The sequence below is a fragment of the Winogradskya consettensis genome, assembly GCF_018332715.1.
GTDB classification, from domain to species: Bacteria; Actinomycetota; Actinomycetes; order Mycobacteriales; family Micromonosporaceae; genus Actinoplanes; species Actinoplanes consettensis.
Genome location: NZ_BOQP01000027.1, coordinates 57,353 through 114,022 on the forward strand (window position 1 = coordinate 57,353; position 56,670 = coordinate 114,022).

The window sequence follows — 56,670 nt, forward strand, 5'->3', positions numbered from 1 at the left end:
AAGCGCGTGCGGGCGTTCGGTCTCCGAGCGCACAGCCTGTTTCACCCTGTCGTACGCGGCGATGTGCGCGCCGCCGTGGTCGGCTTCACTGGTGTGTGGCCGGCCCGTTCAGCCATCTGCAGCCGGTACGGCTCCTTGTCGATGGCGATGACCTTCGCGGCGCCGAGCACCCGGGCACTGTCCATGGCGAACTGACCGACCGGACCGGCGCCCCACACCGCCACGACGTCACTGGGCTGGATGTCGCACATCTCGGCGCCCATGTAGGCGCCCTACCTGCTTGTGGGTGCCTTCGCCCCGGCCATGGCCGCCCGTGGCACGGGAGCGATCGTCAACGTCGGCAGCCTCGGTACCAGCATGGCGGCGTCGGGGACCAGCGCCTTCCAGGCCGCGCTGAGCATGCTGGCCAAATCGTGGACCGCCGAGTACGGGCCACGGGCGATGTGACCGGCCACGGCCCGCCGACGCAGGGGCCAGGGGCCTTCGGGAGTCCGAAACTTCCGGGTTCATAACGAGCGGGACAGAGTTTGCATTCTCCCATTTCTTTACGGTGCTCCTCAGGCGTACGTTGACCTTCCGAAGCATGCTTCGTCCGAAGTAGATGATCTTCCGGGCCTGGTCACATGGTCTGGATTTGCCGAGGACCGATCAGGGGAGGGGGCGTCGCAGTGGCTGGGAAAATCCGCGCACTCGCCGCTTTTGCCATGACTGCGGTGTTGGCCGCAGGGGCAACAGCGTGCAGCAGCACCCGTAGCGACACCGAAAGTTCCGAAACGAGCTCGGGCTCGAAACTCATCGGCATCGTGATGCCGACCAAGAGCCTCGAGCGGTGGAACAACGACGGCGCGCACCTGGAGGACCTGCTGAAGAAGGCGGGCTACACCACGACGCTGCAGTACGCCGACAACAAGGTCGATCAGCAGATCACGCAGCTGCAGAACATGATCAATCAGAATGCGCAGATCCTGGTCGTGGCGTCGATCGACGGCACCGCGCTGGGGCCGGTCCTGGACAAGGCCGCCCAGCAGAAGATCAAGGTCATCGCGTACGACCGGCTGATCAATGCCACGCCCAACGTGGACTACTACGCCACCTTCGACAACTACCAGGTCGGCAAGCTGCAGGGTGAGTACATCGTCAAGCAGCTCGGCCTGGACGCCGGCAAGGGACCCTTCAACCTCGAGCCGTTCGCCGGGTCGTCCGACGACAACAACGCCAAGTTCTTCTTCGCCGGCGCCTGGGACGTGCTCAAGCCGTACCTCGACAGCAAGAAGCTGGTCATCCCGTCGGGCAAGAAGCTCGCGAGCGACGCCGACTGGAAGAACGTCAGCATCGACGGCTGGAGCTCGCAGAAGTCCCAGGCCGAGATGGACAACCGGCTCAACTCCTTCTACACCGGGGGGAAGAAGGTCGACGCCGTGCTCTCGCCGAACGACTCCCTGGCGCTGGGCATCGAGCAGTCGCTGGAGTCCAAGGGCTACCGGACCGGCGCGGGCTGGCCGATCATCACCGGTCAGGACGCCGACCTGGCGAACACCAAGAACATCCTGGCCGGCAAGCAGTCGATGACCGTCTGGAAGGACACCCGGGCACTGGGCGACCAGGTGGCCAAGATGATCGACCAGATCGTGAAGGACCAGCCCGTCGAGACCAACGACACCAAGACGTACGACAACGGCGTCAAGGTCGTCCCGGCGTACCTCCTCCCGCCGGTCGTGGTGACCAAGGACGACGTCAAGTCCAAACTGGTCGACTCCGGCTTCTACACCGCGAGCAAGCTCGGCCTCTAGGCGGAACGCCGGCCGGGCCCCGTCCGTCGGGGCCCGGCCGCTTGCGGGAAGGAACCGGTCATGACCACCGACACGAACCCGATCCTGCGGATGCGCGGGATCACCAAGACCTTTCCCGGCGTCATGGCGCTGCAGGACGTCACGATGACCGTGGCCGCCGGGGAGGTGCACGCCGTCTGCGGTGAGAACGGTGCGGGCAAATCCACCCTGATGAAGGTGCTCAGCGGGGTCTACCCGCACGGCAGCTACTCCGGCGACATCGTCTTCGAGGGGCAGCCGTGCCAGTTCCGGACCATCCGCGACTCGGAGGAGCGCGGCATCGTCATCATCCATCAGGAGCTGGCGCTCAGCCCGTACCTCTCGATCGCGGAGAACATCTTCCTCGGCAATGAGCGGGCCTCGCGGGGTGTGATCAACTGGACGCAGACCAACAAGCAGGCCGCCGCGCTGCTCGCCCGGGTCGGCCTGGACGAGCAGCCGGACACCAAGGTCATGGATCTCGGCGTCGGCAAGCAGCAGCTCGTCGAGATCGCCAAGGCGCTGTCGAAGCGGGTGAAGCTGCTGATTCTGGACGAGCCGACCGCTGCGCTCAACGACGAGGACAGCGCGCACCTGCTCGACCTGATCCGTCAGCTTCAGCAGCAGGGGATCACCAGCATCATCATCTCGCACAAGCTGAACGAGATCGCCGCGATCGCCGACACCACGACCGTCCTGCGTGACGGCCGGAGCATCGAGACGCTGGAGATGAACGGGCCCGAGCCGGTGACCGAGGACCGCATCATCCGGGGCATGGTCGGGCGCGACCTGGCCCACCGGTTCCCCGGGCACACGCCGACGATCGGCGCGGAGATCCTGCGGGTCGAGGGCTGGACCGTGCATCACCCGATCGATCGGCACCGCACGGTTGTCGACAACGCCGCACTGTCCGTACGGGCCGGTGAGATCGTCGGGCTGGCCGGCCTGATGGGCGCCGGGCGCACCGAGCTGGCGATGAGCATCTTCGGGCACAGCTACGGCAGTTCCATCTCCGGGCAGCTCTACCTGCACGGCAACCCCGTGACGATCAAGTCGGTCGACGTGGCGATCGCGCACGGCATCGCGTACGCCACCGAGGACCGCAAGCACTACGGCCTGAACCTCATCGAGGACATCAAACGCAACACCACGGCGGCGAAGCTGCAGCGGATCGCCCGCTTCGGCGTCGTCGACACGGCGCAGGAGATCACCACCGCCGACCGCTACCGCCGCGAGATGCGGACCAAGGCGGAGAGCGTGGACGTGCCGGTCGGCAAACTGTCCGGCGGCAACCAGCAGAAGGTGGTCCTCAGCAAGTGGCTCTTCGCCGAGCCCGAGGTCCTCATCCTCGACGAGCCCACCCGCGGCATCGACGTGGGCGCCAAGTACGAGATCTACGAGATCGTCAACCGCCTCGCGGACACCGGCAAGGCGATCCTGGTCATCTCCTCGGAGCTGCCCGAGCTGCTCGGTATCTGTGACCGGATCTACGCGATGAGCCAGGGCCGGATCACCGGCGAGATCCCCCGGGCCGAGGCGACCCAGGAGGGCCTCATGCGCCTCATGACCATGGACAAGAGCGGAGCAGTGCGGTGAGCGCATCGACGACGGTGGAGCAGCAGCAGCCACCGGCGAAGAAACCGTCCGGGAACGGCAGCGGATCGCTGAGCGGCTACCTGGGCCAGAACCTGCGGCAGTACGGCATGGTGGCGGCGCTCGTCATCATCGTCGTGCTGTTCCAGATCCTGACCGACGGCAAGCTGTTGTACCCGAACAACATCGCCGCGCTGATCCAGCAGAACGCCTACGTGCTGATCCTCGCGATCGGCATGGTGATGGTCATCGTCGCCGGCCACATCGACCTGTCGGTCGGCTCGGTGGTCGCCTTCATCGGCGGCATCTGCGCGCTGCTGATCAGCGACCACAACGTGCCGTGGCTGCTCGCGGTGATCGTGTCGGTGCTGATCGGCGGGATTGTCGGCTGCTGGCAGGGATTCTGGATCGCGTACGTCGGCATCCCGGCGTTCATCGTGACGCTCGGCGGCATGCTGCTCTTCCGCGGCCTCGCCATCGTCCTGGTCGGCACCACGGTCGCGGGCCTGCCGGCGGGCTTCAACAACATCAGCAACGGCTCCCTGCCGAGTGCGCTCGGCTTCCTCGCCGATCTCGACGGCCTGACGCTGCTCATCGGGGTCATCGCGATCGCGGGGCTGGCCGTCGCCCAGATCCGGGCGCGGCGCTCGCTGCTGCGTAACGACCTGAGGACCGAGCCGTTCGCCGCGTTCGCCGGCAAGCTGGCCGTGTCGGCCGTGGCGATCGGCTACATCACCTATTTGCTGGCCAAGAGCGCGGGCGGCACCCCTGTCGTGCTGATCATCGTGGGCGTGCTGGTGCTGCTCTACACGTTCATCATGAACAACACCGTGTTCGGCCGGCACATCTACGCGCTGGGCGGCAACCTGCCGGCGGCGGTGCTGTCCGGCGTGAAGACCAAGCGCGTCAACTTCATGATCTTCGTGAACATGGGCCTCCTCGCCGGAGTCGCCGCCGTGGTCACCACCTCCCGCGCCGGCGCCGCCGTGGCCGCCGCGGGCAACAACTTCGAACTCGATGCGATCGCCGCCGCCTTCATCGGTGGCACCGCGGTCAGCGGCGGCATCGGCAAGGTCACCGGCGCCATCATCGGTGCGTTCATCATGGGCGTGCTCAACATGGGACTGTCCATCATGAACGTCGACCCGTCCTGGCAGATGGCGGTCAAGGGCCTGGTCCTGATCGCCGCCGTGGCCTTCGACATCCTCAACAAGCGCCGCGCGAAGTAGTGGGTCACGCACGGGTCTACAAGGTGACGACGACGGTGGAGATGCTGCGTGCGGGAAGGCTGACGGTGACCTGCCCGCCGTTCACGGTGGCCGGCTGGCCGGCGGCGTTGCTGAACTGCGAGGTGAGGTAGTCCTCGGCCTTGGTGACGCTCTGCGGGACCTGGATCACGGCGTTGCTGACCGCGCTGGTCGAGCGGTTCAGGATGACGAGCTTGATCTTTCCCCCGCCCTGGTAGGCGGTCACCTCCAGCGGGTTGGCCTTGGTGCTCTTGGTCAGGGCGATCCGCTGGTCACCAGGGCGGACATACTTGGCGTACTGCGAGAATGCGTAACCCCGCTTGAGCGGGGCGCCCGTGCCGGTACCGGCGCTGCCGTCGCCGATGAAGGAGTAGAAGCGCTTGCCGTACCACCAGATGTAGGCGCTCCAGTTGGCTTCCATCGACTTGTTCACCGTACGCATGACGGTGTCCAGGGTCTCGTCCCAGACGGCCTTGTTGCTCGCATCGCCCCACGCGGTGGAGGTGTCGCCGGCGGCCACGTGGTAGTTCCACTCGGTCATCCACACCGGCTTGTCGTACTGGGCAGCCAGCGCGTACGGCTTGAGCCGGCCCGCGTCCTCGGTGCCGTACAGGTGGCCGCCGATGTAGCCGATGGCGTTCCGGGCGGCCGCGTCGTTCAGGGTCGGGTCGGTGTATCCGTAGTTCAGGTTCACCGCTTCGGCGACCATCAGCCTGGTGTTCTGGATCTTCGAGCCCTGCTCGCGGACGAACGTGCTCAGTTCGCTGCCGCTCCAGTCCATCGAGTCGTAGTCGGGGTGCCAGTCCGGCTCGTTCTGAATGGACACGACGTCGATCGGCACGCCCTGCCCGCGCATGTACTGCACGTAGCTGCTGAGGTGATTGGCGTAGTCGTCGTAGTAGTCGGTCTTCAGCTTCCCGCCGTTGATCCGGCTGTTGTTGGTCTTCCACGCCGCGGGTGCCGTCCACGGCGACGCGAGGATCTTCACCCCGGAGCCGGACGATTTGGCAGCCTTCAGGGCGTTCACCTGGGTCGGCCATTCGCTGGAGACCGGGGAGATGCCGGTGCGCACGATCGACAGCCCGAGCTGGTTGGTGCCGGTCCCGACCAGCGTCTGCGTCTCGGCGGTGGACCAGGCGCTGCCCCAGACCGACACCGCCGAGCCGAACCCGTCGATCGTCTGGTACTTGGTGGCGCTGTTCACCGTGATGTCCGGTGCGGCGCCCGGCGGGGTGGTCGGGTTCGAGGTGGGTGGGGTCGCCGACGGGGTGGTGGGTGTTGTGGTGCCGGTGCAGGTGGTGCCGTTGAGGGTGAAGGTGGTCGGTGTGGGGTTGGTGGTGGTCCAGGTGCCGTTGAAGCCGAATGCGGCGGTGCCGTTGGTGGCGATGTTTCCGTTGTAGGTGAGGTTGGTGGCGGTGGCGGTGGTGCCGTTCTGGGTGAGCGTGGCGTTCCAGGCCTGGGTGACGGTTTGCCCGGCGGTGTAGGACCAGGTCAGTGCCCAGGTGGTCAGGGGGTCGCCGAGGTTGGTGATGGTGACGTCGGCGCCGAAGCCGTTCTGCCATTGTGATGACACTTTGTAGTCGACCGCGCAGCCAGCGGCCGCAGCATCGGCCGGCAGGGCTACCGCGGCCGACACCACCAGCACGGCCGCGGCAGCGCCGGCGACTCTGGATTTCCTCATGAGTCTTCTCCTGAGCGGGGGGAGGGGAATCAAGATCCGTCTCACGGTGCGGTCACCGACATCCGGTTGACCGTGACCGCGCCACCGAGGGCCGTGGTCGCGTAGTTGAAGATCCCGAACCGGTAGCCCATGAAGAACTGCCAGTCGCTGTTCAGCGTGAAGGCCGGACCGAGGTTGCTGAACGTCGTGCCGTTGGTGCTGTAGGAGAAGGTTGCTGTCCTGCCGCTGCCGGGCTGGATGTTGGCGGTCACCCGCAACCAGATCTTGCCCCCGGTGACAGTGGCGCCGGCCTGTTCGGTGCCCGTTCCGGTGGTCGTCCAGGTCCCGGTGGACATGGTCAGCCCGTTGGTCATCGACACCCGGGTGGCGCCGTTGTCCTTACGGATGCCGATCCAGGCGGACTGGTCGCGCAGCATCGCCAGACCGGCCCGGTCGCCACCCGTCATGGACGAGTAGTCGAGTTCGATCGTCGCGGTCGAGGCCGGACCTTGAATGCGCCGGGTCAGGGTGTTCCGGGCGTTGTAGAGGTCCCCGGTGACCGTTGCCGTGGAAAGCTTCAATCCGTTGCTGACACCGAACTTCGTGGTGTCCGGGTTGTGGTTCCACTCGTACTGCTGGCCGAGCCCGGGACCGGTGAAGGTGTCCGTACCGATCATCGGGGTGAGCGGATGCCACGGCAGGTTGGGCCGGGTGTAGCTGATGCCCCATCGGCCGTTGACGGTTTGCAGGACCGGCCAGCCGTCGCTGCTCCAGGTGATCGGGGCCATGGTCGGCATCCGGCCGCCGGGGTAGGCGTCGGTGAATGCCATGTAGTACCAGTCACCGTTCTGGGTCTGCACCAGACCGCCCTGGTGCGGCACTCCGCCACCGGTGATCGGGCCGGGCAGGTTCAGCAACACCTGGCGCTGCTCGTACGGCCCCCAGGGGCTGGTCGAGCGCAGAACGTACTGTCCGTTGGCGGGTCTGGTGAGCCAGATGTAGTAGTAGTTGCCGCGCTTGTACATCCGGGATCCTTCGAGCGTGCCGATGCTCGACGGGGTGGTGTAGACGGTCTGGGAGCGGACCTCGCTGGTCAAATCGTCGGACAGCTGGGCGACGCTGATCGTCGAGTTGCCGTACGCGACGTACGGGGTGTTCCCGTCGAAGAGCATGCCGGCGTCGTAGTAGCACTTATTGATCTTGGATTTCTTCGACCAGGTGCTGTCCACGGTTTTCGCGCTGTAGACGTAGGTGCGGTTGAACTCTGTGCAGCCCAGCCAGTAATAGGTCGCGTCACCGGGGCGGTAGTTGAAAGCCGAGGCCCAGATGCCTTTGACGTACGCGCGGGAGCCGTTGAGGTCGTAGGCGTTGGAGTCGAAGTCGAGCCGGGGTACGGAGTGCCCGGCGTACTCCCAGTTGACCAGGTCATAGGAGCGCAGGATCGGGGCGCCTGGGGAGTAGTGCATGGTCGACGCGGAGTAGTAGTAGACGTCCCCCACCCGGATGATGTCGCCGTCGGCGAAATCCTGCCAGACCACCGGGTTGGTGAAGGAGCCCGGGGTGGTGGGCGGTGTGGTGGTGGGCGGTGTCGTGGTGGGGCTGGTTGTCGGCGCCGTCGTACCGGTGCAGGTGGTGCCGTTGAGCGCGAAGCTCGTCGGCACCGGGTTGGCCGACGTCCACGCGCCGTTGAACCCGAAGGACGCGCTACCCCCGGTCGGCAGGTCGCCGTTGTACCCGGCGTCGGTCACGGTGACCTGCGAACCCGATTCGGTGACGGTGCCGCTCCAGAGCTGGGTGATCGTCTGGCCGGCGGCGAAGGACCAGGTGAGCTGCCAGCCGGATACGGGATCGCCGAGGTTGTCGATGGTCACGGCGGCGCCGAACCCGCCCTGCCACTGATTGGTCACCGAGTAGGTGACGCGGCATCCGGCGGCCGCCCGGGCGGTGCCTGCCGCGGTGGTGATGCCGGCGCTGGCGACGAGGACCAGCGCCGACGCGAGCCAGAGCCGAAGATGCGAGCGTTTCACTGCGGTCATCTCCCTGCGGATAGGCCGGCCGGCCCGGGGTGAGGCCCGGGCCGGCCGACCGACGTGGACGGGTCAGGACGCCCGGCAGGTGGGCGTCGCCGAGGGTCCGCTGCCGGTGCCCTGGAAGCCGAACTCGGTGGAGCCGCCGGCCGGGATCTGGCCGTTGTAGGACACGTTGGCGAAGGTGACCGTCCCGCTCGTGCCGCTGCTGGTGGCGTTCCACGCGTTCGTCACCGCGCCACCGGACGGCAGGTTCACCGTGACCGCCCAGCCGTTCACCGCCGCGGATCCGGCGGTGACCTTGACGGTCGCGGTGTAGCCGCCGTTCCACGAGTTCAGCGTCACCGATGCGCTGCAGGCGCCCGCCGACGGCGGGGTGGTCGGGCCGGAGGTGGGCGGTGAGGTGGGCGGTGAGGTCGGGCCGGACGTGGGCGGAACGGTCGGGCCGCCGGCGTTGAGGGCGTTCAGGACCGAGGTGTACGCGGCCTTCTTGTTACCGGAATTGTCGAACAGCAGCGGGTTCTCACCCGTGCGCCACGAGTCGCTGTCCCGGATGCCCCACACCGTGATGCCGGTGCAGCGCGCGACCGCCATGCAGGCCCTGGTGACGCTGCCGTAGACGGAGGCCTGGTTGCCGCCCTGGGCGACGTCGAGCTCGGTGATCTGCACGTCGACGCCCAGATCGGCGAAGCGCTGCAGGTTGGCCTGGTAGTCGCCGGGGATGCCGGTGCCCAGGTGGGACTGGAAGCCGACGCAGTCGATGGGTACGCCGCGGGACTTGAAGTCGCGGACCATGTTGTAGATACCGGTGGATTTCGCGTTGACGCCGTCGGTGTTGTAGTCGTTGTAGCAGAGCTTGGCGTTCGGGTCGGCCGTGTGTGCGGCGCGGAAGGCTGCTTCGATCCAGTCGTTGCCGGTGCGCTGCAGGTTGGAGTCGCGACGGCCACCGCCACCGCCGTCGGCGAATGCCTCGTTGACGACGTCCCAGGCGTAGATCTTGCCCTTGTAGTGGGTGGCCACCTGGGTCACGTGGTTGATCGCCGCGTTGCGCAGGGCACTCCCGGACAGCGACTGGGCCCAGGATGGCTCCTGGTTGTGCCAGAGCAGGGCGTGGCCGCGCACCTTGGAGCCGTTCGACAGTCCCTGGTTGAGGATGCGGTCTCCGTTGGTGTAGGTGAACCGGCCCTGCGACGGCTCGGTGGCGTCCCACTTCATCTCGTTCTCGGGGGTGACCGCGTTGAATTCGCGGGTGAGGATGCCGGTGTAGTTCGCGTCGCCGAGTTTGCCGGCGGCGATGGCCGCGCCGAAGTAGCGCCCGCTCTGCGCCGCGGAGGCGCCCAGGGTACTGGCCGCTTCGGCGGTGCTGGCGACGGCGACGCTCGCGGCGAGGACGGCGCCCGCGGCGGCTGCGGAGAGCAGCAGGACGCGCCGGCGTCGGAAGATCGATGGGGGGTTCATCGGGGAAGCCTTTCTGGAGGGGCTTTTCTGGGCACGGACGCTCCAAGGGGGGACAGGGGGGATTCCGGCGCCGTGTTCGATCCCGGCTTCGTGGTGACGACCTTAATGGGAGCGCTTCCATTCAGGTTCACCTATATTGCCAGGTTGTTACGGCGGGCATCAAGTGCTGTCTCGATGATTTACTCATTTGTATGCCCAGCTGGGAAAACGCCGCCTCGTGAAGTGCGTGTGCCGATCGTCGGCGCTTTTCCTGATCGCGGCGTAACGCAAATCGATGCAGTTTTTCTGAATGTTTTTGGTGCCAGTCGACAGAATTCCGGACGGAGCTGCGGGCAACGTTGTGAAGCCGATTTTTCAGCGTTTCGACCCGAGGGGTGACGAGCTATTGTTTCGAGCTTGTAGCTATAGGATCTCCACTTATCGATCGGTTACCATCGGAGGGCGCGGAGGCCTGGATGTCGGTGTATGGCAGCAGAGCCGGGGGCCGTGCCCACCAGGGAGGCGCAGGACGGCCCGACTCCGTAACAGAAAACGGCCCGGAGCTGACCGATCTGGTGAACGCCGCCCTCGATGGTGACCGCCATGCGGCTGAGGAGCTGATCACGGCACACCTCCCGTTGCTCTACCGGATCGTGGGCCGGGCGCTGGACGGGCATGCCGACGTCGACGATGTCGTGCAGGAGACGGTGCTGCGAGCCCATCGGGATCTGCCGGCGCTCCGCGCGCCGGAGAGCTTCCGATCCTGGCTGGTCGCCATCGCCACGCACCAGATCAGCAGCCGGCTCCGGTCACGCCAGCAGGAACGCGACCGGACGGCAGCCCTCGACGACGCCGCCGAGATCGCCGATCCGGACGCGGAGTTCGCGGACCTCACCCTGTTGCGGCTGAGCCTGTCCGCCCAGCGCAGACAGGTCGTGGAGGCCACCGGCTGGCTCGATCCCGGCGACCGTGACCTGGCCGCGCTGTGGTGGCGTGAGGTTGCCGGAGATCTCACCAGGGCGGAGCTGGTGGCGGCAACGGGACTGGGCGCGGCACATGCCCGCGTCCGCCTCCAACGCATGCGCAGGCAGCTGGAGCTGAGCCGCTTCCTGGTGGCTGCTCTCGACGCCGAGCCCCGCTGCCCGCAGCTGGACGCGCTCACCGACGGGTGGAACGGCACGCCCGGCCCGAGATGGCGTAAGCGCTTCGCCCGTCACCTGCGCGATTGCGACGTGTGCGGGGGCGCCCGCGCCGGATTCGTGCCGTTGGAGCGGCTGGTGCTCGGCGCCTCCCTGGTGCCGCTCCCGTCCTCCGCCGGTGCGCTCGCCGCGGCAACCGCGCTCGGAAGCGGTGCCGCCGCCTCCGGGACGGGCACATCGCTGGGCGCCGGAGCGGCAGGCTGGATCGGGAAGGCAATCGGGGTGAAGGCCGTGGCCGCTGTCCTGGCGGCGGTGACCGCGTCCGGAGGCACCTATCTCGTTCTCTCCGACCGGCCCGCGCCCGAGCCCGTCGCCATCGCACCCCTTCAGGCGCCATCCGCTGTCGAGACCCCGGCGGCCGAGCCGGCCACACCCACGCGGAAGTCCTCGCCCGCAGCCGTTGCTCCGGCATCACCGTCGCGTTCGCCGGCACCGGCATCACCCGGCGCAGCCGGCCTCGTCCCGCTCGGGCCCGTGGTGATCCGGCCGGCCGGTCAGCCGGGCGCGGCAGTGACGCTGAGCGGCGACTACCTGGTCACGGCGGCCGGGGTTTCCGGGGAAGTCGTGACCGCCGGCCCGGGAATCGCCGATCGGTCCTGCGTCTCCTTCCGTGACAGCGACGGCCGGTACGTCAGGCACGCCTCGTTCCGGATCATGCTGAGCGCGCAGGAGGACCGGGAACTGTTCCGCATGGACGCGACCTTCTGCCCGCAGAAAGGTGATGCCGCCGGCACGGTCCGGTTCAGATCGTTCAACTATCCGGACCGGTTCATTCGCGTGGCCGCGGGGGAGCTGCGGCTCGATCCGGCAGAGAGCACCGCCGCGTACGTCGCGGCCTCCACCTTCACCGTGAGCAGTCGATAGTGCGTCCCGGGCGAAATGCTCAGTTCATGCTGCGTACGGGCAACGCCGTGATAGAAAGATCCGCCCGTGATCGAATCGAACGGCAGGAAACGGTGTCTCCTAACGCGCTGATCGTCTGCGAGAGCCTGGTCCGGATCTATCAGACCGGCTCGATCGAGGTGCAGGCACTGCAGGGTCTCGACCTGGTGGTGGACAGCGGTGAGATGGTCGCTGTCGTGGGTGCGTCCGGGTCCGGGAAGTCGACGCTGTTGTCGATCCTGGCCGGGATCGACGCACCGACCGCGGGGAAGGCCCGGGTCGAGCAGTGGGACCTGCTGGCCATGTCCCGCGCGGACCGGGTCCGGTACCGGCGGCACACCGTCGGGTTCGTGCGTCAGCAGACCTCGAGCAACCTCGTGCCGTACCTGACCTCCCGGCAGGTGATCGACCTGCCCATGGTGGCCGCCCGCAGACCGGTGAAACACCGCCGGGACCGCGTGGACGAGCTCCTCGCGGCGCTGGGCGTCACCGACTGCGCGGACCGCAAGCCCGGTCAGATGTCCGGCGGTCAGCAGCAGCGGGTGGCGATCGCCGTCGCGCTGGCGAACGAGCCACGGGTGCTGTTCGCCGATGAGCCGACCGGTGAGCTGGACACCGCTACCTCGACCGAGGTCTTCGGCGCGCTGCGGGAGGTCAATCAGCAGTTCGGCGTGACCGTCGTCATCGTGACCCACGACCAGGCGGTGAGCGGTCAGGTCGAGCGGACCGTGGCGATCCGCGACGGGCGGACCAGCAGTGAGGTGCTGCGGCGCACGGCCACGAACGAGGACGGGGACACCCACGTGATCGCCGAGGAGTACGCGGTGATGGACCGGACCGGCCGGGTGCAGATTCCCCGCGAGTACCGGGACACCCTCGAGCTGTCGAACCGGGTCCGGCTGGCTCTGGAGACCGGGCACGTCGAGATCCACCCCGACAGGTCCGGCCGGTGACCGCGCCGCTGGTTACCGTACGCGGCATCAGCCGCACTTTCGGCGCCGGACCGACCGCCGTGCATGCCCTGCGCGATGTCTCCTTCGACGTCGAGGCGGGCCGCATGGTGGCGCTCGTGGGCCGGTCGGGCTCGGGCAAGACCACGCTGCTCAACGTGATCGGCGGACTGGACCGCCCGGATGCCGGAAGCGTGCTGATCGACGGCGAGGACATCACCGGCCTGGACGAGGACGGGCTGTCCCAGCTGCGGCGCGACAAGGTGTCGTACGTGTTCCAGACCTTCGGCCTGATCCCGGTGCTGTCCGCGGCGGAGAACGTCGGCGCGCCGCTGCGGCTGGCCCGCACCCCGGCCGCCGATCGCGAGCAGCGGGTGCGGCTGCTGCTCGACCTGGTCGGTCTCGCTGACCACGCCGAGCAGCGCCCCGGTGAGCTCTCCGGCGGTCAGCAGCAGCGGGTGGCGATCGCGCGTGCCCTGGCAGCCTCGCCCCGGCTGCTGATCGCCGATGAGCCGACCGGGCAGCTCGACGCGGACACCGGCCGGTCGGTGATGGCCCTGCTGCGCGGGGTGGTCGAGTCCGAAGGTGTGACTGTCCTGGTGTCCACCCACGACCCGGTGATGATGGCGCTCGCAGACCGGGTGGTCCGGATCGGCGACGGGCGTCTCGAGCAATGATCGCCCTGGTACGCCGCCGGGCACGCGCACAATGGCCGGTCCTGGCGGCCCTGCTCGCCGTCGTGACGCTCGGCGCGACCCTGCTCGGGGTGTGCGCGCTGCTCGTGACCCGCAGTGCGGATGTCGCGCTCGGGGTGGCGGCGAACCGGACCGATGCGGAGCAGTCGACCGTGACGGCGTACACGTCGAGCGTCAGCGGCCCGGACGCGGCGGCGGTCGTCGACGCGACCCGTGACGTGCTGACCTCCGCGCTGGCGCCGTTCCCCGCGCGGACCGCGGCTCGCGCTTCCTCCGAGCTACGGCCGCTGCCCGGCCGCGATGACGACGCGCGGACGTACCTCTCCGGTGTCGAGGATCTCCCGGACCGGGCCACACTGACCTCGGGCCACTGGCCCGCGGCCGCGGGGGAGGCGGTGCTGCTCGAGCCGACCGCCGAGCTGCTGCGCCTGCGGGTTGGCAGCCGCGTACACCTGGCTGCGAAGCCGCCGGAGAATCCCGCGCCCGCGGTGGACCTGACGGTTGTCGGCATCGCCCGGCCGTTGCCCAACGGTGGCTGGGACCGCGACCTGCTGGCCGGCACCGGCTACCAGGCGGACTTCAACGACGGCAGCACCATGCGGAGATTCCCGACGTACGGGCCGTTCCTCATCGGCTTCGACAGCCTGGTCACGGGCGGCTCGTCGCTGAGCCGCATGGAGATCGTCGCCCGTCCCGACCTTTCCGGCGCCACCCCGGCCACCCTGGCCACGGTCGCCACCGGGGTCCGCGACGCCGATCCACGGCTGACCGGCACGCTGGGCGAGCGGGCCAAGCTGACCCGCGTCGCCTCGGAACTGGCGGACACCCTGCGCGCCCAGCAGCACCAGCAGAACATCACCGAGGCCGCGGTCCTCGCGGTTGCGGTGCTCGCGACGGTGCTGACCGCAGTGGCGCTCGCCCTCGCAGGACGCCTCACCGCCGGACTGCGCGCGGCGGAGACGTCGTTGCTGTCAGCCATGGGTGCCAGCCCGGTTCAACGCGCGGTCACGGCGGTCGTGGAGGCGGGCGCGATCGCGCTGGTGGCGGCGGCGCTGGCCGTACCGTTGTCGGCGCTGGTGCACAGCGGCCTCAGCCATCTGCCGCCGATGGCGGGCGCGGGGCTCGCCACGGGCCCGGTCCTGGCGGGTGCCCAGGTGCTCGTGGTGGTGGCCGGTGCCCTGAGCCTGACCGTCGTCCTGGTGCTGATCGCGCTCCGCGCCGAGGCCCCGCACGGCGATCGCGGCCGCCGGGAGGTCCTCGCCCGGTCCGGGGCCGACCTGCTCCTGGTCGCCTTCGCCGCGCTCGGCTGGTGGCAGCTGCACGCCCGCGGCACGGACACCGGACTGATCGAGGTGCTGGCCCCCGCACTGCTGCTGATCGCCGGTGCCGCACTGGCTCTGCGGCTGGTCCCGCCCGCGTTGCGGGTCGCCGACCGGCTCGCCCGCCGCTCCGACGGCCTGCCGCTGCCGCTGGCCGCCTTCGAGGCTGCGCGCCGGCCCCAGGCCGCCGCGGCCGGGCTGCTGATCTGCCTGGCCGCGGCCACCGCCACGTTCGGGTTGTCGTTCGACGACACCTGGCACCGGTCGCAGCGCGACCAGGCCGCCCTGGCCGTCGGCACCGACCTCGCCGTGGCGCTCGCCGTCCCGCCGATGGCCGGGCAGGGCGCGGCGATCACCGCCGCCACCGGCGCGGCTGTCGTCAGCCCCGCCGCGGATCGGGGCCTGGCGATCGGCCAGTGGATCGGCGCCGGCACACCGCCCCGGCTGGTCGCCGCGGACACCACCCACGCGAACGAGCTGTTCCGGGGCAGGGTGCCCGGAGATCAGGACTGGGCAACTCTGACCCGCGGGCTTGCCCCCGGCGGGCCGGTGCACGGCGTGCCGCTGCCGGCCGGCAGTTCGTTCGCCGTGTCGGCGACGGGGACCGGGGACATTCCCCTGACCACCACCCCGGCCCTGCTCCTGCAGGACTCCTCCGGGCTGCGGACCACCTGCACCACCGCCGCCTTCACCCTCGACGGGGCCCGTCATCCGATCACCGGATGCGTGCCGGTGGACGGGATGCAGCTGATCGCGGTGGCACTGCCGCTCGACACCGCGCCGGGCTACTTCTCGGCGGGCGACATCAGCGCGGTCACCGCCGAACTGCGGCTTTCCGCGCCGGTCGGTGAGCTGGGAACGTGGACCGTCGCCTCGGCCCTGCCGGACTCGGGTCAGGTGCTGACCCCGGCCCTGGCCGCCACCGGCACCACCGTCCGGTTGACCGCCAAGGTCCAGCTCGGCGGGTCCTGGAATCAGACACCGACCCTGGTCGCGACGGCGTTCCGGGCACCCCGGACGGTGCCGGTCATCATCTCCCGGACCCTGGCGGACGGCATCGGCGTGACAACCGGCTCGCATCTGGACGTCCTGGTCGGCAACACCGGCGTACCCGTCGATGTCGCCGGTGTCGTGCCGGACGTGCCCTCCGCACCCGGCGCCGCCGCCGTCCTCGCCGATCTCGACACCCTCACCAGGGTGCTGACCGCGCACGGCGATCCGCAGAGCCCGGTCGACGCCTGGTGGGCCGCGGCACCGGCGAGAAACGACGTCGCCGCGCTGCACCTGGGCACGGTCACCACCCGCACCGGCGAGAGCGCACGGCTGACCGCAGGTCCGCTCAACGCCGGGCTGCCCGCGGTGCTGCGCCTGCTGGTCCCGGCCGCGGTGCTGCTGCTGTTCGCCGGGATGATCCTGCACGTCACCCACGACCTGCGGGACCGGGCCGTCGAGGTGGCCCGCCTGCGGGGTCTGGGCCTGACCGGCCGGCAGATCCGGACCGTCCTGCTGGGTCAGCACGCCTTCGTCCTGATCCCGCTGCTGTTCGCGGGTGCCCTGGTCGGCGCGCTGGCCACCTGGATCATCACGCCGCTGATGGTGCGCTCGGAGACCGGCGCCCCACCCGTGCCCGAGGTCGCTCCGGTCTGGCCCTGGGCCGCGGAGAGCCTCCTGATCCTCGTGCTCGTGGCCGGTTGCTCAGCCGCGGCCGGGATCGTCGCGACCATCCAGGCCCGCCGGGCCGGCGCCGCACAGCTGCGGGTGGCGTCATGATCCGCCTGCTGCCCCCGGTGCACTGGCCCAGCGTCCGGGGCCGGGCCCGGGCCGACGCCGGCCCCCTGACCCTGGCCGCCCTGGTGGTCGCGGCGGTCACGGTGCTGGCCGGTTCCGTGCCGGTGCTGCTGACCAGCACGGCGGACCAGGCCGTCCGGCAGGCGGTGCGGGCGGCAGGCGGCCAGGCCGAGATCCAGGTCCGGGCCGACTGGGAGTACGACGACGGCGCCCACGGCGGCCGGGTCCGCAACCCGCGCTCCGCGGAGTCCCTCGACGACCTGCGCGACCGGGCCCTCGACCAGCTCGGTGCGCTGCGCGATCAGATGTCCCCGCCGATCGAGTTCGCCGGTGGCCCGTACCTGAAGATCGTCAACGGCGACGAGCCGCGCAGTTTCCGGTTGGGCTATGTCGCGGGCACCTCCGAACCGGCGGTCACCTGGGTATCCGGTGCCGCGCCCCGAGCCTCGAGCGAGCATCCGAATGCCGAGGTGGCGTACACCGGCGACCCGTGGCCGGTGCAGGCCGGCATCTCCGAGACCGCCGCGGCACGGCTGGGGGTCGGGCCGGGTGACCGGCTGCAGACCGAGGACGCCAAGGGCAACCCCTGTGACGTACGGGTGAGCGGCGTGTTCCGGCCCGTGAACCGCACCGACCTGGCGTGGCAGGTCGCCCCGTGGCTGCTCGACCCCCAGTCCGGCGCGGACGGACCGGGCATCACCCGGTTCGGCGGCCTGCTCGACGCGCAGTCACTGCCCGACGCGCGTCTCGCGTTCAACCCCGACGAAGTCAGCCGGACGGTGCGGTTCCGCCCTGACGCCGAGGTGCTGACCCTCGACTCCGCCCAGCGGATCGCGGCGGCCGTGGTGCGGCTCAAGGCGACGTCCGGCTCCTCCGCCAGCCATGAGGGAGCCGCGCAGTGGTCCACCCAGCTCGACCAGGTGCTGCGTGATGTGCGGGAGCGAGTCGACGCCGCCCGGGCACAGGCGTCGGTGCTGCTGAGCGCGGTGATGCTGGTCGCGGTACTGATTCTGCTGCTGGCCGCGCAGCTGCTGGCCGGGAGGCGGGCCGCGGCCCTGACCGTGGCCCGGCAGCGCGGTACGTCGATCGTCGCCCTCGGCACCGAACTGCTCCTCGAATCGGTCTTGCTGACCGTCGCCGCGACCGCGGTGGGTGCGCTCATCGCCTGGGCGGCCGCCGGGGGCGTCGCGTGGGGATGGTTGCTACCCGCCGGGGTGTGCGCGGTGCTGGCTGGGCCCGGCTTCGGGATGGTCACGGCGCACCGGGCCACCCGGGACAAGCGCAACCCGGCCAACCGCAGCGCCCGCCGGTGGGCCGAACGGACAGCGGCGCTGCGCAGACTGACGGCCGAGCTGGCGGTGCTCGCGGCAGCGGCGATCGCCCTGACGGTGCTGCACCAGCGTGGCGCCTCCCCGTCCGCCGGGGGAACCGTGCTGCTGCCGGCCTCCGCCCCCGCCCTGGGGGCCCTGACCGGTGCGTTACTGCTGCTGAGGTTGCTACCGGTGACGACCGGGCTGGCCCTGCGGCAGGCCCTGAGGTCCACGATGCCCCTGGCCGTCTTCGGAGCCTCGCGGGCGGCGTCCGCGGCGAGACGGGTCCTGCCGGTGCTGGCACTGGTCGCCTCGGCCGCGCTCGCTACATTCGCGCTCACCCTGAGCAGCACCATCGGCGCGGGGCTCGCCGACGGAGCCTGGCGCAGCGTCGGGGCGGACGCCCGGATCGACCTCCCGGATCAGCCGGCGACGACCACCACCGCCCTCATCAACCGGATCGCAGCCGCCCCCGGCGTCCGGCACGCGGTCGCCGCCCAGGTCACCACCGCCACCTCGGTGATCGTCGGAGGCGCTTCGCGGCAGGTCCGGCTGATCGCTGTCGACAGCGCCGCCTATCGCGAATTGCTCGCCGGTGCCGCTCGGACGCCGCTGCCGGCGCTGCCCGCCGCTGCCCCCGGCGGCCCGGTCCCGGTGCTGGTGCACTCCCCGGAGGGCACGCTACGGGCCGGCGATTCCCTGGACCTGAGAACGGAAGGCGCACCCGAGGCGACGCTCACCGCGGTCGCCACGACCGACGCCATCGGCGATACCGACGACACGGTACTGGCCGACGCGGCGGCGCTGACCGCAGCCGGTGTCCCTGTCGTCCCGAACACGATCTGGGTCACCGGGTCCGGCGCCGCCGCCGCTGCCAAGGCCGCTGTCGGCGCGACCGTCGTCGCCCGCACCGACGTGCTGCGGGAACGCCGGGAAGCGCCGCTGGTCGCCGGGCTGATCCGGCTCGCCTGGGCGTCGACGGTCACGCTGCTCGCGCTCGGTCTGCTGGGCTTCGCGCTCGACGCGGCGGCCGGGGCACCGGAACGCTGGCAGACCCTGAGCCGGTTGCGGACGCTCGGCCTGCGGACCCGGGAGGCCCGCCGGGTCGCCGCCGGTGAGCTGCTGCCGCTCGCCCTGGTCGCTGCCCTGGGCGGGCCGGCACTGGGGGTGCTGCTCGCCGTGCTCACCCTCGGGCCGCTCGGGCTGCGCCTGCTCACCGCCCAGCCCGGCAACCCCGTCCTGGTCCTGCCCTGGGTGGGTCTGGTGGTGGTCGTTGCCGCATTCCTGGTCATGGTGGTGGCAGTGGTGCGGGTCGAGGCAGCAGTCCGCCGCCGCAACCGCCTCAGCGAGGTCCTCCGCGTCGGCGGCGCCTGACCCGGGGTGAACCTGCCGGACCACGCGGCCGTCGCCGTCATGGTGGCCAGCACCGATTCAACGCCTATTTGACCATGTCGATGCCATAAGCGTTGACGGCGGCGCTCGCCCTAATGGGCACGCTCGCGTGGTTCAGGATGAGCATGAACTGTAGCGGCAAAAACTGTTACAACGCACATCCTCACGCAGCCCTTGTCTGCTGCAGTGCAGCTCAAAGCTGGCATCGATAAATCTCCACGGATGAATGAGTTGCTCCGTTGTGCAAGTGGGAGCGCTCCCGTAACATCCGTGATATTCGTTGTTAACGCTCACTGTTGTTCGAAGTGAGTGGTTCGATCTCCTCTCAGTCGCGCGATTCAATACCTTTTTGCATTGACGTTAGTCGTTGCCATGGCCTCGATGGGCGACGAGGAAGGAGAACTGTCCATGTCCGGGAGAAGACGTCGGCTCTTCGCGGCCGTACTCGGTGCAATGATCGCAGCGGCCGGCATCACCGTTCCGGCGGAGATCGCCGCCGCCGAGTCGAACGGTGGCGTGCGGGTCATGCCGCTGGGTGACTCCATCACCGAGGGCACCCAGGTGCCCGGCGGTTACCGCATCGGGCTGTGGCAACGCATGGCCGCCGCGGGCTACCGGGTTGACCTGGTCGGCACCCAGTTCAACGGCCCGGCCGCGCTCGGCGACCACGACCACGAGGGCCACCCCGGCTGGCGGATCGACCAGATCGACGCCAATGTCACCGGCTGGCTGGCGGCGACCGGTCCGCGCACCGTTCTGCTGCACATCGGCACCAACGACATCCTGCAGAACTACAACGTCGCCGGCGCGCCGGGCAGGCTGTCCACCCTCATCGACCACATCACCGCGGTGGCGCCGTCGGCCGACGTGTTCGTGGCGACGATCATCCCGCTGGCGTCGGCGAGCCAGGAGGCCGCTGCCCGTGGCTTCAACGCCGCCGTGCCCGGCATCGTGCAGAGCCGGGCCGCCGCGGGGAAGCGGGTCCACCTCGTCGACATGCACGCCGCGCTCACCACGGCCGATCTGATCGACGGCGTGCATCCCACCGCGGGTGGCTACGACAAGATGGCCGCCACCTGGTACTCCGCCCTGCGCTCCGTACCAGGCTCGATCGGTGACCCCGGAACCGGCGGCACCGCCGGAACGCTGGTCGGCTCAGCGTCCGGCCGCTGCCTGGACGTGCCGGGCAGTAACACCGCCAACGGCACCCAGCCGATCATCTGGGACTGCTCCGGCGGAGCGAACCAGCGGTGGACATCCACCGGCCCGACGCTCCAGGCACTGGGCAAATGCCTGGACGCACCGACCGGCGCCACCGCGGGCGTGAAGGTGCAGCTGTGGGACTGCAGCGGCGGCCTCAACCAGCAGTGGAACCTCAACGCCAACGGCACGATCAGCAACGCGCAGTCCGGTCTGTGCCTCGACGTCAGTGGCGGGGCCACCACGAACGGCACCCCGGTCGTCCTCTGGACCTGCACCACGGCGACCAACCAACTCTGGACGAGGCGATGAGACATGAGACGTCTGAGGACCGCACTGTTGGCCGGACTGCTGCTGGTGGCCGGCACCCTGACGACTGCTTTCGCGCCCGCGGCGCAGGCACTGGACAACGGCGTGGGCCGCACCCCGCCGATGGGCTGGAACTCGTGGAACACGTTCGGCTGCAACATCAGCGAGTCGCTGATCCGGCAGATGGCCGACGCGATGGTCAGCACCGGGATGCGGGATGCGGGCTACCAGTACGTCGTGGTCGACGACTGCTGGTTCAACCCCAGCCGGGACTCCGCCGGTAATCTGCAGGGCGACCCGACGCGATTCCCCAGCGGCATGAAGGCGCTCGGCGACTACCTGCACGGCAAGGGCCTGAAATTCGGCCTGTACGAGGGTCCGCTGGACAAGACGTGCGCGCAGTACTTCAATTCGTACCCGGGCGCCACCGGCAGCCAGGGTCATGAGGCACAGGACGCGCGTCAGTTCGCCGCCTGGGGAGTCGACTACCTGAAGTACGACTGGTGCTCGCCCACCGGCACGATCAACGACCAGGTCGCCACGTTCGCGAAGATGCGCGACGCGCTGGCGGCGACCGGCCGGCCGATTCTCTACAGCATCAACTCCAACAGCGTGCACGCCAAGACCGGCCCGCAGCGCAACTGGGGTGACGTGGCGAACATCTGGCGGACCACCGAGGACATTCAGCTCTCCTGGGACACCGGCCAGACCAACGGATACCCGATGGGCATCAAGAACATCGTCGACGTGACCGTTCCGCTCGCCGGGTACGCGAAACCGGGCGGCTTCAACGACCCGGACATGATGGAGGTCGGCCGTGGCACGCTCAGCGACGCCGAACAGCGGTCCCACTTCGCGCTGTGGGCGGTGATGGCGTCCCCGCTGATCGCGGGCAACGACATCCGCTCGATGAGCTCCGCCACCCTGACGATCCTGAAGAACACCCGGCTGATCGCGATCAACCAGGACAGCCTGGGCCTGCAGGCGAGCTCGATCGTGGCCGACAGCAACCAGCGGGTGCTCGCGAAGCGCCTGGCCAACGACGACGTGGCGGTGGCGCTGTTCAACCAGTCGAGCTCGACCCGCACGATCTCCACCACGGCCTCGGCGATCGGCAAGGGCGGATCGTCGTTCACCCTCGTCGACACCTGGACCGGTGCCGCCACGACCACCAGCGGCACCATCACCGCGAGCGTGCCGGCACACGCCACGGTCGTCTACCGGGTGAGCGGCGGCACCACCGGCAACCCGCCCACCCCGACGTCGGGGACCCTGGTCAGCGCGTCGTCCGGCCGCTGCCTGGACGTGCCCAACAGCGCCACCACCAACGGTACGCAGCCGGTCATCTGGGACTGCAACGGCGCCGCGAACCAGCAGTGGGCCGCGTCCGGGCAGACCCTGCAGGCGCTGGGCAAGTGCCTGGACGCCCCGACCGGCGCCACCGCCGGTGCGAAGGTGCAGCTCTGGGACTGCAACGGCGGCACCAATCAGCAATGGACCCTCGGCACCGACGGCACCGTCCGCGGCACCGCATCCGGCCTCTGCCTCGACGTCGACCACAACCTGACCGCCAACGGCACCCTCACCCTGCTGTGGACCTGCACGGCAGCCGTCAACCAGCGCTGGTCGCGGTCATGAGCGGAGCACGCATCACCAAGCTACGCGCCGTGCTCGCCGCTGCCGTGGCTGTCCTGATCGCCGGATCCGTGCTGCTGGCCGCCGCACCCGCACAGGCCGCGGCCCTGACCCGGGTGACGGGCTTCGGCAGCAACCCGACCAACCTCGACATGTACGTCTACGTGCCGGCCAACGTGGCACCGAAGCCGGCTCTGCTGCTTCTCGTGCACTATTGCAGCGGTTCGGCGAGCGGGATCTTCAACGGCAACGGCCACGACTACGTGACCGCGGCCGACCGCTACGGATATGTCATCGTCCTGCCGGAAGCCACCCGCAGCGGCAGCTGTTTCGACGTCTCCAGCCCGCAGGCGTTGCGGCGTGACGGCGGCAGCGACTCCACCGGGATCATGTCCATGGTCGCGTGGGCCCGTTCGCACTACAACGTGGATCCGGCGCGGATCGTGGTCAGCGGCTTCTCCTCGGGCGCCATGATGACCAACGTGCTCGCCGCGCAGTATCCGGACGTGTTCTCAGCGGCGTCGGCGTTCTCCGGCGTATCGGCCGGCTGCTTCGCCACCACCGACGGATCGCTGTGGAACAGCACCTGCTCGGGCGGGCGTCTCATCAAAACGACCGGCCAGTGGACGGACCAGGCCCGCGCGATGTACCCCGGGTACACCGGGGGATATCCACGGATGCAGCTGTGGCACGGCGACACCGACACGACCCTTGCCTACCCGAATTTCGGTGAGGAGATCAAACAGTGGACCGGCCTGCACGGGCTGAGCCAGACGCCCGCGTTCACCGACCACCCACGGCAGTCCTGGACCCGTACCCGATACGGCGACACCGGAACCTGGGCGACGGTTGAGGGTGTCAGCATCGCCGGCGTCGGACACGCCCTGCCGCAGACCGGCCAGCTCGCGTACGCGATCTCCTTCCTGGGTCTGGACAGCACCTCGACCCCGCCGACGACCCCACCGACGGCCCCGCCGTCCACCGGCACTCCCGGCTCGGGCTCCTGTCAGGTCACCGCCACGGTCAACGCCTGGAACAACGGTCTGACCGAGAGCATCACCATCACCAACACCGGGGGCACCGCCGTCAACGGCTGGTCGCTGGCCTTCACCCTGCCGGCCGGACAGACGATCACCTCCGGCTGGAACGCCACCTATGCGCCGCTCTCCGGAGCGGTGACCGCGGCGAACGTGTCCTACAACGCCACCATCCCGGCGAACGGGTCGGTCGGCCTCGGGTTCCAGGCCGGCCATACCGGCACCGCGGGTACGCCCACCGCCTTCTCCCTCAACGGCACCCTGTGCACCCGATGACTCCCATGGAGGAGATGTCTGATGACCACTTCCCGGTCCCGAACGTTGCGTTACGCCGCGCTGGCGGCCGGCCTGCCGTTGCTGGCATCGGCCGCGGTTCTCGCGGCGCTGCCGGCGGACGCCGCGACGGTGGGCTGTTCGGTCAACTACGCGGTGTCGTCGCAATGGCAGGGCGGCTTCAACGCCGACGTGTCCATCACCAACCTCGGTGATGCGCTGACCTCCTGGACCCTGACCTGGTCGTACGGCGCCGGGCAGACCGTGACGCAGGCATGGAACGCAACCGTGACGCAGAGCGGGGCGGCGGTGACGGCGAAGAACGTCGCCTACAACGGCGCGGTGGCGACCGGCGGCACAGTGTCGTTCGGTTTCAACGGTACGTCGTCTGCCGGCAACCCGGCCCCGGCCAGCTTCGCGGTCAACGGTGTGACCTGCACCGGATCGACCGGGCCGACCTCCCCGCCGTCATCACCCCCGTCGTCCTCGCCGCCCGCCACCTGCGCGCTCCCGTCGACGTACCGCTGGAGTTCGACCGGTTCGTTGGCGAGTCCGAAGAACGGGTGGGTCTCGTTGAAGGACTTCACCAATGTGGTCTACAACGGCAAGCACTTGGTGTACGGGTCGAACGTGTCGGGTGGCTCGTACGGTTCGATGAACTTCGGGCTGTTCTCCAACTGGTCCGATATGGCGTCGGTGAGTCAGAACGGGATGAGTCAGGGCACGGTGGCGCCGACGTTGTTCTACTTCGCTCCGAGAAATAGTTGGGTGCTGGCCTATCAGTGGGGTCCGACGGCGTTCAGTTACAAGACGTCCAGCGATCCGACGAATCCCAATGGCTGGTCGTCGGCGCAGACGTTGTTCACCGGGAGTATCACGGGCTCCAGTACCGGGGTGATCGATCAGACGTTGATCGGCGATGACACGACCATGTATCTGTTCTTCGCCGGGGACAACGGGAAGATCTATCGGGCGAGTATGCCGATCGGGAACTTCCCGGGAAGTTTTGGTTCGTCGTACACGACGATCATGAGTGACTCGACGAACAATCTGTTCGAGGCGGTCGAGGTGTACAAGGTTCAAGGTCAGAACCAGTATTTGATGATCGTGGAGGCGATCGGTGCGAACGGGCGTTACTTCCGGTCGTTCACGTCGTCGAGCCTGGGTGGTTCGTGGACGCCGCAGGCTGCTACGGAGAGTAATCCGTTTGCGGGTAAGGCGAACAGTGGTGCGACGTGGACGAACGACATCAGTCACGGTGATCTGGTGCGGAGCAACCCGGATCAGACCAAGACCGTCGACCCGTGCAACCTGCAGCTGCTGTACCAGGGTAAGGACCCCGGTGCGGGCGGCGATTACAACAGTCTGCCGTGGCGGCCGGGCCTGCTCACATTGCAGCGGTGAGCGGCGCGGACGGGAGAACGTCATGAGAATTCCCCGCTGCCGGGCGGCGTCTCCCCGGGCCGGAGCACCAGTTTCGGTTTCCAGGGCACAGGGACCGGCGGCGGGGCCGGAATCGTCTGCTGCACCGTCTCGTGAATCGAGGAGCCATGATGTTGGTAAGCAAACTCGCCGGCGCCGCCGTGGCTGGAGTGCTGGCCGCGGCCGCGTCCCTGGCGATCGTGACGGCGGCTCCCGCCGACGCCGCGGTCACCGCCGGGTGCGGTAAGGCGCCCACGTTGACCAGTGGTACCCGGACGATCTCCAGCGGCGGCCAGAACCGGTCGTACATCCTGCGGGTGCCCGACAACTACGACCGGAGCCATCCGTACAAACTGATCTTCGCCTTCCACTGGTTGAACGGAACCGCGGGCAATGTGGCGGGCGCCGGCTATTACGGGCTCCAGCAGTTGTCGGGCAACTCGGCCATCCTGGTCGCGCCGCAGGGCATCGACAACGGCTGGGCGAACACCGGTGGCCGGGACCTCACTCTCGTCGACAACCTGACCGCTCTGCTGGAGAGCGATCTGTGCGTCGACACGTCGCAGCTGTTCGCCCTCGGCTGGAGTTATGGCGGCTCGATGAGCTATGCGGTCGCGTGTGCGCGCCCGGGTGTCTTCCGCGCGGTGGCGGTGCTGTCCGGCGCCAACCTCAGCGGCTGCAGCCCCGGCACACAGCCGGTCGCCTATCTGGGGATCCACGGCATCCACGACAGCGTGCTGAACATCTCGCTCGGCCGGTCCATCCGCGACACCTTCGTCCGCAACAACGGATGCACTCCGCAGAATCCGCCGGAGCCGGCGCAGGGCAGCCTCACCCACATCGCGACGACGTACTCGGGCTGTCGTGCGGGGTACCCGGTGGAGTGGGCGGCGTTCGACGGTGACCACACCCCGGAGCCGGTGGACGGCACCACCGCGACCAGCGGTTCCCGCACCTGGGTGGGCGGGGAGATCTGGCGGTTCTTCACCCAGCTGCCGAGCACGACACCGAGCTCGCCACCGGCCTCACCGAGCTCGCCACCGGCCTCACCGAGCTCGCCACCCCAGGGCGGGACGGGGGGCTGCAGCGCCGTGTACCGGATCACCGGGCAGTGGCAGGGTGGCTTCCAGGCCGAGGTCACCGTGACGGCCGGTTCGGCGGCGCTGAGCGGATGGCGGGTCGGCTGGACGTTCGCCGAGGGCCAGACCGTCAGTCAGATCTGGGGTGGCCGCACCACCTCAAGCGGGAGCGCCCAGATCGTCACCAACGAGACCTACAACGGCGCCCTCGGTGCGGGTGCGTCGGCCACCTTCGGATTCCTCGGCACCTGGACCGGCACCAACAGCGTTCCGTCGGCCATCTGCGCCTCGGCCTGACCATGAAGTGACAACCAGGTACCGCCTCTGCCAGGTCCACGAATTACCGATAATTACCGGTCGCTGGCCGCTATGTACAGCCAGCGATCGTTCATCGCCGATATCTTGACATCCCCGGTAACACTTCTTACCTTGAGCGTCACGTTCCGGAAACACTCCGTAACTTTCGGATCCGAGAGGTGATTCTCGTGGCTCCCAGCAAAGCCCTTGTTCTGGCCGCGGCCGTGGTCATCGGCGTAGGAGGCCTCGCTGGCTGTTCGGGGGGAGATGACGACGACGGGCCGGGTGGTGGCAACGTCACGATGCAGTTGTGGGAGAACTCCACCACCGGGCCGGGCAAGGCGTTCTGGGACAAGGCGGCCGCGGATTACCACACCGCCCATCCGAACGTCACGATCAAGGTGCAGGCGGTCCAGAACGAGGACCTGGACGGCAAGCTGCAGACCGCATTGAACTCCGGCTCGGCGCCGGACATCTTCCTGCAGCGAGGCGGCGGGAAGATGGCTGCCATGGTCGAGGCTGGCCAGCTCAAGGACATCACCGATGACATCACCGCCGAGACGAAGCAGGCGGTGGGCGATGCGGCGCTGCGGACCGCGCAGGTGGACGGCAAGGCGTACGCCGTACCCATCTCCGTTCTGCCGGGAGGTTTCTGGTACAGCAAGGATCTGTTCCGCAGCGCCGGTGTCACCGCCCCGCCGGCCACTCTGGACGATCTCACCACCGCGGTGAGCAAGCTCAAGGCGGCCGGTACGCCGATCGCCCTCGGCGCCAAGGATGCGTGGCCCGCCGCCCACTGGTACTACTTCTTCGCTCTGCGCGCCTGCAGTCAGGCCACGCTGGACGCGGCCGCCAAGGACCGGACGTTCAGCGACCCGTGCTGGACGAAGGCCGGCGCCGACCTGAAGGCGTTCGCCGACACGAAACCGTTCACCGAGGGCTTTCTGACCATCTCGGCCCAGCAGGGCGCGGGAAGCTCCGCGGGCCTGGTGGCCAACCACAAGGCGAGCATGGAACTGATGGGTTCCTGGGATCCCGGTGTGATCGCCTCCCTGACGAAGGACACCAAGCCGCTGCCCGACCTCGGCTTCTTCCCCTTCCCGGCGGTGCCCGGCGGCCAGGGCGACCCCGCTGCGATCATGGGTGGCACGGACGGCTACTCGTGCTCGCAGGACGCACCTGCCGAGTGCTCCGACTTCCTCAACTACCTGCTGACCAAGGATGTGCAGGAGGCCTACTACAAGGCCTTCAACTCGCTGCCGGTCAACAAGCAGGCCCAGGGAGCTGTCACCGAGGACTATCTCAAGGCGGTTCTGGCGGCCTACAACTCCGCACCGTACGTCTCGCAGTGGCTCGATACGGTCTACGGCCAGAACGTGGGCAACGCGCTGAACATCGGTGTCGTGAACCTGCTCGCCGGCAAGGGCGACGTCGCCGGAATCATCAAGGCCGTGAACGACGCCGCCAAGAAGGGCTGACGGCGCCGTGCTCACGGAGGACGTGCCCGGCAGCCGCGTGCGGATCGGGGACGGCGGGCAAGCCCCGTCTCCGGTCCGCCGCCGGCGGCGCGGCATCGGCTGGGCGCAGCGTCTCGAGATCGCGATGCTGTCCGGCCCGGCGATCCTGATCTTTCTCGCCTTCGTGATCCTTCCCGTGCTGATGGCCGCGTACTACGGCTTCTACCGGTGGAAGGGTTTCGGTGTGCCGACCAACTTCGTCGGCCTCGACAACTACGTCACGATCCTGCAGGACAAGGCGTTTCGCGAAGCGCTGTGGCACAACGGCCTCATCGTCGTGCTCTCGCTCGTCATCCAGGGCCCGATCGGCCTCGGCCTCGCCCTGCTGCTCAATCAGAAGCTGCGGGGCCAGTCGGTCATCCGGGTGCTCATCTTCGTCCCGTACGTCATCGCCGAGGTCATCGCCGGGACGGCCTGGGGCCTGCTGCTGCAGGCCGGCGGCGCGGTCAACGGCATCCTCAGGTCGATCGGTCTCGGCGGGCTGGCGCAGGACTGGCTGGCGAACCCGAAGCTCGCCATCTGGACCCTGATGTTCATCCTGACCTGGAAGTACATCGGCTTCGCGGTCATCCTGTTCCTGGCCGGGATGCAGAACATCCCGGAGGAACTGACGGAGGCGGCCGCGATGGACGGCGCGTCGTACTGGCAGACCCAGCGGAGGATCACCGTGCCCCTGCTGGGTCCGACGATCCGCATCTGGGTCTTCCTGTCGATCATCGGTGCGCTGCAGCTCTTCGATCTCGTGTACATCATCTGGGGTCAGTACGTCTCGTCGACCGCGGGCACCTCGACCATGGCGACGTACCTGGTCACGGAAGGCCGTAACGCCGGCAACTACGGGTACGGCAACGCCGTCGCGGTCGTGCTCTTCCTCATCTCGATGATCATCGCGCTCGGCTACCAGCGTTTCGTCCTGCGCCGTGACACCCAGGGCGCTCTCACGGGAGGACGGTAGGACATGGCCGGAACCAGGTCGTCCCGGCCGGGCGGGGGCCACGGCCGCGGCGGAGGCGACCCGATCGTGTACGCCGTCGCTCTCGTGCTGATCGGCGTCATGCTCGGGCCCGTCCTCTACATCATCATCGGTGGCTTCCGGACCAACTCCCAGATCACCACCGATCCCGCGGGGCTGCCCCACCCGTGGGAGTCCGGCAACTACACCGGCGTCCTGACGAGTGACGCCTTCTGGCGCCAGGTCGGCAACTCGGCGATCGTGGCCGGGGCCACCACCGCCGGCGTCGCTACGCTGGGTGTCATGGCCAGCTATGTCCTTGCCCGGTACAGGTTCCGGGGGCGGGGAGCGATGTACGCGTTGTTCGCCGCGGGCCTGATGTTCCCGGCCACGGTCGCGATCACACCGTTGTACATCCTGGTGAAGAACCTGGGCCTGGTGAACACGCTGCCCGGTGTCATCCTTCCCCAGATCGCCTTCGCGCTCCCCACGACGGTCATCATCCTGGTGCCCTTCCTGCAGGCGATCCCCAAGGACATCGAGGAGGCCGCGGCCATCGACCGGTGCAGCCGGCTCGGCTTCTTCTGGCGGATGGTGCTGCCGCTCTCGGTGCCGGGGCTGATCACCACGGGGATCCTCGCGTTCGTCAACAGCTGGAACAGTTACCTGCTACCGCTCTTCCTCCTGAACGACCAGGACACGTTCACCCTGCCGCTGGGTGTGCAGGCATTCGCGTCGGAGTACTCGGTCGACACCGCCAAGGTGCTCGCGTTCACCTCGCTGTCGATGATCCCGGCGCTGGTGTTCTTCAGCCTGTTCCAGCGCCGCATCGTCGGCGGCCTCACCGGCGCGGTCAAAGGATGAGCCGGGACGGGGCCTCGGGGCGCAGGGCTGGATCAGGCGCCCTCGATCAGGTGATCGCCGAGGGTGCTGCGGCGGTAGAGGACACGCCGGCCGTTGCGGGTGCGGGTGACCAGGCCTGCGGCGTGCAGGGTCTGGAGGTGCTGGGAGACCGCGCCCGGGGTCACCCGTAGGAGACGGGCCAGCTCGACCGTCGGCAGTGGCTCGGACAGCAGCTGGAGGAGCGTGGCCTTGGGTGGGCCGAGCAGGGCGGCCATCACCTCGGGGCCGGGTGGGACCGCGGACTGCCAGAGGGTGGCGATGCCCCGGGCCGGGTAGGCCAGCCACGGCGGTTCGGTCGCGTTCATCGGTGGGATCGCCTTGTAGGCGAAGACCGACGGGAGCAGCAGGAGCCCGCGGCCGGCGGCGGAGACCCGGAAGTGGCCGATCATCTGGTCGATGCGGAGTGCGCCGTCGGTCCAGCTGATGTTCGGGTGGATGTCGGCGAAGAGCAGGCGTGCGCCGCCCACGGCGAGCTGCCGGGCACGGTAGGTGGTGTCGGCCTCCAGCATCAGCTGCATCCGTGGCCAGTCGGCGACCATCGCGGCCGACCAGTAACGGTTGAGCAGGCCGACGAGGTCGTGCAGGGTCGCGGCGCGTAGCACGGCGGGCACGGGGCCTGGCGCGTGTGTGGCGGCGATGTCGCGTCGGACCAGCTCGGGTGGCGTACGCGCAACCTGGTCGATCTGCTCGGCCACGTCCGGGGTGTAGGTCGCCGGACGTGGCGTGAGGAAGTCCGGGAGGCCGCGGCTCTTGCCCACCAGGGAGAGCAGCAGCGCCAGGTCGTCGGGCGCGAGCGCGGCCAGTGCGGCGCGGCGCCACGGCAGGTGCAGTGTGTAGCGGCCCGGGTCGCGCAGAGCCCAGATGCTGCAGACGAGCTCCTGGATCGGCGAGATCGCGAAGCGGGTGTCCGCGAGGTCGTCGGCGCTCAGCTCGTACTGGATCATTAGCTCCAGGCTATATCGATTGGTGTGAGGCCGGGCCGGCGCTGGACTGTGGGCATGAGTTCTCGCCTCGTCCTGCTGCTCGCCGCGGTCTGCGGTGTTGCCGTCGGTAACGTCTACTTCCCGCAGTCGATCACCCCGGCGGTGGCCGCGGGCCTGCACGTTTCCGTCGGTGCCGCGGCCGGCATCGTCACGGCCGCCCAGGCCGGCTACACCGCCGGGTTGTTCCTGCTCGTCCCGCTGGGTGACCGGATCGCGTACCGCCGGCTGCTGACGATCCTGCTGGTGGTCACGTCCGGAGCGCTGCTGCTGGCCTCGGCGGCGCCCGCTCTGCCACCGCTGATCGGGCTCAGCGTGATGATCGGCGCCGCCACGGTGGCCGCGCCCGTCATCGGACCCATGGTGGCCGGGATGGTGGCCCCGCAGCGGCGTGGCGTGACGACCGGGCTTCTGCTCAGCGGTAGCACCGGCGGGATGCTGCTGTCCCGGACGTTCAGCGGGTATCTGGCGCAATGGTCGAGCTGGCGGGTGCCGTACGTGTGCTCCGCCGTCCTGTTGCTGGTCTTTGTGGTCCTGCTGCGCCGTGCCCTGCCGTCAGCTCCACCGCCCAGCCGTCAGGCGTACCCGGCGCTGCTGCTCGAGCCGGTGCGCCTGCTGGCCCGCGAGCCGGAGCTGCGTCAGTCGTGTCTCTACCAGGCCACCATCTTCGCCGGGTTCTCCGCCACCTGGACGTGCGTCGCCCTGCTGCTCACCGGGCCCGCCTACGGGTACGGAGCCCAAGCCGTCGGCCTGCTGGCCCTGGTGAACGCCGCGACCATGCTCGCCACGCCGATCGCCGGCCGCTTCACCGACCGCCACAGCCCCGCCCGTACCAACCTGATCTGCGCGACCGCCGTCATCGCCGCCGCGGTCCTGCTGAGCCTCGGCGCCGTCGACGGGGTGGGGTGGCTCATCGCCGGCACGCTGCTGCTCGACGTCGCGATGCAGTCCGGCATGGTGGCCAACCAGGTACGCATCTACGCGATCAGCGACACCGCCCGGGGCCGCCTCAACACGGCCTACATGACGTGCGCCTACGCGGGCGGCGCCATCGGGTCGTGGCTCGGTCTGCGGTGCTACACGACCTTCGGGTGGCGCGGTGTCTGCGTCCTGGTGGGCGTGCTGGCCGCGATTCCGTTGTGCCACCTTGCAAAGCGCCGTCACCCGGTTGCGGTGACGGCGACTTCACAAGGGGTGCGGGGTGATCACATCGGGGGAGTGTCGCGGTAGCTGCCGGTGTAGTAGTTGCCGACCTCCTCGCGGTACTGCGGCGTGCTGAAGGTGTCCTTGTCGTACTCCGGGGAGTTCTTGATCTGGTCCTTGGTCCGGTCGACGTACGCGGTGCGCTCGTCGTGGTCGATGCGCTGGACCGTGCCGGCGGGCAGCAGGACCTTGCGGCCGAAGATCCACGGTCCGGTGTCGACGACCAGGAAGGCGCTGCCCACGTCGTAGGTGGCCTCGTCGACCTTACCGATGCTCCCGTCGCTGGCCTCGACGCTGTAGCCGGCCAGATCCGCGCTCGCCTGCTCGTCGGCGCGGGCACTGTCGTTGCCGGTGCGGTCGGGGTCGTCAGTGGCGGCGGGACCGCCCAGGGTCCCCGGCTCACGCCAGGCCCAGGGAACGAACGTGAGGGGTTGCATCACAAACCTCCAAGGTTGACGGTGATTGATGCGCTTCCCTGAGCGGATACCCACCAGAAGGGTGCCGAATCGTCGGTGCGTGCTGAAGGTGGCCCCGATGTCAGCGGCAGGTTTTGGTTCTTGTTGATGCAGGCGGCGATGCGTTGCATCTGGCGGGCGCTGTTGACGTTGATGAAGTCGTTGTGGTCGGAGAACGGGTTGTGGTCCTCCTCGGGGAAGGAGTCCAGGGCGTACTGCCCCGCGACCTGGACGTCCTGGGGGATCTTGTAGGACAGGGTGATCCGTAGCTGGGGGATGGCGACGAAGCCCTTCTTGCACGCGCCGGTGGTGGTGTCGGCGAAAGCGACGTGGTCGCGGTGGTTGGTGCTGTCGATGTTGGTGCCGTCCCAGCAGCCGGGGAAGTCCTGGACGCGCTGGACCTGCTGGCCGGGCGGGCAGATCGGGTACTTGTCGGAGAGCCGGTCGGTGAAGCCCGAGCAGGTCCAGGTGGCGCGGGCGTTGGCCGGGCCGCGGCTGGTCGGCTTGGCGTCGCCGGTCAGTTCCCGCAGGAACCTGGGCATCGGGACGACCTTGCCGGCGGCGTTGCCCCGGTACTGGATCAGTACGGACGCGGGGCGGACGATTCCCCCGGTGTTGTTCGGCAGTTCCAGGTTCGGGCCCTGCGGGTCGGGCAGGGCCGCGGCACTGCTGGCGGACGGTTGCGGGGCGGTGGCGGTGGCGGTGGCGGTGGCGGTGGCGGTGGCGGTGGCGGTGGGGGCCGGGTTCTCGCCGGTCACGGTGCAGCGGGCGAGTTTCTCGAGCCCTTGCGGACGAGCGGCGTTGCGGCCGATGGCAGTGCTGATGCGATCCAGTACGGCCGTTCGCCTGGCGTTCAGCGTACCCAGGATGGCGTTCCCGCGCGTGGTCACCAGGCGTTCGTTGGCCTCGGAGATCTGCCGGTCCAGTTCCGCGAGGTCACGGTTGACGTCGTTGACCGCCTGGCTCGGGACGCCGGGCAGTCGGTCGCGGACTGCCGGGCACCGCACCTGCTGAGTGGCGACCTGCATGGCTTTGACGCCGGCAGCGGTGTGCCGCATGGACGCGTGCATGCCGTCGTAGTTCGTGTCGCATTCCACCAGCGAGAGCAGACCGGTCGTTCGGCCGCCGCCCGCCGAGGCGATGCTGTCGCTGATTCCTTTGATCAGCTGGGCACGTTGCGTCCGCAGGGCGGTGAGCACGGACTCGTTGAAGTCGGCGTCGACCCGTCCCTTACCGGTTGCCATCCGCGTGTTCGCGTCGGCGTTGGCGCGATCGATCTGCGCGAGCCGGCTGTCGACGGCGCGTCGGGCCCGCACGGGTACGGCGGGGAGCCGGTCGCGTACGTCAGGGCACGTCACCGCGGGGGTGGTCGAAGCCAGGGCATGCTGTGTCTCGGCCCGCGACCGTACGGTCCTGTCGATCCGCACCACCGGCCAGAAGTATGAGGACCGGTCGCCGTTCTTGCAGGTCGTGCCGGAGGCCGCCAGGTCGGCGTCGGACGAGATCGCGGTGATCGCCAGGTTGCCGACAAAATCGTGGACGTGCTCCGCGCCGTTCGTGATTCCCGGCTGCGCGACCGGGTTGTCGGGGCTGAACTTTCCGTTGCGGTTGGTGCCGCAGTCGACGGTGAACGTCCCGGTCGAGGCCCGGCGGCCCGGCCGGGGATCCACGACGTTGGGCTGGACCTTCTCGATCCGGACGAACTGGTCTCGCTCGGTGGACGCGTCGGCGCTGCCCTTGCCGCCACCGGAGACGAAGACGGCGGTCAACGCACCTGTCGCGGCCACGGCCGCCACGGCCATGGTGATCCTTACGGCGCTCCGGCGTGATTCTTTCCGCACGCTGACTCCTCGCTGTTTCACCCGTACGGCGGCCCGGGACCGGGTGCCGTCCTGCAGTACGGCGCGCGGACGCCTGCGGACCGGGGGTGCCGGGGCATGTAAGAGGGCCGTAAGAAGTGGGCGAACAGGGGGGAAGGCCTTTCTTCGGCGGGGAGGATTCAGCTGGTAGGAAACGGGAAGACGGCTCGCGGGCGAAAGGGGAAGGCATGGCAGAGGTGGGACAGGCCGATGGTCACACGAGGATCCGCATGCTGACCGGGGCACTGGTGGCTGCGACCCGGCGATGCTCCTTCCTGGCCGGCAGCGACCAGCTTCACCTGGGCGTACGCGCAGGCGGTGTGGAAGGCTCTGGCAGCGGCCCTGCTGATCGGCGCAGCGCTGCAGACGCTGGTGCCGCGTACGTGGCTGCTGCGGGTGCTGAACCGGCGCGGGTCGCTGAGCTCGGCTGCGGCCGGTGGGCTGGCCGGTATGCCGTCGATGATGTGTACGTGCTGCACAGCCCCCGTTGCCGTGAGCCTGAAGCGCCGGGGAGCGTCGACGGCCGCCGTGGTCGCGTACTGGCTGGGCAATCCGTTGCTCAACCCGGCCGTCCTGGTATTCCTGCTGCTGGTGGCGCCGTGGCAGTGGACAGCCACCCGCCTGATGGTCGGCGCGCTGGTGGTTGTCGGCGGGGCGGCGCTGGTCGCGCGGCTGGACGGCGGCCGAATGCCGGCGTCCACCGTCGACGAGCCGGCCGACGACCCGCCGCCCACATTCGGCCGTTACCTGCGTGCCCTGCTGCGGCTGGCCGTTGTCCTGGTGCCCGAGTACCTCGTCGTGGTGATGCGCGGGCCAGGCTGTGGTTTTTGACCATGTTGCGCACGGCCAGGTCCTCGATCACGATCGTTCTCACGAACGAGCCGAGTGGTGAGCTTGTGCAAGGTGTCGCGCCGCCGGTCGCCGATGCGGGCGTGGACGCGGGCGACGGTGAGGCGGGCCTTGGCCCGGTTCTTCGAGCCCTTGTCCTTGCGGGAGAGTTCCCGCTGCGCACGGGCCAGACGCTGACGGTCGGCGCGTTCATGGCGGGGGTTGGCGACCTTCTCCCCGGTGGACAGGGTGATCAGGTGGGTCAGTCCGGCGTCGAGCCTGGTGGGACAGCTGATCGCCGTCGGCATCGCTACCGTCCCCTCGGGCCTTGCCGGGGACGGGCTCAGGCGGTCCGGTCGACGGTTGCTTTGAGTCCCTGCTCGATCTTGTGCATCGTATGCACGTACGCCTCGTTGATGTCGATGCCGAGTTTGTCGGCGAGTACGAATGTCCACCACAACGACTCGGCGAGCTTGTGTTCGAGTTCCGCGTCGACGTCGCCGTCGATGGGCCAGGTGCCGTCCTTGGCCAGCAGCAGCCGACCGAGATAACCGACGTCGTTCGAGAAGCCGATCATGAGCTCGTGTATCGACCAGGTCTTTCCGTTGACGCGCTGCTCGATCGTCTCGTACAACGCGCGCACCGCCAGCGCCTGGTTGCGCGCATCGTCCAGGACGGGCCATGCCTGCTTCATGATGGTGACCTTTCTCCGGTGTTTCGTCGCTCCCATGCTCGTGCCTGCGCACGCCGGTGTGGAAGGCCGAGTCTTCCTAGGTGCGCCGCACACGGTCACCGGTCAAGTGTCACGAGGACTTCCGTCGCCCTGCGCCGCATTGCCTCTCGTACGCTCTCCGGGGTAAGAACCCGTAGCGGCGTCGCCAGCCCGAGCAAGTAACGGGCCAGTTCGTCGGCGTCGTATCCGCCGATCTCCACGATGGTGACGGCGGCACCGTCCGGCTTGTGCACGCCCATGGTCGTCGGGATGAGTTTGCGTGCCTCGTCGAACGGCATCGCGATTCGCACCGTGCAGTAGACGGGGTATACACCGGCGGGCAGGGCGAGCCGGACGAGTTCGGCGGGGTCGGGCGGTGCACCCAACTCCGCGGGCCGACCTGTGGGTTCGATCGTGGCCACCCGGTCGGCGCGGAACGTACGCCACTCGCCCTTGGCGACGTCGCGGGCCACGAAATACCAACGCCGTCCGGTCTGCACCAGGCGATAGGGATCGACCTCGCGCACGGTTTCCTGGCCTTCTCTGTCCCGGTACACCAAACTGGCGCGCTCACCGCGGCGGCAGGCGGAGGCGAGGTGGAGCAGAATCTCCGGCGCGATCTGCGGCGTGGTGGCCCTGGGGGCGTGTGTCACGGTGGCATCCACGGCGGCGAGACGGTCGGCGATCCGGCGGGGCAGGACCTGCTGCAGTTTGAGCAGCGCAGACAAGGCCGGCTGGTCGCTGCCGAGCGTCCCGTTGAGCGCCGTCTCGCGTAGCGCCACCGCGACGGCGAACGCCTCGTCGTCGTCCAGGGCCAGCGGCGGCACCTTGTTGCCCGCTTCGAGGCGGTAGCCGCCCAAGGGCCCGGGATCGGACTCGACGGCGTACCCGAGCTCGCGCAGTCGGGCCACGTCGCGGCGCACGGTGCGCTCGGTGACCTCCATGCGCGCGGCCAGCTCGGCGTTGGTCCACGACGGTCGGGAGGACAGCAGCGTCACCAGCCGAAGCAGACGCGCAGAGGTGCTGATCACACATTCCAGCTTTCCCCATGACCAGGACAGAAGGTGTCCTGGACCGGTCGTAGCTTCGTCGGCACGAGGGCAGAACGCCATCAGCAAGGAGCTCGATCATGCGACAGCGCAAGCTTGGACGCGACGGACTGGCCGTGTCGGCCATCGGTTACGGCGCGATGGGCATCACCACCGGATATGGCGCAGGCGACGAGGAGCGGGGTATCCGCGCGGTTCGGCGTGCGTACGACCTCGGCGTCACCCTGTTCGACACCGCCGAAATGTACGGGTGGGGTGCCAACGAACAGGTTCTCGGGCGTGCCGTGCGCGACTTCCGCGACGACGTCGTGCTCGCCACCAAGTTCGGCATCACCCATGAGTACGGCGTCAACAGCAAGCCCAGCCACATCCGCGAGGTTGTCGACAACAGCCTGCGCCACCTCGGTGTGGACAAGATCGACGTGCTCTACCAGCATCGGGTCGACCCGTCGGTGCCCATCGAGGACGTCGCCGGCACGGTCCGTGACCTGATCGCCGAGGGCAAGGTCGGCCACTTCGGTCTCAGCGAAGCCGGGCCGAACACGATCCGCCGGGCGCACGCCGTCCAGCCGGTCGCCGTGCTGCAGACCGAGTACTCGCTGTTCGCCCGCGACGTCGAGAAACTGTTCCCGACGCTCGACGAGCTCGGCATCGGCCTGGTCGCGTACGCACCACTGGGCCGCGGCTTCCTGACCGGCGCCGCGGAGCCCGGCCCGTATCCAGACGGCGACTTCCGAGCCACTGACCCGAGGTGGCAGCCCGGCAACTTCGAGAAGAACCGCGCGGCCATGCACCAGGTGGCCGAGCTGGCAGCGGCCAAGGGCGCCTCGGTGGCTCAGCTGGCGCTGGCCTGGATCCTGGCCCAGCGGGACGACGTCGTACCGATCCCCGGCAGCCGCAACACCAACCGCATCGCGGAGAACCTGGCGGCGGCCGGTATCACCCTGACCGCCGGCGACGTGGAACGGATTGAGCAGATCCTCCCCGGTGGCGGCTTCGGCGCCCGGTACGAGGACAACGCCATGCCCGTCTGGGAGTGACCGAGTCGAGGGCCGTCCCGCCACGGAGGCGGCGGGACGGCCCTCGATGCTGCCCTCGGCAGTAGCGGGATCAGGCGCCGGCGAGCACAGACGGGTCGCCGTCGAGCCAGGTGTTGTCGACGGTGAGGCGGTGCAGGACCCAGACGTCGCCCTGACGGATCAATTCGACGTTGTACCGGTTCGTCATGAGCAGGTGCCGCGAGTGGTCGATCTTGGGCAGGTGCTGCGCCGACACGACCGCCTCCAGGTGGGCCCTGTCACCGTCGATCGTGACCCGCGGGTTGGACACCAGGTGAGTCGTGTCGAACGGGGCGAGCGAACCCAGCACCGCCGAGACGATCGTGTCACGGCCGTGCATGGCGGGGTAGTCGAGACCGATCTTGGCCGTGGCGGGGCTGTTGTCGGAGATCGCGTCGACGGCGAGCGACGAGGCGAACAGCGCCTCGTCCTTGAGGTCGACCCCGGCGGCGTACCGGTAAAGGGCCTCGGTCACGGCGAGCTTGTCCGCGAGGAGCTGAAGTACGGCGTTTGTCATGACTCGATCGTCGGCCCGCGAGTGCCCGGTTCCCATCCCGCGATCACGGTGAAGACCAACCCCCTAAAAAAGGGGATCACCGGCAGGTACGCCGCCCAGGCGTGCGGTGAGCTCAGGCCGCGACCGCACGCCGACCTTGGCGTAAATGGCTTTCACATGGTCCCTGACCGTATGGAGCGACAGGGTCAGATGCGTTGCGATCTCCTCCAACGGCCAGCCCGCGACGATGAGCCTCGCCACCGTCTTCTCCCGCGCCGTCAGGTCGTGCAACGCCAGCAGCAGCGGAAACAACGACCGTGAACTGGCCGGCTCCAGCGACATCACCACCTTCGGCGACGCCGCCCCGTGCAGAGCCTCTGCCTGCACCGCGACCAACCCGCCATCGCCGACACCCAGCCGCGACCGGGCGGGCCGCCGAGCCCGGGCCTCGAGCGAGATCCACCGCAACGCCGTCGGCAACGGCGAACTCAGATCAGCCATCCCCAGCCGCGCAAGCCAGGTCCGGGCATCGGGCGTGAACCCCTCAATGGCATCGCTGCCACCCAGCACCAGCGTACCGACCCCCGGCGCCACCGTCGCAGACCCCCGATCAGGCCGTGACTCCATGGCCGTCCGCAGCAGATCAGCCCGCAAGGCGAAGCCGACATCTTTGGCGATGCCGCCCACATAGCCGAACTCCTCCGCAGTGAACGGCTGGGCGCCCCCATCACGAGTCAGGCACGCGGAACCCCAGGCACTCTGCCCGCTGCGAGCAACGACCCGCAGATCGTGCGAACCCTTGCCGTCAAGACCTTCAAGCCGTACGCCCCCGTCAACGCTCAGCTCCCGCTCGATGGCAGCCAAGTCGAAATTCCCCGACTCGGTAGGCAGCAACGTCTCCGGATCAGAAGTCCACCAGGCGCCGGTGTCGAATCGGATCACCTGCCGAAGTCGCGTCTCGACCTCATCGAGCAGTTCCCGAGCCGGAGGCTCCTCGGCCGCAAGATCGCTGATCGCCCGGCGAACCGCCCGAGCCCGGAACCCCTGCGCCGAGAAACGAGCTTCAGCCATGGCCGCAACAGTACGTCGCCGTACCTGCCAGGTCAGACGTGTTCGGCACGTCGGGTAGAGGCTGTGGCCAGCAGGGCGAGACGCTCCGCGCCGTCGGAGCCGGCCTGCGCGGTTACCGCCGTGAGCTGCTGGCCAGGGGCGCTGCGTATGTCGAAGGTCTGGTAGTTGAGGTCCATCACACCAACCAGGGGATGCCGGATCGTCTTGCGGGTCAGAGCCAGCCCCGACACCGTATGGTCGTCCCAGATCCGGCGAAACGCGTCGCTCTCCGCGTGCAGCAGCGTGACGAGGTCGGTAACTTCCGGGTGCTGGGGGACGAAGCCCGCCGAGAGCCGCAGCGCGTGGACCGCGGCCTGGGCAACGTCGTCCCAGTTCACGTAGTAGTCGCGGGCTGCGGGGCTGAGGAAGATGGAGCCGAGGATGCCCTCGGGGCCCTGGATCGGAGCGATCAGCGCGGCGGCGGTGGGGTTGGCGGCCAGGACCCGGAAGGCGGGGTTGGTGATGTAGGCGGCGGCGTGCGGGAACGCGTCCATCATCTGCCGCAACTCGGGGCTGACGTTCTCCACGGCGCCGGGCGTGCTCGGTGCCAGCCCGGCCAGCCGGAAGGCGTGAGCGCGGGCGTCGGCGCCGAGCCGCAGAGCCGTGCAGAGGGCGTCGACGACCTGCGCCGAGGGGCTACGTTCGCGTCCCTGTTCCAGTCGCGTGTAGTAGTCAGCACTGACTCCGGCCAGCACCGCGACTTCTTCACGTCGCAACCCGGCGACTCGGCGGTCACCGACCGAGGGCAGCCCGGCCTCGCGGGGCGAGACCCGGGCACGTTGGCCCCGCAGGAAGTCACCCAGGGCGTTCGCCGGTCTCTGATCCACTGCTCGACGCTACTCCGCCAGCCCCGGGTGGGTGCCGCACACCCGGGTAGACGCTGCCTTCCCCGAGTGTGCCGCCGGTCCGAGACTCTTCACATGTCACTCACCTCATACCGCACCCTCGGCACCTCCGGACTGCGCGTCAGCCCACTCGCGCTGGGCGCCATGACGTTCGACGACGGCAGCTGGGGTTCCGCCCCGGAGACATCCTTCGCGATTCTCGACCGCTACCTGGACGCGGGTGGCAATTTCATCGACACTGCGAACCAGTACAACGGCGGCAAGTCCGAGGAGACCCTCGGCGACTACTTCCAACAACGTACGGGCCGCCGCGACCGGGTCGTGCTGGCCACCAAGTTCGGCGGCACTCTCTACCCGGGCGACCCCAACGGCGGCGGGGCCGGGCGCAAGGCCATCCGAAGCCAGCTCGACGAGTCGCTGCGCCGGCTCGCCTCCGACTATGTCGACCTGTACTGGATGCATCAGTGGGACCGGCACACGCCCGTCGAGGAGACCCTGTCGACCCTTGACGATCTCGTCCGGGCGGGAAAGATCCGTGCCATCGGCGTCTCCAACACCCCCGCATGGTGGGTCGGTCAGGCCGTGGGCATCGCCCGCACGCGTGCCTGGGAAAGCGTCGCCGCGCTACAGGTCGAGTATTCGCTGCTGACCCGTACGCCCGAGGGTGAGCAGTTCGGCGCCGCCCGCGCGCTCGGTCTCGGAGTCACCCCGTGGAGCCCGCTCGCCTCGGGAGTCCTGTCCGGCAAGTACTCGCGCAGCCTACGGTCCGTGCCGGGTTCTTCCCGTGCGGGTTATGCGGCACCGCAGCTGACCGAGCCGACGTTCGTCTTGCTTGATGCGCTCGCCGAGGTCGCTGCCGGCCATGGCACCACCGTCGCCGCCGTAGCGCTGTCCTGGGTCCGTCAGCGGCCGGAGATCACCTCCACCCTGATCGGCGCCCGTACGCCGGAGCAACTCGACGCCAACCTGGCCTCGGCCGAGGTGACCCTGACCGCGGAGGAAATCGAGCAGTTGGCCTCGTTGAGTGAGCCGCGGCTCGAGTACCCGATGAATGTCCTGCGCAGCTTCGGTACCGGCTTCCAGCAGGGCGACACCAGCATCAACGGCCTCGATTCGAAGGCGTTCAGCCGCAATCTGAAGACGATTCTGCGTGACCCCGTAGGCAGCGCCTGATCACGCGGTATTGAATCCCCGACATCTGGCCTGCGCGCCTGACAGGGAGTGCTACACCCTGGCAGGCGCGGGTCGGCGTGCCTACTCTCGCGCCATGGCACACGAGAGCCCACTCGGGCAGTTCCTGCGCGCCCGCCGGGCCCAGGTGGACCCGGCCGAAACCGGCCTGGCCGCTGGCGGAGACCGCCGGGTGCCGGGCTTACGGCGCGAAGAGGTGGCGGTCCTGGCCGGAGTCAGCGCCGACTACTACGCACGGCTGGAACAGGGTCGCGAGCGTCATCCCTCGGCACAGATCCTCGACGCGATCGCGCGGGCCTTCAGATTCAACGCGGACTCCCGCAGCCACCTCTATCGGCTCGCGGGGCTGAATCCGGGCCTCAGGCCGACTGCAGCCGGCGACCTGGTTCACCCGGCGTTGCTGAACCTGATGGACGGATTCCCTCGGACGGCCGCGTACATTGTCGGGCCGGCCTTCGACGTGCTGGCCACCAATCCGCTCGGTACGGCTCTGCTGGCCCCGTTCGGCACACGACCCCGCATGGTCCGGGTGGTCTTCACCAACCCGCTGGCCCGGACCTTCTTTGACGACTGGACCGCGCTGGCCGACACGCTGGTGCAGGCGCTACGTCTCAACGCCGGCCTGTTCCCCGCGGACCCCGACATCCTCGCCGTACTGGAAGATCTCGCGGACTGCCCGGATTTCACGCAACGCTGGGACCGGCAGGGCGTCGGCGCGCTACCGCGTACCGACAAGACCTTTCACCATCCCGAAGCCGGTCGCATCGACCTGACCTATCAGAGCTTCGATGTGCGTGAGGCCCCCGGCCAGCAACTGCACGTGGGGACGGCCCGGCCCGGCAGCCGCAGCGAGCAGGCCTTGACCTATCTCGGTGCGGTCCACGCCTGACCGATACTCACGAGACCAGGAGCCGGAGCGCGTCCGGGTGGCCCTGCCGCACCAGGCGCCTCAGCCCCCACTCCACAAGATGACGAAGGTCGTCGTCCGGTCGCTCGAGCCAGCGGGCCGCAGTCCGGACGGCCAACTGCGGGTCCTGGCGGGCGAGATCGGCCAGATGATCGGCGACAGGACGGCGCACGTACTCGGTCGGGTCATGGTGCGACAGGTCAAGAATCGGCACAGTCACCGGCGGGCTGAGCAGGATCGCGGGTACGCGTCGCGCCCACGGCAGATGCGGCCGGGTGCCGGCCACCGCGAGCCGCCGCAGATCCTCATCCGGCGATCCGGCCCAGTCCTGGGCGATACCCAGGCCCCGGGCCAGATCGTGGGTCAGCATCGGGCGCAGAGCGAACTCCGAGGTGAACCGCCCGGTCATCTCACCGAGCAGCGCCATCGCGTCGTCGAACGCCGCAGGCGTCCCGTCATCACATGCCCGCGTGGCGACAGCCATGGTCACCGGCAGCAGCATCCACCCCTGGAACAGCGAAGCGGAGCGATGCGTCGCACGGACCAGAGCGGCCAGGTCGGCGTACCTCCAGGGGAGGTCGACCAACAACGCCCGTCGCAGCGCATCGCTGCGGCTGCGCAAGGTTCCAATTCCTGTTTCCGGGATTGTCGCCGCAAGGGCACGTAGCGGCAGTCCCGGAGCGGCGGTGGTGAATGCGCGACAGAGCTCCCGGACGGTGTGGGCATCGATGAGGTCGTCCGTGTACGCCGTCACGAACTACTTGATCTCGTTGTTCCACATGCGCAGAACCGCGCACTTGCCGGCCTCGTTCAGGGTGACGACCCACAGATTGTCGAAATTGCCCAGCTCCCGGTAGGCGCCGACGCCCTTGACCACGAACGTGTCCCCATTGACAGCTAGCAACTTCCAGTCGAAGCTCCAGCCGCCTTCCTGCCATGCCGCCCGCGACTGCCAGCCCCGGATGATCTCGTCGAGGCCGATCCATGCGGTCTCGTACGGCCATTCGTGGGACTCGGCGTCGTCGGCGAAGACGTCGGCGATGTCCGCCGGGTCGGTGGTCTTCCAGGCCTTGAGGTATCCACCGACCCAGTCCGTGACCTGCTTCTCGGAGATTTTCATGGGCTGAGCCTGGTGTTGCGCCAGCAGGTCAGGAAGGCCGCGTCTTCCCAGGTGTGCCGCACCCCGGAAGCCGCGGCCTTCTTCCGGCTCTCGCGGGTGCGCACACTCGTCCGTGCCGACAAGGACAACCTCGAAGGGGGAAGGGCATCGTGAAGGCCCAGGCAGCATCAGCGCAACGGGTCATGGCTACGGTGCCAACCACCGAGGAGCATCGGGCCACACCCCTCGAACTGTTCTTCGACGTCGTGTACGTCTTCGCCTTTACTCAGGTCACCCACCTGATGACAGCAGAAGCCAACCCGGTCGGCATTTTGCAGGGTCTTGCCGTCTTCGGCGTGCTGTGGTGGTCGTGGGCGTCTTACGCGTGGCTGACCAATCAGTTACACGCCGGGCGGGGCATCGGCCGGCTCGGCACCCTGGCCGCGATCGTGCTGGTGTTCGCGCTGGCCCTCGCGATCCCGGAGGCGTTCCACGATCACAGCAGCCGGGTGGTCTTCGCTGGAGGATTCATCGCGGTCTCCGTCGTGTATACCGCCGTCACTTTCGTCGCGGCAGGCACGGACACCAGGCTACGGCGACAGGTTTTGTGGACCATGGGCACCACGATCGTTCCGGTGTCCACAGCGCTGCTGGCCGGAGCTCTTCTCGGCGGCACGGCGCAGCTCGTGTTGTGGCTCGCCGCGGTGGTGATTGAGGGAATCACCGTCCGCGTGACTTCTCGTGGGGGCGCCTGGCGGTTACCGTCCGCCACCCACTTCAGCGAGCGCCACCAGTTGGTCGTCATCCTGGCCTTGGGTGAGTCGATCATCTCGATCGGATCCGGCGCGAGCACGCACCATCTCGACGCCGAAATCCTCGGCGCCGCGATGTTAGCCGTCGGGTTGGCCGTGGCGCTGTGGTGGAACTACTTCCCGCACCTGGCGGATGCGGCGCAACACGCCATAGCCAGCCGGGCAGGAGAGAGCCGGGCGTCGTTGGCGACCATCGGCACCTATCTGCACGCCGGGATCGTCAGCGGCGTCCTGCTCGTTGCCGTCGGACTGGCGACGGCGATGCACCAGGCCGAGACCGCCCGCGCGCTCGGCGGCTTCGGCGCCACCACTCTGAGCGGCGGCCTCGCCGTCTATCTGATGACCACCGCCCTGTACGAGCAGAGTATGACCGGCCAGGCCACACGGGCTCGATGGCTCGCAGCGCTGCTGGCCGCAATATCGATTCCCGCCCTTGCCGAGATGCCGATCCTTCCTGGACTGCTCTTGGCCGTCGTCATCGGCATCATCCCCGCTTTCCCCCGTCCCGCCCTCCGGCGCACGCCTCGATAAACGAGAGAAGACGTTGACCAACAGCACCACGCCTTCCGTACACGAGTTTCTGAGAGCCCCATGTCAGTGGCATCGGTTACTCATCGTGGCCAGGCGCTGGCACAACGACCTCGAGATGTCCTGACGCTATCGGCCCGGGGCGCGGATAACTGCTGGTTGATTCCGCAACCGTCGGCGTTCATTCCGGCGGAGCCGACCCTCATCGCCGAGGTGAAGGTCGACACGGCGCTGGATGGCCCGTTCGGTCGCTTCCGGCATCGGGCCGCTTGGTCCGCATCCGTCTTGATCTCGTACCGCCAGATGTCACCACGGGCCGCACCGAGGCGCGGGGCGATGGAGCGGACGCGGTCGGCCCGCTGGCCGAGGGAGGACACCGATGACGGTTCGCCGTCAGCTCGGCCGGGTGGTGGCTGCGGTGTGGGGAAGGGCGGCGAGGTAGTCCGACCAGCTGTTACCGGCGAACTGGGCCCACCGGTCATTCTCAGCCTTCTGCCTGCCTGACCGTCCGACGGGGGAACGGGCCGTGCGGCGTCACCCGTACCGGGCTGATGTCGTTTGAGCAGGTCCTGGAGGGGATGGCGGTGACCATAGACATCTTGAGGAGGTAGCCATGCCGGCGAAGGACGACATGCCCAGCACGCTGAAGCGGTCGCCGAAGAAGGCGCAGGAGACGTATGTCAAGACCCACGATCATGCTGTCGAGGAGTACGGCGAGGGTGAACGCGCCCATCGGACGGCGTTCGCATCGGTGAAGCACTCGTTCGAGAAGACCGGCGATCACTGGGAGCCCAAGGCGAAGAAGGGCCCGAGCGATGCCAAGGCCGCCGGCGGCAGGGACACGAAGGCGAAAACCGCCGGTGGAGTCGACGTGAACGCGAGCAAGCAGCACCTGTTGGACCAGGCCAAGAAGCTCGACGTCAGAGGCCGCAGCCGGATGACGAAGGACCAGCTGGTCGACGCGATCCAGAAAGCCAACGCCAGGAGCACCCGCAAAGCCGTCGGCAGATAACCGCACGTCACAGGTCTCCCCGGCTCCTGACCTCGGGGAGCGCCCCTACACTCGCGATCATGCTGCATGTACGGGTGATCGCCCCGGGCCAGGTCGTCGAGCAGGCCCTGCGCCTGCTGAAGGCCGACGCCGCCGTCACACACCTGGTCGTGCTGACCGGTGCCGCGTTGTCACCGGCGGGCGACCTGATCGAGTTCGATGTCGTACGCGAGGGTGCGAGCCCTGTCCTGGACCAGCTGCGTGAGCTCGGGCTCGACCGCGACGGCGCGATCATCATGGAGCGCATCGACAGCACCATGTCGGCCTCGGCGGACCGTGCCGAACGGGAGGTTCCCGGTCTCGGTGTGGACGCGGTCGTGTGGCACGAGATCGAGCACCAGACGGGTGAGGAGACGGCGTTGTCCGCGTCGTTCCTGGCGTTCATGACCGTCGCGATGATCATCGCCGCGATCGGGGTGCTGCTGGACCAGCCGATCCTGATCGTCGGATCGATGGTCGTCGGCCCGGAGTTCGGCCCCCTCGCCGCGCTGTGCGTGGGCCTCGTACAGCGCAAATCCCTCCTGGTACGCCGCTCGGCGCTGGCGCTCGGCGTCGGCTTCCCGGTCGGCATGCTCGTCACGGTCGGGGCTGTGTGGCTGCTGACGACGGCTGGTCTGGTGGACAAGTCGATGCTGCTGGCCGACCGGCCGCTGACCGAGTTCATCTGGCGGCCGGACGCCCTGTCCTGGGTCATCGGCTTCCTCGGCGGGATCGCGGGGATCCTGTCGCTGACCTCGGCCAAGGCCGGCACGCTGGTCGGTGTGCTGATCTCCGTGACCACGATCCCGGCGGCGGCCAACGCCGTCGTCGCGCTGACCTACGGCGTCCGGGACGAGGCGGTCGGCTCGGCCCTGCAGCTGCTCATCAACCTGGCGGCGATCGTGCTCGGTGGCGTGCTCACCCTGCTGGTGCAACACACGGCGTGGCGCGGGAGCCGCAGGCCGGTGACGAACCCGCCGGACGAGTGATCGCAGGACACACTCGCCCGGCCGGGTCGTCCTCGCGGATCAGGCGGCCGGCGTCCACCGTTGGGCCGCGGTGCCGTTGCAGGTGAAGATCTGCAGCCGGGCTCCGTCGGTGGTGGAGCTTTCGGGGTCGTCCAGGCAGCGGCCGGACTGCGGGTTGAACAGTGACGAGTTCGCGCCGGTCAGCCAGCGTTGGGCGCCGGAGCCGTTGCAGGTCCACAGCTGGACCTTGGTGCGGTCGGCGGTGCCGCCGTTACTGACGTCCAGGCACTTGCCGAGGGCGCGCAGGGTGCCGCCCGGACCCGGTGTGTACGCCCACGACTGGGCCCGCGAGCCGTTGCAGCTCCACAGCTGGACCGCGGTGCCGTCGGCGGTGCCGGCGTTCGACACATCCACGCACTTGCCGGGGATGCCTGAGCGGACCTCGGCGGTGTGCACCTGCCCGGTCGAGCCGAGCGCGGTCTCCACCGCTGCCGCCGCAGCGCGCATGCCGGCTTCATTCGGGTGGTACGCGGAGCGGCCCGCTGCCGGGTGTCCCGTCTCCACCCACGGATCGGCGGAGCACGCGTCGTGCCCGTGACTGATCGCGGCGAGGTCGACGAGGGTCGCGCCGGTCGCTGATGCGGCGTTCGAGGTTGCTGTTGCGAGGCGGGTTGCGATGCTGCGTTCGTACGCCGATTGGTCGGCATTGAGCGGGACCCCGGTGCAGCCGCCGGAGTCCGGCAGGATGGTGAAGTAGTTGACCAGGTAGACGTGGGCGCCGGGGGCGGCGTTGTGCACCGCGTTCACGACGTTTTCGAGGCGCCCGCCCAGTGCGGTGAAGGCCTGGTCGATCGCGGTGCGGTCGACGCCGGCGCAGTTGCTGCCACCGTCGGCCTGGCAGGTGTAGGCACCGAGGCTGCCGAGGTAGTTCACGTCGTTGCCGCCGATGGTCACGGTGACCAGCTGGGTGCTGCTGGTGACCGCGTTGACCTGGGGTGGCAGACCGTTCTGGCTGGTGGTCAGCACGTTGGCCGTGGTCGCGCCGCTGCAGGAGACGTCGGTGAGGTTCGCGCCGATCTCGCGGGTCAGGACGCTGGGATAGTTGTTGTCCGATCGCGAGCACGCGGAGGCGCCGCTGCCCGACTGGACGGGCTGGATTCCGGGGCCGGCGGCGAAGGAGCTGCCGATCGCGACGTAGTTGAGCCCGGACGCCGGGACGGCGGCGGTCTGGGCGGGTGCGGTCTGGGCGGGTGCGGCCGGAACCGCCGTGGTCAGGGCCAGAACGGCGGCCAGCAGGACTTGAGGACCTGGCATCACATACCTCCGGTGAATGAGGACGTCATACCGACATCGTTGTCATGAACGTCGATGTCCGCCACCGTTGGATCGATGTTTGCCTATCTGCACCCGTACGCTTTCCGATCGAGCAGAAACGCCTACCGTACGACTATGGTGATCGCATTTCTGGGGCTCGGCGTGATGGGCGAGCCGATGGCACTCAACCTCGCCCGCGCCGGCACGCCCCTGGTGGTGTGGAGCCGGCGTCAACCGGCGAGCGACGAGCTGCGTGCCCTGATGGCGCCGACGGCCGCTGAGGCCATTGCGCGCGCGGATGTGGTGCTGCTGATGCTGGCCAACGGTGCGGCCATCGACGCCGTGCTCGGCCGCGGCACCGAGCTCTTCGATGCGGTCAAGGGCAAGATCATCGTTCATATGGGTACGACAGCAGCTGAGTATTCCGCGGGCCTCGCCGAAGAGGTGATCGCCGCGGGCGGCAGGTACGTGGAGGCGCCGGTTTCCGGCTCGCGTAAGCCGGCCGAGGCAGCCCAGCTCGTCACCATGCTGGCCGGTGAACCGGGCGACGTGGCGGTCGTGCGCCCGCTGCTGGCACCGATGGTCCGCGACGCGATCGAGTGCGGACCGGTTCCACAAGGGCTGCTCATGAAACTGGCGGTCAACGTCTACCTGATCAACCTGGTGACGGGGCTGGCCGAGGCGTACCACTTCGCCGAACGGCACGGCCTCGACCTGGAACGGCTGACCGCGGTGCTCAACGCCGGCCAGATGGCCAGCGACATCTCCCGGATCAAGACGGTGAAGCTGCGCGACCGCGAGTTCGGGGTGCAGGCCGCGATCCGCGACGTGCATTACAACAGCGAGCTGGTGGCCGACGCTGCCCGGCGCGCGGGGATCGCGTCGCCGCTGCTCGACGTGTGCGAGCAGCTGTTCGGCGAGGCTGTCGCCCTGGGTTACGGTGGCGCTGACATGGTCGGGGTCGTCACCGCACTTGAAGCTCGTACCCGTCGGATCTCGTCTTAGGGGTTGGTGGTGCAGGCGCCCGGGACGGTGGCGATGACGATGACCTCGTCGAGGCGGGTGAGGCGGGCCTGGAGCTCCTTGATCTCGCGGGCCAGGCGCTGTCGCTCGGTGTGCAGCATCGTGACCGCCTCGGCGGGGGCCTCGCGGTTCTCGACGCAGGGAATCAGGACGGCGACGTCGCGGCTCGACAGGCCGGCCGAGTAGAGGTGCTGGATCAGCTCGACGCGTTCCGCCGCGTTCTCGGTGTAGACACGCTGGCCGCTGGTGGTGCGAGCGGCGGCGTGCAACAGGCCCTGCTGCTCGTAGTAGCGCAGCGCGCGGGTGCTGACCCCGGCCCGGGCAGCCAGGTCGCGGATGTGGATCATGTCGCCTCCAGCGGATTTCCGGCTTGTCTTGACGTCGGCGTCAACTCATACCGTAGGTGCTTCGAGATCGCCTACTACGTGGGAGTTGCCCCGATGGACGTCAAGAACTCAGTCGCGCTCGTCACCGGTGCTAATCGCGGACTCGGCCGGCACCTGGCGCAGCAGCTGCTGGAGCGCGGCGCGGCCAAGGTCTACGCGACCGCCCGCCGCCCCGAACTCGTCGACCTGCCGGGGGTGGAGGTGCTCCGGCTGGACATCACCGAGCCCGAGTCGGTGGCGCAGGCAGCGGCCGCCGCGCAGGACGTCACCCTGCTGGTCAACAACGCCGGCATCACGACGTTCGCCGACCTTGTCACCGGGGACAAGGCAGCCATCCGGCTCGAGCTGGAGACGGCCTTCTGGGGAACCCTGGAGATGGTCCGGGCGTTCGCGCCGATCCTCGAGGCGAACGGGGGCGGGGCGATCGTCAACCTGAACTCCGCCATGTCCTGGGTCGCGGCGGACCGTGCCAACGCCTACCACGTGGCGAAGGCGGCGCAGTGGGCGCTGACCGGCGGTGTCCGGCTCGAGCTGGCGCCGCAGAACACACGCGTGGCCGGCGTGTACCTCGGCATGACGGACACCGGTCACCAGCAGTGGTGGGACGGCCCGATGGGCGACCCGGCCGTCGCGGTCCGCACCATGCTCGACGGGCTCGAGGCGGACCAACTGGAGATCATCGTCGATGACCTCGCCGCCGGTGCGAAGGCCGCATTGTCGGCCGACCCGCGGGACTTCTACCCTGCGGCCGCCTGACCGAGGTCGTGCGTCGCCAGCGCACCAGCCGCAGTACGTGAGCCAGATAACCACCACGATCTGCGCATAACGCTGCCCGCACGTGACGGCGCGGTGGTCGAGTCGCTACGGTCAGTCCTCGCCCGCACCGGGAAGGGCAGGCAGCGGATGACCAGCGAGAACGATCAAGTGACGGCGGCCTGGTTCGACGTGATGCACGCCTTTGCCGTCCACACGACCGGCGGGCGCAGCGAGTCCGGCCCCGGGGGCACCTGGTTGTTCGTTACGGCCAACGACATCTCGCTGGAGAACGGCGTGTTCAGCCCTGGCCCGCCGGACGAGGCGGAGGTCGCGGTGATGGCCCGCCGGATGGCGGGTTTCGGGTGGGACTTCTGCCTTCAGGTACGAGGTGAGCCCACCCCCGGAATCCTGCGCGTCGCCGCCGACCACGGCCTGCACGAACGCGAGGTGCTGCCGTTGATGACCTGCTCGGCTGCCGGCGTCAGATACGCGACCGCGCCGAGGTCCACGGCGGCCATCAACGTCGTGAAGGTCACCGAGGCGGAGCACTACGCCGTCACCATGGCGGCCGCGTTCGAGGCTCCGCGCGAGGTCTTCGGCGCGCTGCTCGAAGGGGAGCTCAAGGCGAACGGCTGCACCGGCTACATCGCCGTGCACGACGGTGTAGCCGTGGGAACGGGTCTCGGCGCCGTCTCCGGTGACCAGCTCGGGATCTACAACATAGGTACGCTGCCGGACCACCGCCACCGCGGCCACGGCCGGGCAATGAGCGAACGGATCCTCCGCGACGGTTTCGCCGCCGGCGCCACCCGCGCCTTCCTGCAGTCCAGCACCGAGGCCGTGCCACTGTACGAGTCCCTCGGCTTCCGCACCCTGGAGACCTGGACCTACCTCTACTGACGACTGATCCGGGTCAGGAGCGTCACGGCGTGCCGGGGTCTTCGACTTCCCAGAGGGCCGGCACGGCGTTGCGCTCGGCCGGATCGGTCAGCCATCGGCCAGCCTCCCCCTCTTCGGAGGGCAGGTCGCTGTTCAGGTTCACCAGGGCTCTACGAACGGCGGCGTTGGTGACCTGGGGGTGTTGGTGATCCCGGCGATACAAGGCCATGAATCGACGTCTATGGCTTTTTTGGACAGCGCGGATGCTCCTGAAATCGACAAACCGCGCGTTGCGTGGGCCCAGCATGATAACCCGATCGCCCGGTGCGAGCCGACCGTCATCAGCAGGCTCCTCGAGCATGCCGATCGGCTCGAACCGCGCGCTGGGCCGAAATGCTGCGGGTGCCTCTGCTACTGCCTCTTCGTACGCCTCGTCGTCCTGCTCCGTCCGTTCCTCAGTGTTGGAATACCACCCGAGCCACAGGTTGAACGGCGCGAGCTCGTCCGGTTCGGTTTCCGACCACGCCGGAGTGACTCGGTTCTTCGGGAAGAGCGTGTTCGCCTCATCGATCCATTTCTGATTGATGTCCTCGCCACCGCTGGTGATCAATTGTTTGATGAATGCTCGCGCGGTTTTCACGGCTTGCGGATCTGTGGTCTTCAAGGCAGCTTCGGCGATGGTGCCGCTGGCTGCGCGTTGGGAGATGTTCGCGGAGCCCACGATTGCTGTCTTGCCCACGACGATCACCTTGGCGTGCAGATGCTCGTGGTTGACCACGCGGACACCGCCGGACAGCCAGGTCTGCACGGCGTGCGGGTGGGTCGCGCCGCCGGTGACGGCGTTGGGGCTGCCGTTGACGACGATGGTGTCTCCGGGCTTGAGCGCAGGATGTCAGGTGCTGAACGGCCGATATAGGAGACAGCCAGGAGAGCCGACCCGCGTGGCGAGGCGAGAAGCTTGGCCGCTATGCCGAGGACGGCGGGGCCATGGAGGAATTCCGGGGGAGTGGTGCCCATAGGACCAGCATGGGGGAGGCTCCGCGGAATTTCCGCAGTTCCGATGACCCGGCCGCTCAGCGGCCTGGAGATGTGGTCTCAAGGTGGGGCCGGGCGGTCGATTGGGCGATCAGGCGGTGCAGGAGGGGACTCACGGGGCGTTCGATGAGGTGGTGGATCGACCAAGCCGTAGTGAGGAGGGTCAGGATGGCGGCGGGGATGAGGAGGGGGATGGGGAGGGCGGTGCGGTCGTAGGTGTAGCGGATCAGGGTGAAGCCGATGCGGGGGTGCAGGAGGTAGAACGGGTAGGAGATGGCGCCGCCGATGGCAAGACAGCGCCAGTTCCAGCGGTCGGTGGTGCCGAGGGCGATGAGCAGCAGGGTGGTGTAGGCGAGCGTGATGATGAGCAGTGCGGGCCAGATCGGCACGGGGAAGCCGGGATTGGCGAAGAGCACGCGTTCCCGTACGCGGAAGAGGCTGATCACCCACGAAGCGGCGAGCAGCGTCCACAGTGGTAACGACGGACCGTGGCGGCGGATCAGGTAGAGCGTCGTGCCCGCGACGAAGTACGGCGCGAACTGGGGCATGACCAGCTCCGCCAGCGGTACGTCGCCCGGGATGACGACGGATGCGATCAGCCAGGCGGCGCCGAGGGCGAGGAGGCGGCCGCGGGTGAGGCCGAACGCGATCACGACGGCGAAGAGCAGGTAGAAGCGGAGTTCGTACCAGAGGGTCCAGTAGACGGTGTCGACGTACGGGACGTTCAGGGGCTCGGCGAGCATGGTCAGGTTGACGCCGATGTCGCCGGCGGTGAGGTCGTGCGGCAGGGGGATGCCGTCGGTGAGCGGGAACAGCGTCATGACGGCCGTGGTGAGCAGGACGCAGGCCCAGAACGCGGGGTAGAGGCGAGCGGCGCGGGAGGCGAGGAAGCTGCGCGGGCTGCGGCCCCAGCCGCTCATGCAGATGACGAAGCCGCTGATCATGAAGAACACCTCGACGCCGAGGAAGCCGTAGATCAGGACCGAGTTCACTTCCTGCGGGAGGTACGCGGTGGTCGTCCGGACGCCGTCGACCGACCAGGCCATGCCGAGGTGGTACGCGGCCACCGCCAGTGCGCACAGCAGCCGCAGCCCGTCCAGGGCGAGCAGCCGGTCCTTCTTCGCAGCCATGATCGGCCGCCTCCTGTCCGGTTCTGCGCAGGGGTCATCGCCGCGAGCGGCGGGGCCGCTGACGGGTGACGGGGGAAAGGGAACGTCAGGCCACGGTGGGCAGGCGGATGGTGAAGGTGCTGCCGTGGCCGGGGTGGCTGGTCGCGGCGACGGTGCCGCCGTGGGCCTCGGCGAGGTCGCGGACGATGGCGAGGCCGAGTCCGCTGCCACCGGTGTCCCGGCTGCGGGAGCGGTCGGCTCGCCAGAACCGCTCGAAGACGTGCGGCAGGTCGGCCTCGGCGATCCCGTGGCCGGTGTCGGCGACCTCGATCACCAAGTCGCCGTCGCCGTCGCCGTCGCCGTCGCCGTCGCCGTCGCCGTCGCCGTCGCCGTCGCCGTCGCCGTCGCCGTCGACGCGGGAGCGTACGGTCACCGTGGCGCCCGCGGGGGAGTGCCGGACCGCGTTGGAGAGCAGGTTGCCGACGGCCTGGCGTACCCGTTGGGGGTCGAGGATCACTTCCGGGTCGCCGGACGGCTCGGTGACGATCGTGACGCCTCCGGCGCGGCTGCGGTGCGCGGCGACGACCTGGTCGAGCAGTTCATTGACGTAGACCGGCTCCGGGTGCAGGCGGAGCCGGCCGGCGTCGGCCGCGGCGAGGTCGCGCAGGTCGTCGATGACGTGCTGGAGCAGGTCGGCCTCGTCGATGAGCAGGTCCAGCAGCTCCGGGCCGGTGTCGGTCACCCCGTCCCGCGCGGCCTGCAACCAGGCGCGGATGGTGGTCAGCGGCGTGCCCAGCTCGTGCGCTATGTCGCTGACCATCGCGCGCCTCTGCCGTTCCACGGTCTCCCGGCGTTCCGAGAGGTCGTTGAAAGCGGCGGTGAGCCGCCCGATCTCGTCCCGCCCGCGGACCGGCAAGCGGGCCGGCAAGCGGGCCGGGACGCCGGCGGTGCCCTGTTCGGTGGCCCGGATGAGAGCGCGCAGGGGCCGGGACATCCGCAGGCCGACCAGCAGGGTGACCACGAACGCGACCGTCAGTACCAGCGCCGAGACGCCGGCGATCCGCAGGGTGCTGGCCCGGGACAGATCGAAGACCGGTCCGGAGGCCGCCGCCGGGTCGTTGATGTAGAGGTACGCGGGCGGCGCCACGTACGGCCGGAGCTGCTCCCTGCGCGAGGCGTCGACGCAGTCGCCCACCCGTGCCGCGCCGGACGGGGTCCAGGAGAAATCGGGCAGCACGGTGACCGGCGGCTGGTCGTAGCCCCGCAGGCAGGCATTGGTGAGGGCGGTGAGCTCGTCCAGCGCGCCGACGCCGGCGAGCCGGTAAGGGCCGACCGCACGCCGGTCGATGGTGCTCCCGTCGGCGGAGAGGTAGCCCTCGACGTAGAGCGGATCGACGTACGCGGACCGCCGGGCGGGCAGCACCGGCGGCGACGACTCCGAACTGACGAGGAACGTGCCGTCCTCACCGGTGAGCGAGATCTGCCGGCCGGTGATCGCCGCGAGATCGACCAGCAGCGGTCGCACGCCGGACCACTCGGTGTGCGTCGCCGCGTAGCCCATCACCTGGTCGTAGACGCGGGAGTCGTACGCGATCCCGTGGCCCTGCTCCTGCCGGATCGCCTGCCTGGTGCTCTTCACCGCGAGCCAGGCCGTGGCCGCCACCGCGCAGAGCATGACCAGCAGGGACAGCGCCAGCATCCGCGCGACCAGGCTGCGGTCCCGCATCACCGCGACCCGTCCGTGAGCTTGTAGCCCACGCCGTAGACGGTCACCAGGCAGGCCGGGCGGCGCGGGTTCGGCTCGATCTTGCGACGCAGCTTCATGACATGCATGTCGACCGTACGGTCGGTGGCCGCGGTCTCGAAGCCCCGGGTCCGCTCCAGCAACTGGGCCCGGGTGAACACGCGGTCCGGTGCGGCGGCCATCGCGGCCAGGATCTCGAACTCGCCGGGCGTGCAGTCCACCCGGCGCCCACCGCTGGTGACGTGATGGCCCAGGACATCGACCACGATCTCACCGACCCGCAGCGTGGTCTCCGGCTCGACGGGCGTCCACCGGGTGCGGCGCAGCATCGTGCGGACCCGCGCCATCAGCTCGCGCGGGTTGTACGGCTTCATGAGGTAGTCGTCCGCACCGGCGTCGAGGCCGAGCAGCAGGTCGTCCTCGTCGCGGCGAGCGGTCAGCATCAGCACCGGCACGTTGCTCTCCCGGCGCAGCACCCGGCAGACCTCGACCCCGTTGAGCTGGGGCATCATCACATCGAGCACGAGCAGGTCCGGCCGGGACCGCCGGACCTCCTCGATCGCGTCCACGCCGCCGTGCACGACCGACGCGCTGTACCCGCTCGCCTCCAGATATCGCCGGACCACCTCGGCCTGGCGGAGGTCGTCCTCGGCGATCACCACATGTGCACCCACGGCCGCGACTATAGGTACGCGCGGCGACGATCCCGGCTGATGTTGACAATGCGGATACAGGATCCGCCCTCGGCCGGATGGGCCACCCGCGGCGTCAACCTTGCTCCGGGAGAGGCCGCCGGCGACGTGGATCTTCCGGGTAACTCAGAACGGTGCCGGCCCACGGCCGGCCAGCGACATCATGACCTGCGACGCGAGAAACTTGCGCACGCCGGTGACGGCAACCGCTCCGGTCTGCTCGTAGGGCAGTTCCAGTCGCAGTTCGTCGCTGACGTCCTGAAGCTCCGCGGTGGCTTGATTCGGGCGGAAGGTGCCGCTCCAGGTGGTCTGACCGCCGCTGTAGTTCGTGCTGAGTGAAGCCATGCCGGCGAACGGGGTCCCATCGGGGAGGATCAGCCTTGCCGGGCCTGAGTAGGTCGTCATAGCGGCAGCCCGCAGCGGCTCTGCTCGCGTCCTGGCCGGCCGGCCTCCTCGGCGAGGGTGCTCCGGTGAGAGTGCTCACCACCTCGGGTGTCGCTCAGCGGGCCGGCGATGCTCAACGATGCCATGTCAACCTCCTTGCGATCTTGTGACCAGCGCGATAGTAATCGTGGGAACTCAGAATATCTATGCCTGGGGTAACAGATTTGGTGGGCGATGCAACGAATCCACCGGAAGCCTAAGGGGTAGTCGCGAAGGGGTCCTAACTC

52 protein-coding genes (1 of these 52 running past the window's edge) are annotated in these 56,670 nt (G+C 68.9%); 28 read left to right on the forward strand and 24 right to left on the reverse strand.

Annotated features, from left to right (window positions below; translation table 11 throughout):
• Window positions 1–41: 41 nt before the first annotated feature.
• Window positions 42–263, reverse strand: coding sequence for a hypothetical protein (locus Aco04nite_RS24170; protein WP_244876247.1), 222 nt, complete (start codon window positions 261–263; stop codon window positions 42–44).
• Window positions 264–282: 19 nt separating this feature from the next.
• Here Aco04nite_RS24170 and Aco04nite_RS24175 point away from each other — a divergent pair, with 19 nt between their 5' ends.
• The 4 genes from Aco04nite_RS24175 to mmsB all read left to right on the forward strand — a co-directional run bounded on the left by Aco04nite_RS24175 (window position 283) and on the right by mmsB (window position 4,630).
• On the forward strand, window positions 283–447 hold the full coding sequence (locus Aco04nite_RS24175; protein WP_212999545.1) for a Rossmann-fold NAD(P)-binding domain-containing protein: 165 nt from the start codon (window positions 283–285) through the stop codon (window positions 445–447).
• A 359-nt stretch (window positions 448–806) separates the two neighbouring features.
• Window positions 807–1,790, forward strand: coding sequence for a multiple monosaccharide ABC transporter substrate-binding protein (gene chvE / locus Aco04nite_RS24180; protein WP_244876248.1), 984 nt, complete (start codon window positions 807–809; stop codon window positions 1,788–1,790).
• 60 nt (window positions 1,791–1,850) lie between these two features.
• Window positions 1,851–3,404: a multiple monosaccharide ABC transporter ATP-binding protein gene (gene mmsA / locus Aco04nite_RS24185; RefSeq protein ID WP_212999547.1), complete on the forward strand. Its 1,554-nt coding sequence runs from the start codon at window positions 1,851–1,853 to the stop codon at window positions 3,402–3,404.
• Window positions 3,401–4,630: a multiple monosaccharide ABC transporter permease gene (gene mmsB, locus Aco04nite_RS24190; RefSeq protein ID WP_212999548.1), complete on the forward strand. Its 1,230-nt coding sequence runs from the start codon at window positions 3,401–3,403 to the stop codon at window positions 4,628–4,630. The genes mmsA and mmsB overlap by 4 nt, the downstream gene beginning before the upstream one ends.
• A 16-nt stretch (window positions 4,631–4,646) precedes the next feature.
• Here the strand turns inward: mmsB and Aco04nite_RS24195 are convergent, their stop codons facing one another.
• The 3 genes from Aco04nite_RS24195 to Aco04nite_RS24205 all read right to left on the reverse strand — a co-directional run bounded on the left by Aco04nite_RS24195 (window position 4,647) and on the right by Aco04nite_RS24205 (window position 9,793).
• On the reverse strand, window positions 4,647–6,329 hold the full coding sequence (locus tag Aco04nite_RS24195) for a cellulose binding domain-containing protein (protein WP_212999549.1): 1,683 nt from the start codon (window positions 6,327–6,329) through the stop codon (window positions 4,647–4,649).
• Window positions 6,330–6,370: 41 nt separating this feature from the next.
• Entirely contained in the window at window positions 6,371–8,344 is a 1,974-nt protein-coding gene (locus tag Aco04nite_RS24200; protein WP_212999550.1) for a family 43 glycosylhydrolase, read from the reverse strand.
• Between the two features lie 63 nt (window positions 8,345–8,407).
• A complete protein-coding gene (locus Aco04nite_RS24205) occupies window positions 8,408–9,793 on the reverse strand; it encodes a glycoside hydrolase family 10 protein (protein ID WP_212999551.1) in 1,386 nt (461 codons plus the stop codon).
• Window positions 9,794–10,347: 554 nt separating this feature from the next.
• Here Aco04nite_RS24205 and Aco04nite_RS24210 point away from each other — a divergent pair.
• The 13 genes from Aco04nite_RS24210 (at window position 10,348) to Aco04nite_RS24270 (ending at window position 29,892) form a co-directional block, all read left to right on the forward strand.
• Window positions 10,348–11,835: a sigma-70 family RNA polymerase sigma factor gene (locus tag Aco04nite_RS24210; protein ID WP_212999552.1), complete on the forward strand. Its 1,488-nt coding sequence runs from the start codon at window positions 10,348–10,350 to the stop codon at window positions 11,833–11,835.
• Window positions 11,836–11,927: 92 nt separating this feature from the next.
• Complete coding sequence (locus Aco04nite_RS24215; protein ID WP_244876249.1) at window positions 11,928–12,806, forward strand: ABC transporter ATP-binding protein; 879 nt, start codon at window positions 11,928–11,930, stop codon at window positions 12,804–12,806.
• Window positions 12,803–13,480, forward strand: coding sequence for an ABC transporter ATP-binding protein (locus tag Aco04nite_RS24220; RefSeq protein ID WP_212999554.1), 678 nt, complete (start codon window positions 12,803–12,805; stop codon window positions 13,478–13,480). Before Aco04nite_RS24215 ends, Aco04nite_RS24220 begins: the two co-directional genes overlap by 4 nt.
• Complete coding sequence (locus Aco04nite_RS24225; protein WP_212999555.1) at window positions 13,477–16,587, forward strand: FtsX-like permease family protein; 3,111 nt, start codon at window positions 13,477–13,479, stop codon at window positions 16,585–16,587. Before Aco04nite_RS24220 ends, Aco04nite_RS24225 begins: the two co-directional genes overlap by 4 nt.
• Window positions 16,584–19,289, forward strand: a complete 2,706-nt coding sequence (locus tag Aco04nite_RS24230) for an FtsX-like permease family protein (protein ID WP_212999556.1) — start codon at window positions 16,584–16,586, stop codon at window positions 19,287–19,289. Before Aco04nite_RS24225 ends, Aco04nite_RS24230 begins: the two co-directional genes overlap by 4 nt.
• Before the next feature lie 372 nt (window positions 19,290–19,661).
• The gene (locus Aco04nite_RS24235; RefSeq protein ID WP_438874935.1) at window positions 19,662–20,819 is read left to right on the forward strand and encodes an RICIN domain-containing protein; all 1,158 of its coding nucleotides are present in this window, start codon (window positions 19,662–19,664) and stop codon (window positions 20,817–20,819) included.
• A gap of 3 nt (window positions 20,820–20,822) precedes the next feature.
• Window positions 20,823–22,454, forward strand: a complete 1,632-nt coding sequence (locus Aco04nite_RS24240; RefSeq protein ID WP_212999557.1) for a glycoside hydrolase family 27 protein — start codon at window positions 20,823–20,825, stop codon at window positions 22,452–22,454.
• Window positions 22,451–23,764, forward strand: a complete 1,314-nt coding sequence (locus tag Aco04nite_RS24245; RefSeq protein ID WP_212999558.1) for an extracellular catalytic domain type 1 short-chain-length polyhydroxyalkanoate depolymerase — start codon at window positions 22,451–22,453, stop codon at window positions 23,762–23,764. Before Aco04nite_RS24240 ends, Aco04nite_RS24245 begins: the two co-directional genes overlap by 4 nt.
• 21 nt (window positions 23,765–23,785) lie before the next feature.
• Window positions 23,786–25,165: a non-reducing end alpha-L-arabinofuranosidase family hydrolase gene (locus Aco04nite_RS24250; RefSeq protein ID WP_212999559.1), complete on the forward strand. Its 1,380-nt coding sequence runs from the start codon at window positions 23,786–23,788 to the stop codon at window positions 25,163–25,165.
• Window positions 25,166–25,311: 146 nt separating this feature from the next.
• Window positions 25,312–26,559: a CE1 family esterase gene (locus tag Aco04nite_RS24255; protein ID WP_212999560.1), complete on the forward strand. Its 1,248-nt coding sequence runs from the start codon at window positions 25,312–25,314 to the stop codon at window positions 26,557–26,559.
• A 188-nt stretch (window positions 26,560–26,747) separates the two neighbouring features.
• Window positions 26,748–28,037, forward strand: a complete 1,290-nt coding sequence (locus tag Aco04nite_RS24260) for an ABC transporter substrate-binding protein (RefSeq protein ID WP_212999561.1) — start codon at window positions 26,748–26,750, stop codon at window positions 28,035–28,037.
• A gap of 7 nt (window positions 28,038–28,044) precedes the next feature.
• The gene (locus Aco04nite_RS24265) at window positions 28,045–29,031 is read left to right on the forward strand and encodes a carbohydrate ABC transporter permease (RefSeq protein ID WP_212999562.1); all 987 of its coding nucleotides are present in this window, start codon (window positions 28,045–28,047) and stop codon (window positions 29,029–29,031) included.
• Between the two features lie 3 nt (window positions 29,032–29,034).
• A complete protein-coding gene (locus Aco04nite_RS24270; protein WP_212999563.1) occupies window positions 29,035–29,892 on the forward strand; it encodes a carbohydrate ABC transporter permease in 858 nt (285 codons plus the stop codon).
• A 32-nt stretch (window positions 29,893–29,924) separates the two neighbouring features.
• On the opposite strand, the gene Aco04nite_RS24275 is transcribed toward Aco04nite_RS24270, so the two are convergent.
• Window positions 29,925–30,875 (reverse strand): ArsR/SmtB family transcription factor, encoded by a 951-nt coding sequence (locus Aco04nite_RS24275; RefSeq protein ID WP_212999564.1) that lies wholly within the window; start codon window positions 30,873–30,875, stop codon window positions 29,925–29,927.
• Between the two features lie 54 nt (window positions 30,876–30,929).
• Between Aco04nite_RS24275 and Aco04nite_RS24280 the strand changes: the two genes are divergently transcribed.
• Window positions 30,930–32,141 carry an MFS transporter gene (locus tag Aco04nite_RS24280; protein ID WP_212999565.1) on the forward strand — a complete coding sequence of 404 codons (1,212 nt, stop codon included), beginning with the start codon at window positions 30,930–30,932 and terminating at the stop codon, window positions 32,139–32,141.
• On the opposite strand, the gene Aco04nite_RS24285 is transcribed toward Aco04nite_RS24280, so the two are convergent.
• Window positions 32,117–32,551 (reverse strand): PRC-barrel domain-containing protein, encoded by a 435-nt coding sequence (locus tag Aco04nite_RS24285; protein ID WP_212999566.1) that lies wholly within the window; start codon window positions 32,549–32,551, stop codon window positions 32,117–32,119. The two genes, Aco04nite_RS24280 and Aco04nite_RS24285, sit on opposite strands and share 25 nt — an antisense overlap.
• Entirely contained in the window at window positions 32,551–34,410 is a 1,860-nt protein-coding gene (locus Aco04nite_RS24290) for a DUF1996 domain-containing protein (RefSeq protein WP_244876250.1), read from the reverse strand. The genes Aco04nite_RS24285 and Aco04nite_RS24290 overlap by 1 nt, the downstream gene beginning before the upstream one ends.
• 270 nt (window positions 34,411–34,680) lie before the next feature.
• Here Aco04nite_RS24290 and Aco04nite_RS24295 point away from each other — a divergent pair, with 270 nt between their 5' ends.
• Window positions 34,681–35,259, forward strand: a complete 579-nt coding sequence (locus tag Aco04nite_RS24295) for a permease (protein ID WP_212999738.1) — start codon at window positions 34,681–34,683, stop codon at window positions 35,257–35,259.
• On the opposite strand, the gene Aco04nite_RS50025 is transcribed toward Aco04nite_RS24295, so the two are convergent.
• The 3 genes from Aco04nite_RS50025 to Aco04nite_RS24310 all read right to left on the reverse strand — a co-directional run bounded on the left by Aco04nite_RS50025 (window position 35,172) and on the right by Aco04nite_RS24310 (window position 36,999).
• Window positions 35,172–35,564, reverse strand: coding sequence for a transposase (locus Aco04nite_RS50025; RefSeq protein WP_212999567.1), 393 nt, complete (start codon window positions 35,562–35,564; stop codon window positions 35,172–35,174). The two genes, Aco04nite_RS24295 and Aco04nite_RS50025, sit on opposite strands and share 88 nt — an antisense overlap.
• Before the next feature lie 35 nt (window positions 35,565–35,599).
• Complete coding sequence (locus Aco04nite_RS24305; protein WP_212999568.1) at window positions 35,600–35,950, reverse strand: nucleoside triphosphate pyrophosphohydrolase family protein; 351 nt, start codon at window positions 35,948–35,950, stop codon at window positions 35,600–35,602.
• Between the two features lie 95 nt (window positions 35,951–36,045).
• A complete protein-coding gene (locus Aco04nite_RS24310) occupies window positions 36,046–36,999 on the reverse strand; it encodes a helix-turn-helix transcriptional regulator (protein WP_212999569.1) in 954 nt (317 codons plus the stop codon).
• Between the two features lie 98 nt (window positions 37,000–37,097).
• Here Aco04nite_RS24310 and Aco04nite_RS24315 point away from each other — a divergent pair, with 98 nt between their 5' ends.
• Complete coding sequence (locus Aco04nite_RS24315) at window positions 37,098–38,057, forward strand: aldo/keto reductase (protein WP_212999570.1); 960 nt, start codon at window positions 37,098–37,100, stop codon at window positions 38,055–38,057.
• Window positions 38,058–38,127: 70 nt separating this feature from the next.
• On the opposite strand, the gene Aco04nite_RS24320 is transcribed toward Aco04nite_RS24315, so the two are convergent.
• From Aco04nite_RS24320 to Aco04nite_RS24330, 3 genes are all read right to left on the reverse strand, one after another.
• Entirely contained in the window at window positions 38,128–38,592 is a 465-nt protein-coding gene (locus Aco04nite_RS24320) for a nuclear transport factor 2 family protein (RefSeq protein ID WP_212999571.1), read from the reverse strand.
• A 63-nt stretch (window positions 38,593–38,655) separates the two neighbouring features.
• The gene (locus Aco04nite_RS24325; RefSeq protein WP_212999572.1) at window positions 38,656–39,642 is read right to left on the reverse strand and encodes a helix-turn-helix transcriptional regulator; all 987 of its coding nucleotides are present in this window, start codon (window positions 39,640–39,642) and stop codon (window positions 38,656–38,658) included.
• Window positions 39,643–39,674: 32 nt separating this feature from the next.
• On the reverse strand, window positions 39,675–40,508 hold the full coding sequence (locus tag Aco04nite_RS24330; protein WP_212999573.1) for a helix-turn-helix transcriptional regulator: 834 nt from the start codon (window positions 40,506–40,508) through the stop codon (window positions 39,675–39,677).
• A 93-nt stretch (window positions 40,509–40,601) separates the two neighbouring features.
• Here Aco04nite_RS24330 and Aco04nite_RS24335 point away from each other — a divergent pair, with 93 nt between their 5' ends.
• On the forward strand, window positions 40,602–41,699 hold the full coding sequence (locus tag Aco04nite_RS24335) for an aldo/keto reductase (RefSeq protein ID WP_212999574.1): 1,098 nt from the start codon (window positions 40,602–40,604) through the stop codon (window positions 41,697–41,699).
• Window positions 41,700–41,793: 94 nt separating this feature from the next.
• The gene (locus Aco04nite_RS24340) at window positions 41,794–42,606 is read left to right on the forward strand and encodes a helix-turn-helix domain-containing protein (protein ID WP_212999575.1); all 813 of its coding nucleotides are present in this window, start codon (window positions 41,794–41,796) and stop codon (window positions 42,604–42,606) included.
• 7 nt (window positions 42,607–42,613) lie between these two features.
• On the opposite strand, the gene Aco04nite_RS24345 is transcribed toward Aco04nite_RS24340, so the two are convergent.
• Together Aco04nite_RS24345 and Aco04nite_RS24350 are read right to left on the reverse strand one after the other, a co-directional pair.
• Entirely contained in the window at window positions 42,614–43,378 is a 765-nt protein-coding gene (locus Aco04nite_RS24345; RefSeq protein ID WP_212999576.1) for a hypothetical protein, read from the reverse strand.
• A gap of 3 nt (window positions 43,379–43,381) precedes the next feature.
• Window positions 43,382–43,744, reverse strand: coding sequence for a nuclear transport factor 2 family protein (locus tag Aco04nite_RS24350; protein WP_212999577.1), 363 nt, complete (start codon window positions 43,742–43,744; stop codon window positions 43,382–43,384).
• 182 nt (window positions 43,745–43,926) lie between these two features.
• Here Aco04nite_RS24350 and Aco04nite_RS24355 point away from each other — a divergent pair, with 182 nt between their 5' ends.
• From Aco04nite_RS24355 to Aco04nite_RS24365, 3 genes are all read left to right on the forward strand, one after another.
• A complete protein-coding gene (locus tag Aco04nite_RS24355) occupies window positions 43,927–45,066 on the forward strand; it encodes a low temperature requirement protein A (RefSeq protein ID WP_280519374.1) in 1,140 nt (379 codons plus the stop codon).
• A gap of 610 nt (window positions 45,067–45,676) precedes the next feature.
• Window positions 45,677–46,075, forward strand: a complete 399-nt coding sequence (locus tag Aco04nite_RS24360) for a ChaB family protein (RefSeq protein ID WP_212999579.1) — start codon at window positions 45,677–45,679, stop codon at window positions 46,073–46,075.
• Window positions 46,076–46,134: 59 nt separating this feature from the next.
• Complete coding sequence (locus tag Aco04nite_RS24365) at window positions 46,135–47,082, forward strand: DUF389 domain-containing protein (protein WP_212999580.1); 948 nt, start codon at window positions 46,135–46,137, stop codon at window positions 47,080–47,082.
• Between the two features lie 39 nt (window positions 47,083–47,121).
• On the opposite strand, the gene Aco04nite_RS24370 is transcribed toward Aco04nite_RS24365, so the two are convergent.
• Window positions 47,122–48,375, reverse strand: a complete 1,254-nt coding sequence (locus Aco04nite_RS24370) for an SGNH/GDSL hydrolase family protein (RefSeq protein ID WP_212999581.1) — start codon at window positions 48,373–48,375, stop codon at window positions 47,122–47,124.
• Window positions 48,376–48,510: 135 nt separating this feature from the next.
• On the opposite strand from Aco04nite_RS24370, the gene Aco04nite_RS24375 reads away from it, so the two are divergent.
• The gene (locus Aco04nite_RS24375) at window positions 48,511–49,380 is read left to right on the forward strand and encodes an NAD(P)-dependent oxidoreductase (RefSeq protein ID WP_212999582.1); all 870 of its coding nucleotides are present in this window, start codon (window positions 48,511–48,513) and stop codon (window positions 49,378–49,380) included.
• On the opposite strand, the gene Aco04nite_RS24380 is transcribed toward Aco04nite_RS24375, so the two are convergent.
• Entirely contained in the window at window positions 49,377–49,745 is a 369-nt protein-coding gene (locus tag Aco04nite_RS24380) for a MerR family transcriptional regulator (protein WP_438874936.1), read from the reverse strand. The genes Aco04nite_RS24375 and Aco04nite_RS24380 overlap by 4 nt on opposite strands.
• A 93-nt stretch (window positions 49,746–49,838) precedes the next feature.
• On the opposite strand from Aco04nite_RS24380, the gene Aco04nite_RS24385 reads away from it, so the two are divergent.
• Both Aco04nite_RS24385 and Aco04nite_RS24390 read left to right on the forward strand, forming a co-directional pair.
• Complete coding sequence (locus tag Aco04nite_RS24385) at window positions 49,839–50,540, forward strand: SDR family oxidoreductase (protein WP_212999583.1); 702 nt, start codon at window positions 49,839–49,841, stop codon at window positions 50,538–50,540.
• Between the two features lie 147 nt (window positions 50,541–50,687).
• Window positions 50,688–51,440 (forward strand): GNAT family N-acetyltransferase, encoded by a 753-nt coding sequence (locus tag Aco04nite_RS24390; RefSeq protein ID WP_244876252.1) that lies wholly within the window; start codon window positions 50,688–50,690, stop codon window positions 51,438–51,440.
• Between the two features lie 22 nt (window positions 51,441–51,462).
• Here the strand turns inward: Aco04nite_RS24390 and Aco04nite_RS24395 are convergent, their stop codons facing one another.
• From Aco04nite_RS24395 to Aco04nite_RS24420, 7 genes are all read right to left on the reverse strand, one after another.
• Entirely contained in the window at window positions 51,463–52,227 is a 765-nt protein-coding gene (locus Aco04nite_RS24395) for a phospholipase D-like domain-containing protein (RefSeq protein WP_212999584.1), read from the reverse strand.
• Window positions 52,228–52,492: 265 nt separating this feature from the next.
• On the reverse strand, window positions 52,493–53,584 hold the full coding sequence (locus Aco04nite_RS24400; protein WP_212999585.1) for an acyltransferase family protein: 1,092 nt from the start codon (window positions 53,582–53,584) through the stop codon (window positions 52,493–52,495).
• An 85-nt stretch (window positions 53,585–53,669) separates the two neighbouring features.
• Complete coding sequence (locus Aco04nite_RS24405) at window positions 53,670–55,289, reverse strand: sensor histidine kinase (protein WP_212999586.1); 1,620 nt, start codon at window positions 55,287–55,289, stop codon at window positions 53,670–53,672.
• A complete protein-coding gene (locus tag Aco04nite_RS24410) occupies window positions 55,289–55,981 on the reverse strand; it encodes a response regulator (protein ID WP_212999587.1) in 693 nt (230 codons plus the stop codon). The genes Aco04nite_RS24405 and Aco04nite_RS24410 overlap by 1 nt, the downstream gene beginning before the upstream one ends.
• Window positions 55,982–56,125: 144 nt before the next feature.
• Window positions 56,126–56,404: a hypothetical protein gene (locus Aco04nite_RS24415; protein ID WP_212999588.1), complete on the reverse strand. Its 279-nt coding sequence runs from the start codon at window positions 56,402–56,404 to the stop codon at window positions 56,126–56,128.
• Window positions 56,401–56,529, reverse strand: a complete 129-nt coding sequence (locus Aco04nite_RS49695; protein ID WP_280519375.1) for a hypothetical protein — start codon at window positions 56,527–56,529, stop codon at window positions 56,401–56,403. Before Aco04nite_RS49695 ends, Aco04nite_RS24415 begins: the two co-directional genes overlap by 4 nt.
• 134 nt (window positions 56,530–56,663) lie before the next feature.
• On the reverse strand, window positions 56,664–56,670 hold the final stretch of the coding sequence (locus Aco04nite_RS24420) for a sensor domain-containing phosphodiesterase (RefSeq protein WP_244876253.1). Its footprint extends 1,232 nt past the window's final position; only the last 7 of its 1,239 coding nucleotides appear in the window; the start codon falls outside the window, past its right edge — the gene reads right to left on this strand; it ends in the stop codon at window positions 56,664–56,666.

Coding starts and splice junctions, on each gene's coding strand:
- Aco04nite_RS24170 (WP_244876247.1), bottom strand. CDS start 263: ATGGGCGCCGAGATGTGCGACATCCAGCCCAGTGACGTCGTGGCGGTG.
- chvE (WP_244876248.1), top strand. CDS start 807: ATGCCGACCAAGAGCCTCGAGCGGTGGAACAACGACGGCGCGCACCTG.
- mmsA (WP_212999547.1), top strand. CDS start 1,851: ATGACCACCGACACGAACCCGATCCTGCGGATGCGCGGGATCACCAAG.
- Aco04nite_RS24195 (WP_212999549.1), bottom strand. CDS start 6,329: ATGAGGAAATCCAGAGTCGCCGGCGCTGCCGCGGCCGTGCTGGTGGTG.
- Aco04nite_RS24200 (WP_212999550.1), bottom strand. CDS start 8,344: ATGACCGCAGTGAAACGCTCGCATCTTCGGCTCTGGCTCGCGTCGGCG.
- Aco04nite_RS24205 (WP_212999551.1), bottom strand. CDS start 9,793: ATGAACCCCCCATCGATCTTCCGACGCCGGCGCGTCCTGCTGCTCTCC.
- Aco04nite_RS24225 (WP_212999555.1), top strand. CDS start 13,477: ATGATCGCCCTGGTACGCCGCCGGGCACGCGCACAATGGCCGGTCCTG.
- Aco04nite_RS24230 (WP_212999556.1), top strand. CDS start 16,584: ATGATCCGCCTGCTGCCCCCGGTGCACTGGCCCAGCGTCCGGGGCCGG.
- Aco04nite_RS24240 (WP_212999557.1), top strand. CDS start 20,823: ATGAGACGTCTGAGGACCGCACTGTTGGCCGGACTGCTGCTGGTGGCC.
- Aco04nite_RS24245 (WP_212999558.1), top strand. CDS start 22,451: ATGAGCGGAGCACGCATCACCAAGCTACGCGCCGTGCTCGCCGCTGCC.
- Aco04nite_RS24250 (WP_212999559.1), top strand. CDS start 23,786: ATGACCACTTCCCGGTCCCGAACGTTGCGTTACGCCGCGCTGGCGGCC.
- Aco04nite_RS24255 (WP_212999560.1), top strand. CDS start 25,312: ATGATGTTGGTAAGCAAACTCGCCGGCGCCGCCGTGGCTGGAGTGCTG.
- Aco04nite_RS24270 (WP_212999563.1), top strand. CDS start 29,035: ATGGCCGGAACCAGGTCGTCCCGGCCGGGCGGGGGCCACGGCCGCGGC.
- Aco04nite_RS24275 (WP_212999564.1), bottom strand. CDS start 30,875: ATGATCCAGTACGAGCTGAGCGCCGACGACCTCGCGGACACCCGCTTC.
- Aco04nite_RS24280 (WP_212999565.1), top strand. CDS start 30,930: ATGAGTTCTCGCCTCGTCCTGCTGCTCGCCGCGGTCTGCGGTGTTGCC.
- Aco04nite_RS24285 (WP_212999566.1), bottom strand. CDS start 32,551: ATGCAACCCCTCACGTTCGTTCCCTGGGCCTGGCGTGAGCCGGGGACC.
- Aco04nite_RS50025 (WP_212999567.1), bottom strand. CDS start 35,564: ATGCCGACGGCGATCAGCTGTCCCACCAGGCTCGACGCCGGACTGACC.
- Aco04nite_RS24305 (WP_212999568.1), bottom strand. CDS start 35,950: ATGAAGCAGGCATGGCCCGTCCTGGACGATGCGCGCAACCAGGCGCTG.
- Aco04nite_RS24315 (WP_212999570.1), top strand. CDS start 37,098: ATGCGACAGCGCAAGCTTGGACGCGACGGACTGGCCGTGTCGGCCATC.
- Aco04nite_RS24320 (WP_212999571.1), bottom strand. CDS start 38,592: ATGACAAACGCCGTACTTCAGCTCCTCGCGGACAAGCTCGCCGTGACC.
- Aco04nite_RS24325 (WP_212999572.1), bottom strand. CDS start 39,642: ATGGCTGAAGCTCGTTTCTCGGCGCAGGGGTTCCGGGCTCGGGCGGTT.
- Aco04nite_RS24335 (WP_212999574.1), top strand. CDS start 40,602: ATGTCACTCACCTCATACCGCACCCTCGGCACCTCCGGACTGCGCGTC.
- Aco04nite_RS24340 (WP_212999575.1), top strand. CDS start 41,794: ATGGCACACGAGAGCCCACTCGGGCAGTTCCTGCGCGCCCGCCGGGCC.
- Aco04nite_RS24350 (WP_212999577.1), bottom strand. CDS start 43,744: ATGAAAATCTCCGAGAAGCAGGTCACGGACTGGGTCGGTGGATACCTC.
- Aco04nite_RS24355 (WP_280519374.1), top strand. CDS start 43,927: ATGGCTACGGTGCCAACCACCGAGGAGCATCGGGCCACACCCCTCGAA.
- Aco04nite_RS24360 (WP_212999579.1), top strand. CDS start 45,677: ATGCCGGCGAAGGACGACATGCCCAGCACGCTGAAGCGGTCGCCGAAG.
- Aco04nite_RS24365 (WP_212999580.1), top strand. CDS start 46,135: ATGCTGCATGTACGGGTGATCGCCCCGGGCCAGGTCGTCGAGCAGGCC.
- Aco04nite_RS24370 (WP_212999581.1), bottom strand. CDS start 48,375: ATGCCAGGTCCTCAAGTCCTGCTGGCCGCCGTTCTGGCCCTGACCACG.
- Aco04nite_RS24375 (WP_212999582.1), top strand. CDS start 48,511: ATGGTGATCGCATTTCTGGGGCTCGGCGTGATGGGCGAGCCGATGGCA.
- Aco04nite_RS24380 (WP_438874936.1), bottom strand. CDS start 49,745: ATGATCCACATCCGCGACCTGGCTGCCCGGGCCGGGGTCAGCACCCGC.
- Aco04nite_RS24385 (WP_212999583.1), top strand. CDS start 49,839: ATGGACGTCAAGAACTCAGTCGCGCTCGTCACCGGTGCTAATCGCGGA.
- Aco04nite_RS24390 (WP_244876252.1), top strand. CDS start 50,688: ATGACCAGCGAGAACGATCAAGTGACGGCGGCCTGGTTCGACGTGATG.
- Aco04nite_RS24400 (WP_212999585.1), bottom strand. CDS start 53,584: ATGGCTGCGAAGAAGGACCGGCTGCTCGCCCTGGACGGGCTGCGGCTG.
- Aco04nite_RS24405 (WP_212999586.1), bottom strand. CDS start 55,289: ATGCGGGACCGCAGCCTGGTCGCGCGGATGCTGGCGCTGTCCCTGCTG.
- Aco04nite_RS24415 (WP_212999588.1), bottom strand. CDS start 56,404: ATGACGACCTACTCAGGCCCGGCAAGGCTGATCCTCCCCGATGGGACC.
- Aco04nite_RS49695 (WP_280519375.1), bottom strand. CDS start 56,529: ATGGCATCGTTGAGCATCGCCGGCCCGCTGAGCGACACCCGAGGTGGT.